This window comes from Halovivax ruber XH-70, from assembly GCF_000328525.1.
Taxonomy (GTDB): Archaea; Halobacteriota; Halobacteria; order Halobacteriales; family Natrialbaceae; genus Halovivax; species Halovivax ruber.
Window position 1 is genome coordinate 2,376,838 of sequence record NC_019964.1, and the last position, 54,868, is coordinate 2,431,705.

The 54,868-nt window shown below is 65.6% G+C and carries 62 protein-coding genes and 1 tRNA gene (1 of these 63 cut by a window edge); 36 read left to right on the forward strand and 27 right to left on the reverse strand.

The window, feature by feature from the left end; translation table 11 throughout:
* Nucleotides 1–162: the start of a glutamate dehydrogenase GdhB gene (gdhB, locus tag HALRU_RS11385; RefSeq protein ID WP_015301534.1), read on the reverse strand. It extends 1,134 nt beyond the left edge of the window; the window shows 162 of its 1,296 coding nt (coding positions 1–162); the start codon lies at nt 160–162; its stop codon lies beyond the left edge, outside the window.
* 145 nt (nt 163–307) lie between these two features.
* Here gdhB and HALRU_RS11390 point away from each other — a divergent pair, with 145 nt between their 5' ends.
* A complete protein-coding gene (locus HALRU_RS11390) occupies nt 308–691 on the forward strand; it encodes a DUF5789 family protein (RefSeq protein WP_015301535.1) in 384 nt (127 codons plus the stop codon).
* Between the two features lie 11 nt (nt 692–702).
* Here the strand turns inward: HALRU_RS11390 and HALRU_RS11395 are convergent, their stop codons facing one another.
* The 3 genes from HALRU_RS11395 to HALRU_RS11405 all read right to left on the reverse strand — a co-directional run bounded on the left by HALRU_RS11395 (nt 703) and on the right by HALRU_RS11405 (nt 4,536).
* Nucleotides 703–1,458, reverse strand: coding sequence for a hypothetical protein (locus HALRU_RS11395; RefSeq protein ID WP_015301536.1), 756 nt, complete (start codon nt 1,456–1,458; stop codon nt 703–705).
* A 70-nt stretch (nt 1,459–1,528) separates the two neighbouring features.
* A complete protein-coding gene (locus HALRU_RS11400; RefSeq protein ID WP_015301537.1) occupies nt 1,529–1,981 on the reverse strand; it encodes a hypothetical protein in 453 nt (150 codons plus the stop codon).
* Nucleotides 1,978–4,536 carry a penicillin acylase family protein gene (locus tag HALRU_RS11405; protein ID WP_015301538.1) on the reverse strand — a complete coding sequence of 853 codons (2,559 nt, stop codon included), beginning with the start codon at nt 4,534–4,536 and terminating at the stop codon, nt 1,978–1,980. The genes HALRU_RS11400 and HALRU_RS11405 overlap by 4 nt, the downstream gene beginning before the upstream one ends.
* Nucleotides 4,537–4,711: 175 nt before the next feature.
* On the opposite strand from HALRU_RS11405, the gene HALRU_RS11410 reads away from it, so the two are divergent.
* The 15 genes from HALRU_RS11410 to msrB all read left to right on the forward strand — a co-directional run bounded on the left by HALRU_RS11410 (nt 4,712) and on the right by msrB (nt 16,778).
* Nucleotides 4,712–5,323, forward strand: coding sequence for a translation initiation factor IF-2 subunit beta (locus tag HALRU_RS11410; RefSeq protein WP_015301539.1), 612 nt, complete (start codon nt 4,712–4,714; stop codon nt 5,321–5,323).
* Between the two features lie 118 nt (nt 5,324–5,441).
* The gene (locus HALRU_RS11415) at nt 5,442–6,614 is read left to right on the forward strand and encodes a citrate/2-methylcitrate synthase (protein ID WP_015301540.1); all 1,173 of its coding nucleotides are present in this window, start codon (nt 5,442–5,444) and stop codon (nt 6,612–6,614) included.
* Nucleotides 6,615–6,765: 151 nt separating this feature from the next.
* On the forward strand, nt 6,766–7,971 hold the full coding sequence (locus HALRU_RS11420; RefSeq protein ID WP_015301541.1) for a M24 family metallopeptidase: 1,206 nt from the start codon (nt 6,766–6,768) through the stop codon (nt 7,969–7,971).
* 171 nt (nt 7,972–8,142) lie between these two features.
* Nucleotides 8,143–8,769 carry an HAD family hydrolase gene (locus tag HALRU_RS11425; protein ID WP_015301542.1) on the forward strand — a complete coding sequence of 209 codons (627 nt, stop codon included), beginning with the start codon at nt 8,143–8,145 and terminating at the stop codon, nt 8,767–8,769.
* Between the two features lie 34 nt (nt 8,770–8,803).
* Complete coding sequence (gene cbiB / locus HALRU_RS11430; RefSeq protein WP_015301543.1) at nt 8,804–9,826, forward strand: adenosylcobinamide-phosphate synthase CbiB; 1,023 nt, start codon at nt 8,804–8,806, stop codon at nt 9,824–9,826.
* On the forward strand, nt 9,823–10,659 hold the full coding sequence (gene cobS / locus HALRU_RS11435; RefSeq protein ID WP_015301544.1) for an adenosylcobinamide-GDP ribazoletransferase: 837 nt from the start codon (nt 9,823–9,825) through the stop codon (nt 10,657–10,659). The genes cbiB and cobS overlap by 4 nt, the downstream gene beginning before the upstream one ends.
* The gene (locus HALRU_RS11440) at nt 10,644–11,315 is read left to right on the forward strand and encodes an NTP transferase domain-containing protein (protein ID WP_449271805.1); all 672 of its coding nucleotides are present in this window, start codon (nt 10,644–10,646) and stop codon (nt 11,313–11,315) included. The genes cobS and HALRU_RS11440 overlap by 16 nt, the downstream gene beginning before the upstream one ends.
* A gap of 109 nt (nt 11,316–11,424) precedes the next feature.
* Nucleotides 11,425–12,471 carry a nicotinate mononucleotide-dependent phosphoribosyltransferase CobT gene (gene cobT, locus HALRU_RS11445; RefSeq protein ID WP_015301546.1) on the forward strand — a complete coding sequence of 349 codons (1,047 nt, stop codon included), beginning with the start codon at nt 11,425–11,427 and terminating at the stop codon, nt 12,469–12,471.
* 2 nt (nt 12,472–12,473) lie between these two features.
* Nucleotides 12,474–13,493, forward strand: a complete 1,020-nt coding sequence (locus HALRU_RS11450) for a threonine-phosphate decarboxylase (protein WP_015301547.1) — start codon at nt 12,474–12,476, stop codon at nt 13,491–13,493.
* Nucleotides 13,486–14,268, forward strand: coding sequence for an adenosylcobinamide amidohydrolase (locus HALRU_RS11455; protein ID WP_015301548.1), 783 nt, complete (start codon nt 13,486–13,488; stop codon nt 14,266–14,268). Before HALRU_RS11450 ends, HALRU_RS11455 begins: the two co-directional genes overlap by 8 nt.
* Before the next feature lie 76 nt (nt 14,269–14,344).
* Nucleotides 14,345–14,575: a hypothetical protein gene (locus HALRU_RS11460; RefSeq protein ID WP_015301549.1), complete on the forward strand. Its 231-nt coding sequence runs from the start codon at nt 14,345–14,347 to the stop codon at nt 14,573–14,575.
* Nucleotides 14,576–14,664: 89 nt separating this feature from the next.
* Complete coding sequence (locus HALRU_RS11465) at nt 14,665–15,258, forward strand: GNAT family N-acetyltransferase (RefSeq protein ID WP_015301550.1); 594 nt, start codon at nt 14,665–14,667, stop codon at nt 15,256–15,258.
* A 162-nt stretch (nt 15,259–15,420) separates the two neighbouring features.
* A complete protein-coding gene (locus tag HALRU_RS11470) occupies nt 15,421–15,942 on the forward strand; it encodes a hypothetical protein (protein WP_148680683.1) in 522 nt (173 codons plus the stop codon).
* Between the two features lie 127 nt (nt 15,943–16,069).
* Complete coding sequence (locus HALRU_RS15745; RefSeq protein ID WP_007703156.1) at nt 16,070–16,240, forward strand: hypothetical protein; 171 nt, start codon at nt 16,070–16,072, stop codon at nt 16,238–16,240.
* 133 nt (nt 16,241–16,373) lie between these two features.
* On the forward strand, nt 16,374–16,778 hold the full coding sequence (gene msrB / locus HALRU_RS11475) for a peptide-methionine (R)-S-oxide reductase MsrB (RefSeq protein ID WP_015301552.1): 405 nt from the start codon (nt 16,374–16,376) through the stop codon (nt 16,776–16,778).
* 109 nt (nt 16,779–16,887) lie between these two features.
* On the opposite strand, the gene HALRU_RS11480 is transcribed toward msrB, so the two are convergent.
* From HALRU_RS11480 to HALRU_RS11495, 4 genes are read right to left on the reverse strand one after another with little or no spacing between them, the layout of a single operon-like run.
* Complete coding sequence (locus HALRU_RS11480; protein WP_015301553.1) at nt 16,888–17,943, reverse strand: hypothetical protein; 1,056 nt, start codon at nt 17,941–17,943, stop codon at nt 16,888–16,890.
* Between the two features lie 17 nt (nt 17,944–17,960).
* Complete coding sequence (locus HALRU_RS11485) at nt 17,961–18,665, reverse strand: hypothetical protein (RefSeq protein ID WP_015301554.1); 705 nt, start codon at nt 18,663–18,665, stop codon at nt 17,961–17,963.
* Between the two features lie 24 nt (nt 18,666–18,689).
* Nucleotides 18,690–19,169 (reverse strand): hypothetical protein, encoded by a 480-nt coding sequence (locus HALRU_RS11490; RefSeq protein ID WP_015301555.1) that lies wholly within the window; start codon nt 19,167–19,169, stop codon nt 18,690–18,692.
* Nucleotides 19,166–20,494, reverse strand: coding sequence for a hypothetical protein (locus HALRU_RS11495; protein ID WP_015301556.1), 1,329 nt, complete (start codon nt 20,492–20,494; stop codon nt 19,166–19,168). The genes HALRU_RS11490 and HALRU_RS11495 overlap by 4 nt, the downstream gene beginning before the upstream one ends.
* Nucleotides 20,495–20,759: 265 nt before the next feature.
* Between HALRU_RS11495 and HALRU_RS11500 the strand changes: the two genes are divergently transcribed.
* Both HALRU_RS11500 and HALRU_RS11505 read left to right on the forward strand, forming a co-directional pair.
* Nucleotides 20,760–21,818, forward strand: coding sequence for a ComEC/Rec2 family competence protein (locus HALRU_RS11500; protein WP_015301557.1), 1,059 nt, complete (start codon nt 20,760–20,762; stop codon nt 21,816–21,818).
* Nucleotides 21,815–22,087: a DUF3006 domain-containing protein gene (locus HALRU_RS11505; RefSeq protein ID WP_015301558.1), complete on the forward strand. Its 273-nt coding sequence runs from the start codon at nt 21,815–21,817 to the stop codon at nt 22,085–22,087. The genes HALRU_RS11500 and HALRU_RS11505 overlap by 4 nt, the downstream gene beginning before the upstream one ends.
* 17 nt (nt 22,088–22,104) lie before the next feature.
* Here HALRU_RS11505 and HALRU_RS11510 read toward each other — a convergent pair whose 3' ends face one another.
* The 6 genes from HALRU_RS11510 to HALRU_RS11535 all read right to left on the reverse strand — a co-directional run bounded on the left by HALRU_RS11510 (nt 22,105) and on the right by HALRU_RS11535 (nt 26,787).
* Entirely contained in the window at nt 22,105–22,803 is a 699-nt protein-coding gene (locus HALRU_RS11510; protein WP_015301559.1) for a DUF2270 domain-containing protein, read from the reverse strand.
* A gap of 254 nt (nt 22,804–23,057) precedes the next feature.
* Nucleotides 23,058–23,393: a DUF7344 domain-containing protein gene (locus HALRU_RS11515; RefSeq protein ID WP_015301560.1), complete on the reverse strand. Its 336-nt coding sequence runs from the start codon at nt 23,391–23,393 to the stop codon at nt 23,058–23,060.
* A 57-nt stretch (nt 23,394–23,450) separates the two neighbouring features.
* A complete protein-coding gene (locus HALRU_RS11520) occupies nt 23,451–24,140 on the reverse strand; it encodes a helix-turn-helix domain-containing protein (protein WP_015301561.1) in 690 nt (229 codons plus the stop codon).
* 116 nt (nt 24,141–24,256) lie between these two features.
* Entirely contained in the window at nt 24,257–24,832 is a 576-nt protein-coding gene (locus HALRU_RS11525) for a 50S ribosomal protein L15e (RefSeq protein ID WP_015301562.1), read from the reverse strand.
* A 216-nt stretch (nt 24,833–25,048) separates the two neighbouring features.
* The gene (locus tag HALRU_RS11530) at nt 25,049–25,582 is read right to left on the reverse strand and encodes a hypothetical protein (RefSeq protein WP_015301563.1); all 534 of its coding nucleotides are present in this window, start codon (nt 25,580–25,582) and stop codon (nt 25,049–25,051) included.
* 299 nt (nt 25,583–25,881) lie between these two features.
* On the reverse strand, nt 25,882–26,787 hold the full coding sequence (locus HALRU_RS11535) for a serine/threonine-protein kinase RIO2 (protein ID WP_015301564.1): 906 nt from the start codon (nt 26,785–26,787) through the stop codon (nt 25,882–25,884).
* Nucleotides 26,788–27,423: 636 nt separating this feature from the next.
* On the opposite strand from HALRU_RS11535, the gene HALRU_RS11540 reads away from it, so the two are divergent.
* The 4 genes from HALRU_RS11540 (at nt 27,424) to HALRU_RS11555 (ending at nt 31,276) form a co-directional block, all read left to right on the forward strand.
* On the forward strand, nt 27,424–28,266 hold the full coding sequence (locus HALRU_RS11540; protein WP_015301565.1) for a lipoate--protein ligase family protein: 843 nt from the start codon (nt 27,424–27,426) through the stop codon (nt 28,264–28,266).
* Nucleotides 28,267–28,365: 99 nt separating this feature from the next.
* Nucleotides 28,366–29,235: a deoxyribonuclease IV gene (locus tag HALRU_RS11545; RefSeq protein WP_015301566.1), complete on the forward strand. Its 870-nt coding sequence runs from the start codon at nt 28,366–28,368 to the stop codon at nt 29,233–29,235.
* 44 nt (nt 29,236–29,279) lie between these two features.
* Nucleotides 29,280–30,086: a class I SAM-dependent methyltransferase gene (locus HALRU_RS11550; RefSeq protein WP_015301567.1), complete on the forward strand. Its 807-nt coding sequence runs from the start codon at nt 29,280–29,282 to the stop codon at nt 30,084–30,086.
* Nucleotides 30,087–30,193: 107 nt separating this feature from the next.
* Nucleotides 30,194–31,276, forward strand: a complete 1,083-nt coding sequence (locus HALRU_RS11555; protein WP_015301568.1) for an aminopeptidase — start codon at nt 30,194–30,196, stop codon at nt 31,274–31,276.
* 36 nt (nt 31,277–31,312) lie between these two features.
* Here HALRU_RS11555 and HALRU_RS11560 read toward each other — a convergent pair whose 3' ends face one another.
* Complete coding sequence (locus HALRU_RS11560; protein ID WP_015301569.1) at nt 31,313–31,963, reverse strand: DUF7095 family protein; 651 nt, start codon at nt 31,961–31,963, stop codon at nt 31,313–31,315.
* A 118-nt stretch (nt 31,964–32,081) separates the two neighbouring features.
* Between HALRU_RS11560 and HALRU_RS11565 the strand changes: the two genes are divergently transcribed.
* Complete coding sequence (locus HALRU_RS11565) at nt 32,082–32,807, forward strand: alpha/beta fold hydrolase (RefSeq protein ID WP_015301570.1); 726 nt, start codon at nt 32,082–32,084, stop codon at nt 32,805–32,807.
* Nucleotides 32,808–32,895: 88 nt separating this feature from the next.
* Nucleotides 32,896–33,861 (forward strand): tRNA 2-thiolation protein NcsA, encoded by a 966-nt coding sequence (gene ncsA, locus HALRU_RS11570; RefSeq protein WP_015301571.1) that lies wholly within the window; start codon nt 32,896–32,898, stop codon nt 33,859–33,861.
* Nucleotides 33,862–33,957: 96 nt separating this feature from the next.
* Here the strand turns inward: ncsA and HALRU_RS11575 are convergent, their stop codons facing one another.
* The 4 genes from HALRU_RS11575 to HALRU_RS11590 form a co-directional block, all read right to left on the reverse strand.
* Nucleotides 33,958–34,491, reverse strand: a complete 534-nt coding sequence (locus tag HALRU_RS11575) for a DedA family protein (RefSeq protein ID WP_015301572.1) — start codon at nt 34,489–34,491, stop codon at nt 33,958–33,960.
* Nucleotides 34,492–34,630: 139 nt separating this feature from the next.
* Entirely contained in the window at nt 34,631–35,821 is a 1,191-nt protein-coding gene (ftsZ, locus tag HALRU_RS11580) for a cell division protein FtsZ (RefSeq protein WP_015301573.1), read from the reverse strand.
* Between the two features lie 2 nt (nt 35,822–35,823).
* Entirely contained in the window at nt 35,824–36,003 is a 180-nt protein-coding gene (locus tag HALRU_RS11585) for a ribbon-helix-helix domain-containing protein (protein WP_015301574.1), read from the reverse strand.
* A 336-nt stretch (nt 36,004–36,339) separates the two neighbouring features.
* Nucleotides 36,340–36,924: a double zinc ribbon domain-containing protein gene (locus HALRU_RS11590; RefSeq protein ID WP_015301575.1), complete on the reverse strand. Its 585-nt coding sequence runs from the start codon at nt 36,922–36,924 to the stop codon at nt 36,340–36,342.
* Between the two features lie 106 nt (nt 36,925–37,030).
* On the opposite strand from HALRU_RS11590, the gene HALRU_RS11595 reads away from it, so the two are divergent.
* Nucleotides 37,031–37,104: transfer RNA gene (locus tag HALRU_RS11595), tRNA-Tyr, on the forward strand.
* 408 nt (nt 37,105–37,512) lie between these two features.
* Entirely contained in the window at nt 37,513–38,001 is a 489-nt protein-coding gene (locus HALRU_RS11600) for a hypothetical protein (protein WP_015301576.1), read from the forward strand.
* 275 nt (nt 38,002–38,276) lie between these two features.
* Here the strand turns inward: HALRU_RS11600 and HALRU_RS11610 are convergent, their stop codons facing one another.
* The 3 genes from HALRU_RS11610 to HALRU_RS11620 form a co-directional block, all read right to left on the reverse strand.
* Nucleotides 38,277–38,522 carry a type II toxin-antitoxin system HicA family toxin gene (locus HALRU_RS11610; RefSeq protein WP_015301577.1) on the reverse strand — a complete coding sequence of 82 codons (246 nt, stop codon included), beginning with the start codon at nt 38,520–38,522 and terminating at the stop codon, nt 38,277–38,279.
* A 3-nt stretch (nt 38,523–38,525) separates the two neighbouring features.
* The gene (locus HALRU_RS11615; protein ID WP_015301578.1) at nt 38,526–38,801 is read right to left on the reverse strand and encodes a type II toxin-antitoxin system HicB family antitoxin; all 276 of its coding nucleotides are present in this window, start codon (nt 38,799–38,801) and stop codon (nt 38,526–38,528) included.
* Between the two features lie 140 nt (nt 38,802–38,941).
* On the reverse strand, nt 38,942–39,184 hold the full coding sequence (locus HALRU_RS11620; RefSeq protein WP_015301579.1) for a hypothetical protein: 243 nt from the start codon (nt 39,182–39,184) through the stop codon (nt 38,942–38,944).
* 481 nt (nt 39,185–39,665) lie between these two features.
* Here HALRU_RS11620 and HALRU_RS11625 point away from each other — a divergent pair, with 481 nt between their 5' ends.
* From HALRU_RS11625 to HALRU_RS11655, 7 genes are all read left to right on the forward strand, one after another.
* Entirely contained in the window at nt 39,666–41,258 is a 1,593-nt protein-coding gene (locus HALRU_RS11625; protein WP_015301580.1) for an HTTM domain-containing protein, read from the forward strand.
* 199 nt (nt 41,259–41,457) lie between these two features.
* A complete protein-coding gene (locus HALRU_RS11630; RefSeq protein ID WP_015301581.1) occupies nt 41,458–42,150 on the forward strand; it encodes a helix-turn-helix domain-containing protein in 693 nt (230 codons plus the stop codon).
* Nucleotides 42,151–42,328: 178 nt separating this feature from the next.
* The gene (locus HALRU_RS11635) at nt 42,329–42,703 is read left to right on the forward strand and encodes a HalOD1 output domain-containing protein (RefSeq protein WP_245547743.1); all 375 of its coding nucleotides are present in this window, start codon (nt 42,329–42,331) and stop codon (nt 42,701–42,703) included.
* Nucleotides 42,704–43,152: 449 nt separating this feature from the next.
* Entirely contained in the window at nt 43,153–43,959 is an 807-nt protein-coding gene (locus tag HALRU_RS11640; protein ID WP_245547809.1) for an ABC transporter ATP-binding protein, read from the forward strand.
* On the forward strand, nt 43,956–45,305 hold the full coding sequence (locus HALRU_RS11645; RefSeq protein ID WP_015301584.1) for an ABC transporter permease: 1,350 nt from the start codon (nt 43,956–43,958) through the stop codon (nt 45,303–45,305). Before HALRU_RS11640 ends, HALRU_RS11645 begins: the two co-directional genes overlap by 4 nt.
* Nucleotides 45,302–46,519 (forward strand): ABC transporter permease, encoded by a 1,218-nt coding sequence (locus HALRU_RS11650; RefSeq protein WP_015301585.1) that lies wholly within the window; start codon nt 45,302–45,304, stop codon nt 46,517–46,519. Before HALRU_RS11645 ends, HALRU_RS11650 begins: the two co-directional genes overlap by 4 nt.
* Nucleotides 46,520–46,597: 78 nt before the next feature.
* Entirely contained in the window at nt 46,598–47,323 is a 726-nt protein-coding gene (locus tag HALRU_RS11655; protein WP_015301586.1) for an alanyl-tRNA editing protein, read from the forward strand.
* Between the two features lie 136 nt (nt 47,324–47,459).
* Here HALRU_RS11655 and HALRU_RS11660 read toward each other — a convergent pair whose 3' ends face one another.
* The 3 genes from HALRU_RS11660 to HALRU_RS11670 form a co-directional block, all read right to left on the reverse strand.
* Nucleotides 47,460–47,714, reverse strand: a complete 255-nt coding sequence (locus HALRU_RS11660; protein ID WP_015301587.1) for a HalOD1 output domain-containing protein — start codon at nt 47,712–47,714, stop codon at nt 47,460–47,462.
* A 294-nt stretch (nt 47,715–48,008) separates the two neighbouring features.
* Nucleotides 48,009–49,493, reverse strand: a complete 1,485-nt coding sequence (proS, locus tag HALRU_RS11665) for a proline--tRNA ligase (protein ID WP_015301588.1) — start codon at nt 49,491–49,493, stop codon at nt 48,009–48,011.
* 295 nt (nt 49,494–49,788) lie between these two features.
* Nucleotides 49,789–50,211, reverse strand: coding sequence for an HIT family protein (locus HALRU_RS11670; RefSeq protein WP_015301589.1), 423 nt, complete (start codon nt 50,209–50,211; stop codon nt 49,789–49,791).
* A 209-nt stretch (nt 50,212–50,420) separates the two neighbouring features.
* On the opposite strand from HALRU_RS11670, the gene HALRU_RS11675 reads away from it, so the two are divergent.
* Nucleotides 50,421–51,443 (forward strand): quinone oxidoreductase family protein, encoded by a 1,023-nt coding sequence (locus HALRU_RS11675; RefSeq protein WP_015301590.1) that lies wholly within the window; start codon nt 50,421–50,423, stop codon nt 51,441–51,443.
* Between the two features lie 33 nt (nt 51,444–51,476).
* On the opposite strand, the gene HALRU_RS11680 is transcribed toward HALRU_RS11675, so the two are convergent.
* The gene (locus HALRU_RS11680; RefSeq protein WP_148680684.1) at nt 51,477–51,959 is read right to left on the reverse strand and encodes an 8-oxo-dGTP diphosphatase; all 483 of its coding nucleotides are present in this window, start codon (nt 51,957–51,959) and stop codon (nt 51,477–51,479) included.
* Between the two features lie 169 nt (nt 51,960–52,128).
* On the opposite strand from HALRU_RS11680, the gene HALRU_RS11685 reads away from it, so the two are divergent.
* Nucleotides 52,129–52,551, forward strand: a complete 423-nt coding sequence (locus HALRU_RS11685; RefSeq protein ID WP_015301592.1) for a CBS domain-containing protein — start codon at nt 52,129–52,131, stop codon at nt 52,549–52,551.
* 74 nt (nt 52,552–52,625) lie between these two features.
* On the opposite strand, the gene HALRU_RS11690 is transcribed toward HALRU_RS11685, so the two are convergent.
* Entirely contained in the window at nt 52,626–53,087 is a 462-nt protein-coding gene (locus HALRU_RS11690) for a hypothetical protein (protein ID WP_015301593.1), read from the reverse strand.
* Nucleotides 53,088–53,772: 685 nt separating this feature from the next.
* Between HALRU_RS11690 and HALRU_RS11695 the strand changes: the two genes are divergently transcribed.
* Entirely contained in the window at nt 53,773–54,804 is a 1,032-nt protein-coding gene (locus tag HALRU_RS11695; protein WP_015301594.1) for an NAD(P)/FAD-dependent oxidoreductase, read from the forward strand.
* The last annotated feature ends 64 nt before the right edge of the window (nt 54,805–54,868 follow it).

The window sequence follows — 54,868 nt, forward strand, 5'->3', positions numbered from 1 at the left end:
CTCGTGGATCTTGCGCGGCCGCTTGAGGCGCTCGACGACGTTCGGGTCGATGTCGACGTGTTCCGTCGCGCGAGCGAGCTGGTGTTTCGCGTTCTCGAGAGCCGATTCCGGCTCGTCTGCGTCGGAAGCGTCGCCCGCTTCCTCGGCAACATTTGCGGACATTGCATTGCCGTTTCGTCTCCGAGGGTTTCGTAGTTCCGATCCGATCGTCAGCGAGCGTCGTGGTACCACGACCCACTCGACGGGCAGCGGCGACCCCGGCCGATGCAAGCCCACGCCCTTCCCGTCGGACCGGCGGAGTCGGGCCATGGCACACGAAGAGCCCGACGTCGACCGTGCACAGGACCGGATCAGCGAACGGAAAGCGGAGCGGGCCGAAGCGACGGAGTCGATCCTCGCGGACGTCGAACGACGGCTGGGTGAACTCGAGTACCCGGTCACGGGTGAAGAACTCTCACAGGAGTACGCGCTAGGCGAGATGGATCTGCCGAACGAGACCGAATCGCTCGGGAGCGCGCTCGACAGGCTGGTGAACGAGGAGTTCTCGTCCGCCGACGAAGCCCGCGAAGCGATCTACGGGGAGATAACGGGCGAGGCGGGAAATCGCGACGAGGCGAACGCCGGACGTGATCTCGAGCGACTCGACGAACAGGCAGACAGGTCGATCACCGAGGGGACCGATCAGCGCTGAGTCGCGGCCGGTCAGAGACTTACGAGGATAGCGCCGTATATCCCGGCGCCGACGGCGAACGCCCAGAACCGGCTGTCTCGCGTCCGCGGCAGTTCGTTCTTGATCGCGTTGAAGACGATTCCGCCCGTCAGCAGCGAGAGCGCGACCGTATAGACGCCGGGATCGAAGACGACCACGGCCCCGATCAGCGCGCCCAGCGCGACGGCGGCCGCCAGCACGAATCGGCCGTAACGAGCGTACAGGTGCGGGTGATGTTCGTGCATGGCCTGGTCGTTGCCGAAGAGGTGCAACGCCATCGCGATCGTAAAGAGGAACACACTCTCCGCACCGGTTTCCCCGCGGACGATGGCGTAGCCGATGACCGCGTTGTAGATCGAGAAGCCGCCGACGTGAGCGGCGAAGACGGTCGCCCCTGGCGGTGAATCGCCACGGTCACGCGAGGTGGTTCCGGCCGTCGACGCGAGTCGTTCCAGCCCGTAGAACAGCGAGAGGCCGACGAAGGCGACCAGATAGATGTGCTCCGAGACGAGCGTGACCCCCAGCAGATCCAGGCCCTCGATCGTCTCCCGTCGGTGATCGATCTCGGGAAAGAGGTGAACGAACGCGTAGACGATCGAGACGCCGCCAGCCAGCGAGAGGAGGCCGTGTCGCCGTCGCTCGATCGCCTCGGGGAACTGATGGGGAAGCAGATGTGCTAGCGCGACGGTCAGCACGAACAGTCCGGCGAGGACTGACCCGGGGTCGGCCGAGGGGACGACCACGACCATACACGGAGTACGACTGCCTCCCTGTTGTCACTTCGCCCGGTGCCTGCGCTCTCCGTCGGAGGCCAGTTCGTCAGACCACGCCCCTGACGAGTGCGCCGAACGTGGGCAGACCGAGCGCCGCACCGATCGTAAGGAAGATCGGCGGCGTCATCGCGAGTGTCTGGCCGAGCGACCCGGCGACCGTCACGGCGAAGACGGCGAGGACGACGACACCGAAACCGAGGCCCGCGAGGAGGGCCCGACGGAACGTTCGAGCGACGAATCCGACCAGCATTCCGCCGAAAAGCAAGCCGAGCCAGTGGAACCAGGCCAGGCCGAGACCGACGACGACCGCGACGACGATCGCGACGCGATGTGGGCCGGGCTGGGTCCGGACGCGAAAGACGGCGCCACGGACCCGGTCGACAGCGCCACGCTGGTCATCGGACGGTTCGCCACCCGCTCGAGACTCGACGTCGTCGCCCGGGCGTCGATCACCGTCGTCTCCCGACGAACTGGTGGCATCGAGTTCCTCGCTCGTCATCGGGAATCACCCTCGAAGGTCACCTTCGTCTCACCCACGGGTTCGAGCGTGAGCGGCCGGTACTCGCCGGCGATCCACTCCTCGAACTGGTCGTCGTAGTGGTCGGAGGAGTAATCGCCCGAATTGCCGCCAGGCAAGATCGTCCGGGCCTCGCCGCCGGGGTGTGCCAGGAGACGCGTACTCGATCCGACGGCAGAGTCCACTCGATAGTTGTTGATCGTCGCGCGCGAGCCGCCGATCGGGTGCTCGTCGTAGTTCAGGAACGCCGCCTGGCCGCCGAACGGGTGTTCGATCGCGGCCGTGGTGTTGTAGTCGCCGTAGGTCTCCCACTCGGCCCCGTCGAGTTCCGAGAGCGTCGCCTCCAGCGCCCCGATCAGTGTGGCCGTCCGCGACATCGACTCGAACAGTGGGCTGTCGGCCGGGAGCGTGGCGACGGCCCAGTCCGACGGGTAGTCGGAGTCGTCGAGTCCGGCGTCTTCGAAGCGCGGTTCGCAGACGGTCTCGACGAGGTTGTCCATCCACCGGGCGAAGACGAGCGCCGCCTCCGAGTCCGGGACCATCTCGTGGTCCCAGTCGGCAAGCAGGTCACTCGCCTCGACGATACGTCGATCGCCCTCCTGCGCGACCCGGTCGACGGCGGCGACGAGTTCTGGAACCAGCTGGGCGGCCCGGGGATCGACACGATCGGTCTGGACGGCCGCGTGATCGTCGAGCGTCGTCGTGCCGTCCGCCGTTAGCTCGTCGAGTCGGTCGTAGATACGACCGCCGCGGTAGGGTGCGGCGTAGGCCGTGCCGACGTAGTGGGTCGGATCGTCGGCGACGCGCTGATTCGCCGTGGCGAGGCGGTCAGGGTCGATCGCGTGTGGCTTCTCGTCGAACGGGACGAACCCTTCCCAGGTGGCCTCGCCGTACGGTTCGTAGCCCGCCCACTCCGCCTCGCCCGCCGAGCCGTCGAAGACCCGGTCGCCGCGGACGGGATCGCCATCGATCGTCCGTCGGGGAAGTTGCCCCGTCGTGTAGTAGCAGGTCCGCCCGTCGGCGTCCGCGTAGACGAAGTTCTGCGTCGGCTCGTCGAACTTCTCGAGGGAGTCGAGGACGTCGTCGAAACCCTCGCTCCGGCCGATCTCGTAGATCGACTGGGAGGTGCGGGTGGCGGTGAGGCCGGTCCAGGCGACGCCGACGTGTTCGCCCTCGCGTTCGAGGAAGGGGCCGTGGACGGTCTTGCGAACGGTGACGGTGCGGTCCTCGCCGTCCGCGACGGCGATCTCGTGTTCTTCGGTATCGAACTCGCGCCACTCGCCCTGATAGCGGTAGCGACTGCCGTCCTCGTCGAGTTCGTACCGGTAACAGTCGAGGACGTCCGCACCGACGTTGGTGAAGCCCCAGGCACCGTCCTCGTTCGCGCCGATGATCACGAACGGGACGCCCGGGAACGTCACGCCGCGGACGTTCGTCTCCGACGTGACGACGTGCTGTTCGTACCAGATCGGCGGCGTCATCAGCGAGAGGTGCGGGTCGTTGGCGACGATGGGTGTTCCGGAGTCGGTGTACTCGCCGGAGACGACCCAACTGTTCGATCCCACGCCCGGCGGGGATTCGAACTGTGCGAGCCAGTCGACGAGTTCGTCCGACCCGCTCGCCGGTTCGTCGCTGGTTGAAAAGTTCGTCTCGCTCGTCGAACCGGTACCATCAGACTGGCCCGGCTCGCTCGTCGAACTGTCGCCACCCGACGGGCCCGTTCCGCTCGTCTGATCGGCGTTCGGCTGGGCCGCAGACCCCGTCCGGAGCCGACGCGAAGCCGGTTCGGACGGTCTCGCAGTGTTGCCATCAACCCCGCCGACGTCACCGAGGGCGTCGTCTCCGGGACGGAGCACGGGGACGTCGTGGTCGTACGTGGTCGGGTAGAGGTCGGTCACGATCTCCGCACCGAGGGCGTCGGTGAGGCGCTCGCGTCGGAGCGCGTCGAAGTTCCCCGTCAGGGTCCAGGCGATCTGCTTCTCCAGGAGAATCGTGTCCACCGGCGTCCAGGGGGCCGGCTCGTGGCCGAGTATCTGAAACTCGATCGGGAGTTCCTCGTTCTCGATTGCGGCGTTCACCCCGTCGGCGAACGCCCGGACGAGTGGCGCGTGGCTCGTCTCCGCCAGGCTATCCCAGGTCGCCTCCGCCGCACCGACGAAGTCCATCTTGACATGGAACTCGTCGCTCTCGACGGTCGCCTCGCCGGCGATTTCGGAGAGCTGGCCGCGCATCTGGCGGCGCTGGATGTCGAGCTGAAAGAGTCGGTCGAACCCCTGGACGTAGCCGACCGCGAAGTAGGCCGCCCGTTCGTCTTCGGCCTCGACGTGTGGGATCCCCACGTCGTCCCGTTTGATCGTCGCCGATCCGTACGGGTTCGTGGCCTCGCCCGAGACGTCGCGATCGACGCCGTCCCAGGTGTCGCCCGACAGTGGGGCAAACTTCTCGAGTAGTGACCCCACGTCCGAGGCTGCCAGTCCCACCGTGCCAGCACCGAGCACGGTCGCGAGCAGCGCCCGTCGTGTGGTGTTTTCGCTCACACCTCACACTCGAACGGAGTCCCCTTAAGTGTCAGCGTCGGAGGCGACCACGGCCGGTGCCGTCGAAGAGGTCTGTTCGATCGACGATGGGGCTATCGGCGCGGACGGCCGAGACTCCGGAACCGGCAGGAGTGATAGCAGAACGGCTTTACGTCGCGGTCTACTCGTTTCGCCCATGGATTACGAATCGAGTCTCGACCGCGCGATGGAGAACGTTCCCGACATCGGCGGCGACGACGAACGTCTCGACATTCCGGACGCCGAGCCCCAGAAGGACGGTGCCTTCACGCGGTTTACGAACATGAGCGAGATCGCCGACGTGCTCGGCCGAGAGCCGGAACATCTCCACCGGTTCATCCAGCGCGAACTCGGGACCAGCGGCAAGTTCGAAGACGGCCGCGGCCGATACAACGGCAACTTCTCCCAGACGGATCTGGACGCGGTCGTCGACGCCTACGTCGACGAGTACGTCCTCTGTTCGGAGTGTGGCCTGCCCGACACCCGCCTGGTTCGCGAGGATCGCACACCCATGCTTCGCTGTGACGCCTGCGGAGCCTTCCGACCGGTCACCAAGCGCTCGCAGAGCCAGTCCCAGCAGCAAGACCGAGACGAGGTCGAGGAGGGCCAGACCTACACCGTCGAGATCACCGGCACCGGCCGCAAGGGCGACGGTGTGGCCGAGAAGGGCAACTACACGATCTTCGTCCCCGGCGCCGACGAGGGCGACGTCGTCGAGATCTACATCGAGAACATCTCCGGCAACCTCGCCTTCTCCCGGAAAGCCTGAACGCGCGTCCAGCTTCGCGGATAGCGGATGTACATTTTTCGACGGACGGTATCCAGTTCCGACCGTCCGGGTTTCCTGAATCAGCACTATCAAGGGCACCTCCCGCGTTGGATAGCTCATGGACGAGACAGTGCACAAGGGCCTCGACGGCGTGGTCGCAGACGAGACGCGACTGAGCGCGATCGACGGCGACGCTGGCGTGTTGACGATCGGCGGCTTCGCTCTCGACGAACTCGCAGGCAACGCCACGTTCGAGGAGACCCTCTTTGTGCTGTACGAGGATCGACTCCCGACGACGGACGAACTCGCAGATTTCAGGGCCGAACTCGCCGAGTATCGGGCGCTCGCCCCGGCGACGAGATCGGTCGTCGAGGCGGCTGCCGAGCGCGGCCAGTCAGCCATGGACGCCGCCCGGATGGGCCTCGCGAGCGCGTCGCTCGCCCGGCCAGCGTCAGAGGCAGGCGACGTGAACGGCGAAACAGCGGCGGAAGACCCGGAGCGAGACGCGCTGATCGCCGTCGCCCAGCTGCCGACGATCGTCGCTACCTACTGGCGCGCACGCGAGGGCGAGGAACTCGTCGAGCCCAGAACCGACCTCTCGCACGCGGGTAACTACCTCTACATGCTCACGGGCGAGGAGCCGACCGACAGCGAGGTCCGGGGACTGGAAACCTACCTCAACGCGGTCGTCGACCACGGGTTCAACGCCTCGACGTTCACGGGCCGGGTCATCGCCTCGACGGAATCGGACGTGCTCTCGGCGGTCACCGGTGCCGTCGGCGCGCTGAAGGGGCCGCTCCACGGCGGCGCGCCCGGCCCAGTCCTCGACATGCTGGAGGAGACCCACGCCGCGGACGACGTCCGCTCGGTGCTGGCAGCCAAACTCGACGCCGGCGAACGGCTGATGGGCTTCGGTCACCGGGTGTACAACGTCCGCGATCCGCGGGCGGCGGTCCTCTCGGAGGGCGCCGAAGCGTTCTACCGGGCCGAGGACGGGGGTGACGAGGCGTTCTACGAGTCGGCCGTCGAGACCGAAACCGTCGCGCGGGACCTGCTCTCCGACCGGCGGCCCGACCTCGATCTGGAGACCAACGTCGAGTTCTACACCGCGATCATCCTGCGTGGCGTCGGCATCCCGCAACCGCTCTTTAGCGCGACGTTCGCCGTCGCCCGCGTCGGCGGCTGGACCGCCCACGCGCTCGAACAGCTGGCCGACAACCGTATCGTCCGCCCCCGCTCGGCCTACGTCGGCGAATACGACCGAACGTGGACGCCGATCGACGAGCGCTGAACGGGTCGACCGAATGCGAGTGCGGTGCCACGTCGTCACGTTCGGAGCCCGGTGCCGGTGTTGCCACGTACACGGGCCGAAGCCGCTGTTGCCAGGCTCGCAGGTCGCCGCCTCCTGAACCCTTTTGCCCGTCTACGCTATCTGGTCACACATGGCAACACGTCTCCCGGACGGCGAGTACGACGATCGGCTCGCACAGGTTCGCGATCGGATTAGGGCGTCCGACGCCGACGCTGGCGTCTGGTTCGGCGCGACGAGCATCGAGTACCTGACCGGCTTCGATCACATCCAGACGGAGCGCCCCGTCTGTCTCGTCGTCACGCCCGAGACCGCGGAGATCACCGTCCCGCGCCTGGAGGTCGAACGCGTCGAACCCAACCCCCGGATCGACGCCGTCCACCACTACCACGACTACCCGGGTGGGCGCCCGATCGCCGTCGCGGCGGAGATGCTCGCCGGACTCGGGGTCGAGACCGTCGTGGCCGACACCGACGGCGCACCCGGGACGATGGGCTACGAGGGGCCCGCCCTCTCAGAGTTCGTCGCGGTCGACGACCAGGCGTGGGTGTCCCGCATGCGCTGGGAGAAGTCCGACGCCGAACTCGATCTGATTCGCGAGTCGGCCCGCTGGGGGAACCTGGCCCACCGCTACCTCGCCGACTACACGGCGGTCGGCGCCCACCCGATCACTGTGAGCCAGCGCGCCTCGATGGAGGCCTCGCGAGCGATGCTCGACACTCTCGGCGAGGAGTACGTCGCCCGGACGCGCGGCTCCGGCCCGGCCTTCGCGGGCTACATCACCGGCCCGCAGACCCGATTGCCCCACGGCCACACCGCCAACCGTCGACTGCAGGCGGGCGACGTGCTCGTCACCGGCGCGGCGGCGAACGTCGACGGCTATCACTCCGAACTCGAGCGGACGATGTTCCTCGGTGAACCCACCGACGAGCAGCGCCACTACTTCGAACTCATGGTCGAGATGCAAGACGTCGCGATCGACGCGCTCGGTCCGGGCGTCCCCATCGCCGACGTTGACGAGGCGGTCCGCGACTACGTCGACGAACAGGGTGTCACCGACCTGTACCAGCACCACGTCGGTCACAACATCGGCATGGGCGGACACGAACCGCCGTACGTCGATCAGGGATGGGGTGATCACTGCGAGGACGACGCCACGAGTTACGACGACGAAGACGCCATCATGCAGCCCGGCCACGTCTGGACGATCGAACCCGGCCTCTACACCGACGAGTACGGCTACCGCCACTCCGACACCATCGCCATCACCGAAGACGGCGTCGAGTGGCTCACCTACTTCCCCCGCGACCTCGAGGGGAACGTCGTTCCGATCTCGTGAGGCCGACTTCTCGTCACCGACCGACAACTCGCTGACGGTGAACACCGGACGTCGCCGACGACGAAGTGCGCCGACCGGCAACGCTCCGACGGCTACCACCGGGCATTCCCGACGGCGGTTCCCGGCAGCCGGACCGATCGATTCAAGTGAACTTGGATTACCCACACTGACATGGCAGTCTCTTTCGACTGCTTCGGCACACTCGTGACCGCCGACCGGCCGACCGACCCGGCCGCAGCCGTCGCGACCGAACTCGCGGCGAGAGGGGTGGCCGTTCCGACCGACTGGGCGGAGGCCTACCGCGAGCGCCACGTTCCAGCACCCGAACACGCAGAAGTCCCCCTCCCGGCCCACGTCGGGGCCGCACTGGCGAGTCGCGACGTCGAGTGGGACGGAAACGCCGTCAGGCGAGCCGTCGTCGCGGCGTTCGACCCCGTTGTCGAGACGCGACGCGGCGCGGTCGAAGCGGTCGACGCTGCCGGCGAGCGCGGCCCGGTCGCGATCTGTTCGAACTGCGCCGTCCCGGAACTCGTCTCGAAGACGCTGCTGCGCTCCGAGATCGATCGATCGGCCTTCGACGCGATCGTGACCAGCACCGGCTGTGGCTTTCGCAAGCCGGCGCCGCAGATATTCACGGCGACGGCCGACGCGCTGGCCGTCGACGCGGCCACGCTGGTCCACGTGGGCGACGACCCGACGACCGACGGTGGCGTCACCGACGTCGGTGGCACGGCAATCCTGCTGGCGGAGACGCCGCTCCCGGCCGTTCCGGATCGACTCGACGAGGTGGACGCGTGAGTACTCGTCTGCAGCCGCTGCACCGGTGGTGTCCGTGACCACGACTCCCATCGCCCTCGTCGCCTTCGCCGTCAGCCTCGATCTGCTCGTCGGCGAGCCACGCACGCGCTGGCATCCCGTCGCCTGGTTCGGGACGGTCGTCGGCTTCGTCGATCGGGACTGGGAGCTCGACACGAGCGACGAGCGCTGGCTCGGAGTGGGGGTCGCCCTCGTGTTCCCGGCGGCCGTTGCGGGGCTCGTCGGTGGACTGGTCGTCCTCGCCGGCTTCGTTCACCCCACCGTCGGGGCGCTGCTCGCCGGCGTCGTCCTCTACCTGACGACGAGTCTTCGGTCCCTGCTGGAACTGACCGAAGTCGTCGTCGAGGAGAGCGAGTCGGACCCGGAAACGGCTCGGCGGACCGTCCGCGGGCTCGCCGGCCGCGACGCGAGTACGCTCTCGCCGGCACAGCTTCGCAGCGCCGCGATCGAGAGCGCCGCCGAGAACCTGGCTGACGGGTTCGTCGCGACGCTCGCCCCGTTCGTCCTCCTGGCCCCGGTCTCGCTCCCGGCCGCGGCCGCCGCCGCGACCTGGGTCAAGGCCGTGAACACGCTCGACTCGATGCTCGGCTATCCCGACAAGCCCATCGGCACCGCGAGCGCCAGACTCGACGACGTCGTCATGTGGCTCCCGGCACGCCTGACAGCCGGCTCCCTCGCACTCGCCGCCGGACGACCGCGAGCGCTCGCCACTGCCCGTCAGTGGGTTCGAACGCCGCCGTCGCCGAACTCGGGCTGGCCGATGGCCGTGGCGGCCGTCGTCCTGTCCGTTCGCCTCGAAAAGCCGGACGTGTACGCGCTGAACCCGGACGGACGGGAACCGACAGGCGCCGACGGCGACCGAGCTGTTAGGCTGGTCGGCGTCGGAGCAGTCGTCGCGCTCTTGGTGCTCGTCGTCGCGACGATCGCGCTCGACGCGGGCGTCGTCGGTGCCACGGGCGTCTCGAGCGTCCCGGGTGTCGCAGACGTCGCGGCGATCACGGACCAGCATCATTCGCCCGCCGCGGAGGGATCACCGTGAGCTGGACGTGGGTTCGTGCGCTGCGGGCCGGGGTCGCCTTCCTGACGCGGATTCCGACCGGCGGAAGCACGGCTTCGGACTGGGATGCGTTCGCGCGAACGCCCGCCGCGTTTCCGGTCGTCGGCGTCTGCATCGGCGTGCTCGCCGCGCTCCCCCTGCTCGCCATCGACCGCGCCCCGGCGCCGACCGTCGCCCTGGGCTACCTCCTCGTGATCTACCTGGTGACGGGGATCAACCATCTCGACGGCGTCGCCGACCTCGGTGACGCCGCGGTCGTCCACGGCGATCGAGGGCACCGCCGCGAGGTCCTGAAAGATACGACGACGGGTGTCGGAGCCATCCTCGCCGTCTGTCTCGTCGTCGCCGGACTCGCCCTCGGCGGACTCGCACTGACGACACTCCCGATCGGGCTCGCCGTCACAGTCGCGATCACGGCCGAACTCGGCGCCAAACTCGGCATGGCCACCGTCGCCGGCCTCGGGACGGCGAGCCACGACGGGTTCGGATCCAAGTTCACGCGGAACGCCACGCCCCGCTCGCTCGGTGGCCCGTTTGTTCTCGCGGTTCTGGCCGTGGGTGCCATCACGGTCGCCGTCGACGCGGCACTACCGGCCATCGACGAGCCACTCGCGATCGGGACCATTCAGTTCGTCGGCGCCCCCCTGCTCGTCGGCACCGGCACCATCTGTGGCGCGCTCGCGGGGACGGCGATCCCCTGGCTGTGGGCACGGCGAAACCTGGGCGGTGTGAGTGGCGACGTCTTCGGGGCGGCGAACGAGGTCGGCCGCGTCGTCGGGGTTCACGCGGGGGTGATCGCGTGGACGCTCTGGTGATGTGCGGCGGGGAGGGGAGTCGCCTCGATACCGACGCGGAAAAACCGCTGTCCCCGATCGCCGGTGAGTCGATGGTCGATCGCGTCCGTCAGGCGCTCGCCGCCAGCCGGATCGAGACGACCTACGCCGTCGTCTCGCCGAACGCCCCGGAGACGCGCTCGCACCTCGCCGAAGCCGGAACGGCACTGATCGAGACGCCCGGAGCGGGCTACGTCCCGGACCTCGCCACCGCACTCGACGACTCGCGGGTCGAGCCGCCGATCCTGACGGTGACTGCAGATCTGGCGCTGCTAACCGCCGAGCTCGTCGACGACGTGTGTCGAGCCTACCGCGCCCGTGTTCGAACACGAGCGGGCGATGCAGCCGACTCGTCGCCGGACGACGCATCCTGCTACCCCTCGATGACGGTCTGTGTCCCCCGAGCGCTGAAACGGCACCTCGGCGTGTCCGCAGAGGAGGCCGCCGTCGTCGACGGCTTCGTCCCGACCGGCCTCAACGTCGTTGGCGCCGAATCTGCAACCGACGACGGTCGAACAGGGACTACCGGGCCACCGAGACCGCTCGTCCACGTCCTCCGGAGCGCCGGGGCGGCGATCAACGTGAACCGGCTCGACGACGTCCGAATCGCACACCGACACCGAGGAGACCACCGATGACAGGACCAATCTGGCGAATCCACACGATCGACGAAGCGAACGGGCAAACAGTGCAGGAAGCACGGGTGAACGAAGATGCGAGGCGCCGGACCGACTCCGAGGTGGGTCGATGCGACTGATTCTCGCGGCTGGAACGACCGAGACGGCGCTCGTCGATGGCATCAGCGCAGCCGGAGCGACGCCGGAACTCATGGCACACACGCCGCCTGGAGACGCCGAGCTCCTCGTCTACGGCGAACCGGTTCGCTCGCCGGTCACGCCGATCTCGCCGACCGGCTGTGTGACCCCGGCGGCCGTCACCCGCGCCGTCCGCGAAGTCAGGGCGTTTCCCGTGACCACCATCGACGCCGGATTGGCGGCCCCGACGGCCGCCCCGACGGTCACGCTCGACGCGAAACCGGGAGCGGACATCAGGGCCGAACGGGCCGTCCCGGACGCCGACGGGCTCTTCGAACGCGCCCGCTCGTTCGGTGCGTCGCTCCCGGACGACGCGATCACGATCGGCGAGACGATCCCCGGCGGCACCACGACCGCACTCGGGGTGCTGACCGCCCTCGGCGAGCGAGTTGGGGTCTCGTCCTCGCTGCCGGCGAACCCGATGGAGCGAAAACGATCGATCGTCCGCGACGGCCTCCAAGCCAGCGGGATCGAGGCCGGCGAGTGCGAGAACGCGCCGCTCGCGGCGATCGAGGCCGTCGGCGACCCGGTACAGGCGACGGTTGCTGGCGTCGCCGCCGGCGCACTCGAGACGGGGATCGACGTCACACTGGCCGGCGGCACGCAACAGCTCGCGATCGCGGCCGTCCTCCGCCACGCCGGTGTGACTGACCCGCTCACGGTGGCCACGACGTCCTTCATCGCCGCCGATCGCGGCGAGGATATAGAACGCGCGGCCGATCGATTCGACTGCGAACTCACCGTCACCGATCCCGGGTTCGACGAACGCGACCACGTGACGATGAACCGCTACTGCGCCGGTGAAGTGAAGGAAGGCGTCGCGATGGGTGGGGCACTCTCACTCGTTCCGGCCGGCGAACTGGCCGCCGTTCGCGACCGATTCGCCACCATCTGTGACAGACTCGGCGTCGACGAGTTTCTGGACGAGGCAGGACCGGAATCGCCACCGGATCCAGGCGTCTCGTCGGAGGGGCGATAACGGTGGACGCAGAAGCCGTCCGCGACACCGATCGCGTCCCCCACGGCGGCGAATCGGATTCGTCCGTGCTCGACTGTAGCGCGAACGTCGTTCCCGAGCCGCCCGAGGGCGTCGAGGCCGTCTATCGGGACGCGCTGGCGGCGGCCGGCCGGTATCCAGACGACGCGTATCCGACCTTCCGCGAAGCTGCCGGCGCGTCCGTCGGCTGCGATCCAGCGCACGTCGTCCCGACGGCCGGCGGGCTGGCCGCGATTCGACTCGCAATCGGGCTCACCGTCGATCCCGGTGACGAGGTACTGGTTCCGTTCCCGAGCTTCGGCGAGTACGCCCGCGAGGTACGCCTGCAGGGAGGGGACCCGCGATTCGTGCCACACGACGAATTGCTGGCAGTCGACCCCAGCGGCTGTGCGCTCGCGATCGTCTGTACTCCCAACAATCCGACCGGAGAGCTCACGGATCCAGACGCATTGGCCGCGTTCGCCGATCGCTGCGAGGCAACCGGAACGACGCTGCTCGTCGACGAGGCGTTTCTCGGGTTCACGGAAGCCACATCGATGGCGGTCCGGGAACGCGAGAACGTGATCGTCGCCCGTTCGTTGACCAAGCTGTTCGGGCTCCCGGGTCTGCGCGCCGGCTTCGCCGTCGCTTCCGGCCCACTCGGCGAGGCGCTCGAACGGGCACGACCGGCCTGGAGCCTCGGGACGCCGGCCGCGCGAGTCGGCGCCCACTGCCTGCGAGACGAGGAATTCGTCCGAGAGACGCGGTCGCGCGTCCGGCGGGAACGAATGCGCCTCCGGGACGGCCTCGCTGCCGCCGGCTTCGCGGTGGCGCCCTCGGACGCACCATTCGTCCTCGTCGACTGCGCAGGTCGCGACGTCGACGCCGTCCTCGAACGCGCTCGCGACGCGGGGATCGCCCTCCGCGACGCGCGGACGTTCCGGGGACTCGACTCGCACGTCCGCATCGCCGTCCGCGATCGAGGGACGACCGACCGGGTGCTCGAGGTGCTCGGCGATGGATGAGTCGGTCGCCGCGGACGACGCACCGTCCGGGAAGCGATCCATCGCGGCTGCGACTCGTGCGGACGGCGTCCTCCAGGTTCGTCGACCCGGAACCGAGTGGCTCCACACCGGCTGGCACGGCGGCCTGACGGTCGCCGACGCGGCCTACAACGTCACCGTTCCCGAGGGCTGGGCTCCGTCCGACATCGGGACGGACGTCGACGAGCGACTCGCCACGGCGTCGTTCACCGACGAGGGGCCCGTCCTGCTGACCGGCGTCGAGATGAGTCACGTGCGCGGAGCGAACTGTGGGCCGGTCACCGCCTACGCCACAGTCGGCATCTCGAATCCGGCCGTCCTGCCAGCCGACCCGGCGGGCGGATCGCTCCCATCAGCCTCGGTCGGTGATGACGAGGAATCGACGACGACCGGGACGGCCAACCTCGTCGTTGTGACCGACCGATCGCTCGCGGCCGGCGCACTCGCGAACCTCGTCGCCGTCGCCGCAGAGGCCAAAACTGCCACGTTGCTCGCCGAAACCGGCTTCCCCGGCACGACGAGCGACGCGATCACCGTCGGTCACGATCCGACCGGGGAGACCGCCAGATACTCCGGCAGTGCGACCCGCGTCGGGGCAGCGACTCGCGCGTGTGTCCGCGAGGCCGTGACGGCGTCGCTGCACAGCCGGTACGAGGACGGGGACGCCGACCGTCCCCAGTGCCTCGCCGACGCGGCGTACGGCGTCTCGACCGACGTTCGGGCCGACGTCTTCGCCGTTCCGTCCGATCGGCGGTAACCCGCCCGCAGGCAGGTACTTTCACTTTCACTCCGCTCGGGTCGCTTTGACGTACTGTCCGCACATCCTACAGAATATGAGCACGAACGCAGTCCTGATCGACGAGGAATCGACCGGCCACCCGGCGCCCCAGCACGACCCCACCGTCGACGCGCTCGAAGAGCGGATCGCCCGGACCGAGCGCAGACGAGTCGACGTTACCGAGCTCGACGTCACGAGCCTCGAGACGTTCGTCGAGGAGAACGTCGGCACCCACCTCGTCTCGCTCGAACACCGCGGGGGCCGCACCTACCTCGTTCTCGAGTAACGTCACAGGGTCCGAGTCGGTCGTTATCCCGTCGATGCACCGTAACGTCGGGGCCAACAGCTTTGACGGTCGACCCGAAATCGGGCCACATGCCGGGACCACCGTTCTGCTCGGGTGAGCAGGTGACACTGCACCCGATCCAGCGAGAAGACAGTCGGTTCTGCCAGGAGTTGTTGAACGAGCCGCGGGTTCGCCGACGAATCGCGAGTACTGACCCGATCACGGCGGCGGCCGAACGCGACTGGATCGAGAGCCAGGACGAGCAGGACGGATTCAATTTTCTGATCTGTCGTGACGACGCGCCGACCGACGGCGACGATCCGCTCGGGCTGGACAGTGTCGACGAACCCGAACCCGTCGGGACGATCGGGCTGACCCCGGCCCACGAAGTCTGGGGAACGGCGGAGATCGGCTACGCGATCGCGCCCGAATACTGGGGAAACGGCTACGCCACCGAAGCCCTCTCACTCGTCTGCCAGTACGCGTTCGACGAGCGCCGCATCGCCAAGCTCCACGCCGAGACGTTCGCGACGAACCCGGCCTCGGCGCGCGTCCTGACGAAGGTGGGGTTCGAGAAGGAGGGGTCGTTCAGAAACGAGGCGTTCGTCGACGGCGCGCGCGTGAACGTGATCCGATACGGCCTCCTGGCCGAGGAGTGGGACGAAAACGGGGCCACTCGGTAGCCCCGGAAGCCGTGATCAGGGCAGTCTTCGTGACCGACGCGTACCGACTCGGACCGATACCCGGTAGAAAGACACTTCTCCGTCGGTCCGCTTCGTCGGATCGTGACCGAACAGGGCGAAGCGCCGCCTGCAGGCCAGGGGTCGCCCCCCGGCGAGAACGACGTGGCGACCGGTGACGAGAGCCCGCGGATCGAGGTGTACCCCGGCAAGGAGGTCGTGGTCGACTTCGATCCGGGGCTCACGTTCGAGTGCGTTTCCGAGTGCACCTGGTGCTGTCAGCACGGCGTCTTGCTCTACGGGAAAGACCTGATCGAACTGGCCAGTCGAGCGAACCTCTCCGAGACGACGACGGACTTCCGCGGCGAGAAGTTCGTCACCCGCGAGCCCAAAGACCGCGAGGAGCACGTCGCCGACGACGGCCAGGCATGTGCCTTCCTCGGGGACGATGGGCTCTGTCAGCTCCACCTGGAAGACGAACACGACTGGAAACCGACGCGGTGTTCGGTCTTCCCGCTCGCAGTCAGTCGGGAGGCAGACGGCCTCCACGTCGGGATTCGCGAGTCGGCCCACGACCACTGCGAGGGGCTCGGCGTCTCCGACCGCCGCGTGATCGACGAACTCCAGGCCTTCCTCCCCGAGTTGCTCTGGGAGCTGGAGAACCCCGACTCCGAGCGCGTCCTGTAGGCGGTGACGATCGGACGAGCGGGCGGTTCTCGCGTGGCGACTACCACGACGGATCGTGTGTTTCGCCGATGAACAGTCGCTGCAACCGTGGATAACACCTTAGACCGCCCGTGGTATACCGGCTCACATGGGCCAGACACAGGCACCACCGAAGCGGTCGCGCTGTCTGAACTGTGGGTTCAGCGCCCCGGATGGAGACGACGCGTGGGAGCGAGTCGACGTCCCCGGTCTCGGACGGATGAGTCAGTGTCCGGAGTGTACGAGTACGAACCTCATCACCGGCATCTCGATCAACTAGGCGCCTCTCCGAGACGAGAGATTGACTCCCGACGAGTGAGGGAAAATCGGCTCCCGGCGAGTGAAGTCAGAAAGGGGCTCCCAGGGAGTGACTCGGGAGACAGACTCTTTGGCGTCCCGGCCCAAGCCACGGTATGAGCCAGGACGTAACGGACCTCCCCGAAACTGACGAGGAGTGGCGCGAACAGCTCTCCGACGAGGAGTACGAGATCCTCCGCGAGGCCGGAACCGAGGCGCCGTTCAGCGGCGAGTACGTCGACCACGACGGTGACGGCACGTTCGCCTGCGCCGGCTGCGGCGAGACGCTCTTCGACGCGACGACGAAGTTCGATCACGGCTGTGGCTGGCCGAGTTTCTACGACGCACCCGAGGACAAGATCGAGACGCGCCTCGACACCAGCCACGGCATGCGCCGCACGGAGGTGCTGTGTGCGAACTGCGGCGGCCACCTCGGACACGTGTTCGAAGACGGCCCGGAGCCGACGGGACAGCGCTTCTGTATCAACTCGGTCGCGCTGGACTACGAAGACGAAGACTGACCGATCGACAGGAGTTTTCGCGTCACCGCCGGCATTCGACAGCGCCAGCAGTCGGTTTGAACCGGGCTGCGAGTCGCCGTCGTCACCACGGCAGCCAATCGCCGACCATTTATCGATCGGCCAGGGTCCGGTAGCGCGGGACGCCCGACATGTCGGGACGATCCTGCGCCGGCATCGTCGAGTACGTCGCGCGACCGAGCCCGCTCACCGACTGGCGGGTCCGGCCCGACGCTCCGCCACCGATCGACCGATCGCCGAGCGAACGTCCGTCGTCACCCATCCCGAGGAGACCCTCGTCTTCGTCGGTGTCGTCCGCAGTGGTACCGCCTTCGTCGCCCTCGCCATCGTGGTCCGCACCGTTCTCGTCACCGGCGCCCATCGACACGTCGCTCAGGCGGGACCCAGCTTCGTCGACGAGACTCGCCGCCGTGTCCGCGAGTCCGCCGTCACCGCCCGACTCATCCACGTCACTCGCCTCGTCGCCTGACTCGCCGGCGTCACCCGTCTCGTCGTCGCTCTCCTCGGTATCGCTCCCCTCGCCGCTTGGCTCTCCGCCACCACCGATGCCGAGCACGTCGTCGAGATCGGTTCGCACGTCGTCGAGCGCCTCCCTGAGGACGGCGGAAATCTCGTCGCCGTCAGCATCGTCCCCGGCGTCCGGCGTGGTCGGCGATTCCGTCGGATCCGATGGGGTTTCTGCGTCGGTGCGGTCTTCGTCTGTCGCCGTTTCGTCGGTCGTCGTTTCGCTGGCCGATTCGTCCAGCAGAAGGGGTGCCAGTGTCGTCATCGCGTCTCGTTCCCCCTCGTCGAACGAGGGCTCGGCGTCTTCGTCGCCGGCCAGTCGTGAAAGCGTCAGTATCGCCCGGAGCGATGCCACGTCGTCCGGATCGCCGGCGAGGATCGCCGCCGGGATCGAGTCGGCGCCGTCCGGGCGATCGATATCGAGCGCCGCCAGGAGCACCGCCGGCTCGGTGTCTTCGAGCAGGGCGACCGCGTCCGATCCGAGCGCTCGAAGCGTGGTCCGCCCGGAGGCGGACATGACATCGGCCGGGTCGGGCTCGTCGCTTTCCCTGACCTCGTCCGGAAGCGCGGCCCTCGCCTCGTCGAGGAGCTTTCGTACCCGTTCGGCGACGTCGTCGATCGTGGACTGTGATGCGGTCGACATTGTCGCGTTCTGGTTCGTCACTCCGATTCGTCGCCGTCGGTGACGGCGTCGACGATTCGACCGACCATCTCCTCGTGCGTGATGTTCGCGGTCACGCCGACGTCCTTCGCGATCGACTGGAGATCGCGGTAGGAGATAGACTGGAGGTAGGCTTCGAGGGTCTCTGTCTTGAGCGAGTCGAGGTCGTCGGCGTCGATCGACTCGGCGTCGGGTACCGACACCTCGGACGCGTCGGCATCCTCCCCCGGCGCCGATTCGGATTCCGCGTCGTCCCCTGACGCCGGTTCGTCGTCCACGTCCTCGGGTTCGTCGCCGTCGGCCACATCGGCGTCCCCGCTCTCGCCACCGATGGCGTCGGTGATGGTCGAGCCGAGCCCGGCATCCCGCGCGGCGTCGACGACCGTGGCGAGTGCCGACCCGCGGTCTCGCGACTCGGAGAGGGCGTCCGACAGGCCGTCGCGGACCGCCGTCGCGAGATCGGCGAGAATGTCCCGCGGATCGGCCGACTCGTCGATGGTGTCGAGCGCCTCCTGGACGCGCCGGCCGATGGCCGCGCCGACCCGTCTACCGGCCGCCTCGCCGAGCCGGGCGCCGACCGCTCGCCCCACCTCCGCGGAGTCGACCTGCTCGCCCAGCGACTCGCCGCCGACGAGTCCGTCGATGTCGAGCTGGTTCGTCGCCTCCTCGACCACGACCTCCGTCATGGAATCGGTGTCACTCATTGGAACCAGCGCTCGTTGCGACCGTCACGATTCGGCACTCGCGGCCTCCTCGGTCGATTCGTCGGAATCGGCTGCGGACTCCGACGCGGCGTCGTCGGTACTGTCCGAGTCGTCGGCAGCGTCCGCCGGTTCGTCGTCCGCCGAGTCGGTATCGCTCTCGTCCGCCGATTCGGAGTCGGCCTCGTCCGAGTCAGCTTCGCCGTCGCTTGCCTCCTCGGTGCTGTCCTCATCTCCGGCCGAGTCGGTGTCGTCCTCACCCTCGGCTTCCGTCCCGTCGCCGCCTGTGAGGAGGTCGTCGACGACGAACGAGCCGATCGTCTGGCCAAGTATCGCCCCGATCCTGCGACCGGCCATCGCCCCGATCGCTCCGCCGAGGGCCTGTCCAAGAGGTTCGTCTCCGTCCAGCGAATCCTCCCACTGCGTGCCCTCGAGTAACTCCTCGATGTCGATGCTCCCCGTGATCTCGCCGTAATCGACCCGGTCGGTCAGGCTTCCGTCGCTCATTGGGTTCCTCCGAAGTCGTCCGTTTCGTCGTCTTGTTGTCGTGCAGGCGATTGCAGCGTGGTCGGTCGTCCGTGGGCGGTCGTCTCAGCCTCATCGATCGTCGCATCGCCGTCAGTCGTCCCACCACCGTCGGTCGGTGCATCACCCTCTGCCGTCCCGTTCGCCTCGGGAACCCAGCCGCCGTCGGCGGCCGCGGGTTCCGCTTCCTCGCCCTCGCTACCAGAGTCGCCGCCCCCGTCGCCCGTTCGCTGATCGACAGCTGCGACGAGGCGCTTCAGTCCGGTCTTGAGTGCCCACGAGAGTGCCTTCTCGACAGGGATCGAGGGCAGCAGACTCCCCACGGCAGACCGCAGTCGCGAGCCGATCGACCGAAGGAATCCGCCCTCGGACTCGTTTCCGTCCCCCTCGGCTTCCCCGGACTCCTCCCCGTCTCCCTCGGATTCGTCACCCGCATCTTCGGATTCTTGCTCGTCAGACGATTGCTCCGCGGAATCGTCTTCCGAGTCCGAGTCGGGTGCCGATTCACTCTCCTCGGACTCGTCGCCCTCGTCGTCTCCGGACCCGTCCTGACCGCCGACGAACGGAATCAGACCGACGAGGCGTTTCTTCAGGCCGCCCAGTATCGAACTCGGCCTCAGTTTCCCCAGGGCGCTGCGAATCCCGGACAGCAGTCCGCCACCACCGCCGACCCCGTCCAGGAGACCGGCGACCTGCGAGAGGAGGTTGCCGAGCAGTCGCTGTTCACCTGGAACGGCGGAGATGTCGAGGTCGAGCTCGGGCAGGTGAATCTCGAGTCCGAGCAGGTTGACGTGGAGTCCTTCGAGCAGGACGTGGAGAACCGTCGCCGACCCCTCGGGTTCGTCACCCGCTTCCCTGATCGTGACCTCCTCGGCCGATTCGATCTCGACCGCCTCCATCTCGCCCGACTCGTCGCCCGCCCCAGACGACTCGGATTCCTCGTCCGTCGTCGACGACTCGGCGTTCTCACCGGTTGCTTCGGACTCGCTGTCCGCCGATGACTCGTCCGATCCCGCTTCGTCGGTCTCGGACTCCTGTTCACCCTCGCTCGATTCCTGCTCGCCGCTCCCTTCCTGCTCCTCGGCACTCCCCTCCGGTCCCTCGCCGCGCTCTTCTTGCTCCGCGCCGCCCGCCTGCTCGTCGTTCGCTTCCTCCTCGCTGGTGCTGTCTCCCTGCTCGCGTGCTGCGCTCGACGCGACGGCAAGCGCCGAGCGTTTCTCGCCGGACTCCGCCGCTCCGGCTTCGGCGGATTCCGTGTCCTGTGTTGCACCGGTCGACTCCTGTTTCGCGTCAGATGACGGGGGCATGCTCGAACCAGTAACAGTAAGACCAGCAGGTGGCCAGGTTCTTGGCCTTGCACGTGCTACTTTCGGGGTCCTGCCCGATTGCGAGACCGGCGATCGTGGCGACATCGATCGTTGGGGAAGTCGGGACCCTGTGGCGTTGACAGCCACCTGGGTTGGGAATAGAAAAACGGAACACGGCATCCGATCATAGATTCGAGTATATTTCCCACCAATAGTTTTAGAAATCCTCGATAAGGTATGTTCGTCCCCGGGACCGAGCGATCACATGAGCCGTCGCGCACTGTTGATCCTCGTCGTCACGTCGGTCGTCCTCCTCGGCGGCTGCCTCGAAGCACTCCCCAGCGAATATTCCGCCGACGGCTCAGCCGAACCGTCCGTCGTCGACGAACTCGAGGGTGACGACGTCCTCGAAATCCACCACCTCGATGTCGGGCAGGGCGACGCGACGGTCGTCCTCGCGCCGAACGGCGAGACGATGGTGATCGACTCCGGCGACTGGCACGACGATGGCGAGCAGGTGCTCTCGTTCCTCGAGGATCGCGGAATCGACCGAGTCGACCACCTGGTCTCGACGCACGGCCACTCGGATCACATCGGCGGCCACGCCACCATCATCGAGCACGTCGAGACCAAGGGCGACGGCGTCGGCGCCGTCTACGACTCGGGCGTCGCCCACACGTCGGAAACCTACGACGGCTACCTCGACGCGATCGAAACACACGACGTGTCGCTCAAACAGGTACAATCGGGCGATACGTTCGACCTCGGTGCCGTCGAGGCTCGCATCCTGAATCCGCCCGCGGACTCGACGTCCGACGACATCGACGCGAACGGCGTCGTCCTGCGACTCGACCACGGCGACGTCTCCTACCTGACGACCGGCGACGCCGGCGCCGACGCCGAATCGCGACTCGCCGAAACCCAGGGGAACGCACTCGACGTGGACATCTACCAGGCGGGCCACCACGGCTCGTCGACGAGTTCGACCCCGGCCTTCCTCGACGCCGTCGATCCGTCGATGACGGTGATCTCGAGCGCACAGGACAGTCAGTACGGGCACCCACACGACGAGGTGCTTCAGTCGTTCGCGGATCGTGACGTCGAGACCTACTGGACGGGCGTCCACGATGACGTCCTCGTTGCGACCGACGGCGAGTCGATCGCCGTCGACACGGCGAGCGATGGACCGACGGAGGCCACAGCGCTCCGCGACGAGAAGCCAGCCGACAGCGAGTCGCGCCTCCCACCGCCTGCGACCGTTTCGCCGGGCGCGCTCGTGGTGGGGATTCTTCCCCTCACAGCACGGACAGTGAGGTACCCATGAGCGGCGACGAAACCGCCGTCCTCGATCGCATCGTCGACGACGAGACGGCCGTCCTCCTGCTCGAAGACGACGGCGAGGTCGTCGACCAGGTGACGCTCCCGGTCGATCGACTTCCGGCGGACGGTCGGACTGACGGGGCCGTGTACGACCTCGAAATGGACGACGGCGACGTCGTCAGCCTCTCGTATCGGGCCGACGAAACTGCATCGCGACGGGAATCCGCCCAGAATCGGTTCGATCGCCTCGCGGAACGCCTCGACGACAAGTGAGGGGTCCGGCGGATGGCTCACTCCGAGTCCTTCCACTCGCCGTGCTCACCCTCACGAAACTCCTCTTTGGCCTCGCGTTCTAGCGGCCAGACCGTCAACGCCACCACCACGAGGACGTAGGCGGCCACGATCACGACGACGACGGAACCGGGGACGGTGCCGATCTCGGCGTCGTCGATACTCGCCCGCGTCGGCGCGAATGCCGTCACGCGGAACACCCAGGCGAAGAGCAACACCCCGAGGAGCGCAGCGTAGATTCGTTTGAGTCTGTTCGCGATCGCCTCTCGCAGCGAAATCTTGACCGTCGGACGGCGGTAATCCTCGCTGAGTTCGGCGCGCCAGTCCTGGTGCTCGAGCCCGCGGTCAGGATCGAGCGCAGGGGCGAACAGATTCTGCTGGAACAGTCGAATTCGCGAGCGATAGACGTCGTAATCGCGATATCTTCGGGCCTCGATGAGGAGGAAGACCGTCGCGACGGTGACGCCGACAAGGACGATGTAGTGTGGGTTGTCCGGGCTCGAGAACGCCCACGTGAGGATCGCGGCCATGACCGTCACCGTCCACGTCGTCGTCTGATCCAGACGTGATCGCCAGGTCGTCTCCCGGTCGAGTTCGCCCCGGTAGGCGTGTCCCAGAATCGCAGACAGGTACGAGGGATCGTCGTCGATGGCTTTGCCGACGTGGGCCTCGTCCGGATCGTTTTGGTCGCCACTCACGGGACGTCACCCGCGTTCGATCGTCGCGGCGGGACACGGGGACCTGGCTCGCCCGGGAGATCGATACGACACTGGATTCGTGTACGTGATTGTTGCCGCATAGATCGCTCTCGCGTACTACGCGACCGAAACCGAAGAACATCAGCCCAGCGTCTTCCACTCACCCGTCACCGATCGAGTCGGCGGAAAGTCGCGTGAGCGACCCGGAACCAACGGCGTTCGGTCAGTTCACTTCGTTCCACTCCCAGCCTCGATCACGCCCCGGCGACGTGAGAACCGTAGACCACGGTGACGAGATCGGCATCGTCAGCTTCAAACGTGACCTGATCCGTGATCGAGACGAACTCATCGCCTGGCTCGTAGTCGACGATACCGCGATCGCGAAGCCGCGGAAGGTGATTGTGACGGAGCGCGATGCGCGCCGACGTCGGATCGTCGAACGTGCTACCGCCGGCCCGATCGACCAGTCTTTCAGCCAACACCGATATCGGCAGCGGCCCGCTCGCAGCCAGAATCGAACAGAGCTGACGGCGATCGCCGTGGGTGAGCAGTTCCGAACTGTCGACGGCCGGCCAGCGAGGTGAACTCATTGTAGTGCCTCTACTTCACCAACGGGACCGACGCCCCTGTGCAACCGGACTGTACTATCAGTGTTTCAAGTCGGGGTCGGGAGCATCGGGCGCCGCGTACTCCGCGGAGACGACCAGCGTATTTCCGATCAACGCCTGGTTCGCCCGCTGAAGGCGCTTCGAGAGCGACTGTTGCGTAATTCCGAGTTCGTCCGCGACGTCCGTGAGCGCCGCTTCCTTTGGTGTCTCGAAGTAGCCGGCCTCCCATGCTGCGACCAGCGCCTCCTGCTGTTTCGGTGTCAACCCATACTGACCACCGGTTTTCGGCTGCGATAGCTGGGTGAGTTGCTGCAGACTGAACGCGATCCGGTGTCTCTCACAGTAGTCCTGAAAGGCACCGAGCTGGTCGCGGTCGTCGAAGCGAATGCGAAGCTCCCACCGCTGGTCGGTCCCCGTTGCCTCCAGGATCACGGCCTCGATTTCGGTGTACGCGTACAGGACCGACTGGACCTGCGCCGTCCACTCCGCACGGTAGAGTGCCGAGTCGGCGAACTCGTCCAACTTCTTGATTTGCTGGATCGTTTGATCGTCACGCGCTGCCGTCTCGAACGCACTGGGTGAGACGCCCGAAATCCAAAAGTACGGCGTCAGCACCTCGTCCGTGACCACGACGCGTTCGATCTCGATCGCCATTTCCGGCACCGCCGTGAGCGTTTCGTGGAGGGCGAACGCCGATGACGGAACGTGGAATTTGCCGAAGATACTCACAACACACGTAGGTAACCAACCGATAAAAATGGTGAGATCGGACAGAAATCGGGATGTTCCAGGAGAGATCGAGTATACGCCGGCCGACCATTCGTCGGTCGGTTACTCGCTGGCGATTACTCGCCGTTGTTCGACGGGCGAACCTTCTCGGTGCCCTTGCCGCGGTTCTGGAGACCACGGTTCGACTTGCCGGCGTTGGTCAGGCCACGGAACGCACGGTTCGTGTGCTCGTCCGCGCAGATCCAGTTCAGGTCGTCGTCGTTCTCGATCGCCGGGTGCTCCGGATCCACGAGGATCACTTCGAACCACTTCTGGGAGCCGTCCTCACCGACCCAGTAACTGGCCAGCACCCGCAGGTTGGGGTACTTGCGGGAGACGCGCTCCTCGCCGATGCGCTGGATGTTCTTGCGCCGGCCGATGCGGTTGACGCCCTGGCGCTTGGACCGCCGACCGGCGGTGAAGCGCTCCTTCCGGGCGGTCCCCTTGCGGACGGAGACACGCGTGAGGACGATGCCCTGTTTGGCCTTGTAGCCGAGTTCACGGGCCTTGTCGAGTCGCGTCGGTCGCTCGATGCGCTCGATGGCGCCCTGTTTGCGCCACTCCTGTTTGCGTTGCCACTGCAGTTCCCCGAGTTTACCGTCGCCGGGGTTCTTCCATGCCTCCTTGATGTGGGAGTAGAAGCTTCGTGCCATGTGTATCACCGCGGGCGTTCCTGGTTCAGACCGGTCAGCCGGCCCACATTCCAACCCGTGGGTAACCCGTACGGGTGCCCGCTGGTGCCCGCCGCCCAGCGTAGCTACCCATACTACCGAACGTCGTTTCATAAGGGCTTCGAAGCGCTGTCGTCCGCAGTGTGGCGGTTCCAGACGGTATCGAGACGAAAGCTCACCACCACAGTTCGTTCCTGCTTAGTCGAGCACGGCGAACCGCTCGAAACGACCGGCAGGGGTGAGCCCGTTGATCGTCGCGAACGTCACCCCGAGAACGAGCCCGTACACCAGATGCCCGATGGCGAAGATAACCGCGGCGACGAGTTCGCCCGCAGCGCCCGGTAGCGGCAGGAATGGCAGGGGCAACGTCGCCACGTCCGCACGCGTCATGGCAACCGGGAACACGACACCGCCGGCCACTACACCGATAAACGCTCCGTACGCGACCCCGGCGAGGGCCAGGTCGGTAAAGTCACGAACCTGCTGGCAGATCGGCGCTCGCGAGACACAGACGGCGAAAGCGAGCCCGAACGCGACGCTGATGAGCAGATGAATCGTCCACCCCCAGACGACCGATTCCCCCGGGACGGGCGCCAGCCCACCGAGTAGTTCGATCAGGCCGGCCCCGAAGTGCATCACGAGCCCCATCGCGAGCCCGGCGACGATCGCCGCAACGGCGCCGCCTCCCCAGATGCCACCGCGCGTGTACTGTGGAACGGTATCAGTCGACATAGTGAACGGACGGGAGGCGGTGGCAAAAAGTCGACACCCATCGCACGCCACGTTCCCACTATCGACAGGGTGGATGAGCGAACACCGGAGCACCACACCCACCGAGACGACACGAATCACCCCCACGAAACGCCCCTACCCCGCTATACAGCCGTTATACTGTCAAAATCTACGAGTTGAGCGACGACACCGCGACCGAGATTCTGTATAGCGCTATAGAGTGTATTCGCCAAATATAGGCCACCCTATTTAAAGAGTGGCACGAATCGAGGCGGGCGTCAGAAAACGTCGCGAGCGGGCTACTGACTGGTCTGCACGGAGTCGAACGTCCCAGATCGGACGGCGGCCGCGATGGACGGCACGTCCCACTCCGGAAGCTGGTTCGGATACTTTCGATCGAAGTATCCAACGAGGTTGGTCACGTCGCGTTCTAAAAACTCGTCGGCGTTCGGATGATCCGTCGGAACAGCCTGAGGCCAGTCGAAGATCGTCACACCGCCCTCGTCGACGAAGATGTTGTATTCGCTCATGTCCGCGTGGATGTACCCCAGTTCGTACCCGCGCGTGAGTTCGACCAGTAGCATGTCGAGAACGCCGACGACCTGGTCGTCGTCGAGTTTCGCCCGCGAGAGCTCCACACCATCCATCTTTTCCATCACGATCGCGTGGCGATTCTGTTCGATCGGACGCGGCACCGAGACGTCGGGGTAGAGCGCCTCCAGAATCTCGAACTCTCGCTCGGCCGCCTTGCGCGCAGTGTACAGCCAGGAGACGTGCTCGCGATCGGACGTGTAATCGCGCTCTTTGGCCACCTTCCGGAAGTTCGTGTACCCCTCACGGTGGTACTTGAGCGCGAGCGGTTTGTACGAGCGGACCTCGTAGACGTCGCTCTCTTTCCCGACACCGAGAGGTGAGCCGAACTCACCGATGACGTCTCGCTCGACGAGTGCTCGTAACGCGAGCGTGTCGTAGCCCTCGAACTGCAGGGTGTAGCCCTCGTACTGGATCGTCTTCTTCTCGACGAGGCCGCGTTTGAGACACCGTTCGAGTCGGTACTCGACCTCCTCGGGAGTGAGACTGCTGAACTCGGGGAGCTTCTCCCGTTTGACCCACTCCGAAAACCGCATCCCCTGTTCGACGCCGGAGAGGAGATAGAAGTCCTCGGCGTCGAGATCGGGAAGTTCCGGAGCGACGTTTCGAACCATGCCCCCGCCTAGACGGTGCGGCGGTAAAAAGCGCGCGACAGTCGAATCGACCTGCTCACCACGGCCCGCCAGCGGCTGTGGGCCAACCTGTACCGTGATCGAACGAAGTGCCGGCCGAACGGCGCGATCGCATCGGATCGTCCATCCGATGTCCCGGCAGTCATGTTCGCTATCGAACGGTCGGTTCGATCAACCGGGTGCCCGATGCGGTCCACAGCTCGAAGCAGTGGCAACCGCCCGGTTGCGAACCCAAAATACGCAGGCATCAGTTGGTTACCGGCCCACCGGAGTTCGATCGAGTTCCAGAACACGGCCCGAGAGATCCGATATCGGACCGGTGGTTCTCCCAGGAGAGCGATGACCGCGCCAATCAACTCGGAAACGTAGCCCGTTCCGCGATCGCGACAGCAATCCCACAAACAGATACCCGCTATTTCACGCAGTACAGCCACCCTGAACCCACATTTGTCGATTTATAAACTATATAACGCAATATAAAATGGCCCTCGGCCAGTTCAGCTCTCCGAGCGGGGTTCTTCTGCAAAACCGTCGCCAGCAGTCGCGAACGGCTCGTTTCGACGTGAGGTGGATCGCACGAATCGGAAGCGGTTTGCCGATCCCGGTCGATGGGCCCGTATGAGCGAACTCGCCGACCGGGAGTGGCGGCTGATCCGTGACGAGCCCCGGGACGGGGCGACCCAGATGGCGCTCGAAGAAGTCGCCGTCAAGACGGCCCACGAGGACGGCGTTCGGACCGTCAGAACGTACGCGTGGGAGCCGAGCACGCTCTCGCTTGGCTACCGACAGAAGGCAGAAAGCGTCGACTGGGACTACTGCGAGCGCGAGGGGATCGACGTCACCCGTCGCCAGACCGGCGGTGGCGGGATCTACCACGACCGATACGGGGACATCTCCTACACCATCGTCGCGCCTGCCGAGGAGGTTCCAGGGGACCTGATGGAGTGTTACGCGTTGTTCTGCGAGCCGATCCTCGACGCGCTCGATCGGATGGGCATCGACGCCGACTTCGCCGAACGACCGAAGGCGTCGATCCACCAGCCCTCCTGTTACCTCCGAGACGTCAACCCGGCGCACGATATCGTCGTCCACACCGACGACGGCGCCTCGCTGAAGGTCAGCGGCAACGCCCAGTACCGCCGGCGTGACGCCGTCATCCAGCACGGCTCGATCAGCTACGATCGGACGCCGACACACCACCTCGGCGTCTTCGCCGACCACGAGGTGACGGCGGACCGATTCACCGATCGTGTCGGGAGTATCGCGGCCGAGACCGACCTCGACCGCGAGGCGTGTGTCGATCACCTCGCGAGCGCCCTCGGAGCGTGGTGCGATGCCGACGATGGCGAGTGGTCGAGCGACGAACTGTGGGCGGCGCGCGATCTGGCCGACCGGAAGTACGACGCCGACGAGTGGGTCCGAAACCGGGAGACGAAAGCGGTCACCGACGGCGGCGAGTGACCATCGACTGGCCAACCCGCTATCGGCACATCGAACGACTCACCCGATCACGTTTCTGGCTTCGATACCCCTATCAGGGTCCCGTACCGACACGAATCCATGAAGGTAGGCGCACACGTCTCCATCTCCGGATCGCGCGTCTCCTCCGACGAGGAGACCCCACCGTACGACGACATCCGCAACGCCGTCCCGCGCCAGCTGGCGTTCGGCGGCAACTGCGGCCAGATCTTCACCACGTCGCCACAGGTCTGGGCCGAACCCGAGATCGACGACGAGGCAGCCGAGGGCTTTCGGGCGAAATCCGACGCTGAACTCGACGGACCGTGGGTGATTCACTCGGCGTACCTCGTCAACCTCTGTACGCCCAAAGACGACCTTCGCGAGAAGTCACTCTCGTCGCTGCAAGCCGAACTCGACGCGGCCGAAAAACTCGGCGTTCCGTACGTAAACACGCATCTCGGCGCCCACACGGGCGCTGGTGTCGAGGGTGGGCTGGACAACGCCGCGAGTGCGATCGACGAACTCGACGTGCCCGACGGCGTCACGCTCCTCGTCGAATCCGACGCCGGCAGCGGCACCAAGCTCGGCGGCGAGTTCTCCCACCTCGCGGGGATCATCGACCGGACCGACACCGACATCGGCATCTGCATCGACACGGCCCACACGCTCGTCGCCGGCAACGACCTCACGACGCCCGAAGCCGTCGACGAGACGGTCGAGCGCTTCGACGACGAAGTCGGCCTCGAGTACCTGGAGTACATCCACCTGAACGACTCGAAACACGACGTCGGCACGCACAAGGACGAACACGCCCTCATCGGCGAGGGCTACATCGGCGAGGACGGGATCAGCGCCATCGTCAACCACCCCGAACTACGCGATCTACCGTTCGCCCTCGAGACGCCGACCGAAGACGGCCGCGGCTTCTCGTGGAACATCGCGAAGACGAAAGAACTGCGCGAGAACTGATCTGAGACCAGCCCACTTTTGCTCGACCCGTTCGAAACCCACCCGTGCGCGAGTTCTCCGCCGAGTACCTTCGCCGGACGCGCGAAGGGATGTGGGACGATTCGCGGGAGGCACTGCGGGGCCTCTCGCTCGACGACCGCGAACGCGTGCTGGACGTGGGGTGCGGGACGGGTGAACTGAGCCGCGTCCTCGACTCCGAGAGTCCGGACGACTGTGAGGTGATCGGCTGCGACGTCGACGTCGGACTCCTCTCCAGAGCGAGTGGCCACGTCCCCGTCGTCGCTGGCGACGCCACGCGACTCCCGTTTGCGGACGATTCGTTCGATCTCGTGGTCTGTCAGGCGCTGCTGATCAACCTTCCCGATCCGGCCGCCGCCGTCTCCGAGTTCGCCCGCGTCTCGTCGGACCTCGTCGCGGCGATCGAACCCGACAACGGCGCCGTCACGATCGAGTCGAGCGTCGACGACGAATCGGGGCTCGCAACCCGCGCTCGGGAAGCCTATCTCGACGGCGTGCCGACCGACGTCACCCTCGGTGCGGAAGCCAGCGACGCGTTCGCTACCGCGGACCTCGACGTCGTGCGGACGGCCCGATACGACCACGATCGTTCGATCGAACCGCCGTACGACGAGTCCGCGGTGCGATCGGCGAAGCGAAAGGCCTCCGGCGAGGGACTGGCCGACGACCGAGAGACCCTGCTCGCCGGCGCGTTGACACCGGACGAGTACGACGACCTCCGGGCGGCGTGGCGCGAGATGGGGCGAACCGTCGTCCACCAGATGGTCGATCGATCCTATCGGCGGACCGAGACGGTCCCGTTTCACGTGACGGTTGGACGCGTTCGAGCGTGACGGCGTCGCGCCGCCACCTGACGAGTGACCTGTGTCGGTAGTCCGACCGGACCCAGTCTGGATCCGCTTTGGGAACGTTTACAGCGAGGCCGTCAGACGAACTGTGTATGGATTCCAGAGTCGAGGATCACGCACGCATCATCGCTGACCACTCCGTGGATATCCAACCCGGGGACGAAGTACTCATCCAGGCACCGGCCGCCGCCGACGAGCTGGTCGTCGCGCTCCACGAGGAAATCGGGGCACGTGGAGCCTTTCCTCTCGTGATGGGAACCAACAGCAGCGCAACTCGCGCCTTTATGCGAGCGATGGACCCGGACGCGTACGACGACCCACCGCAGGCCATGCTCGCGATGTGGGACGAACTCGACGCGATCATCAACATCGGGGGACACGAGAACACCTACGAGCGTAGCGACATCGATCCGGAGACGAACACCGCGTTTGCGACGCTCATGCAGCCGCTGTCCGAGAAGATGACCGAAAAGCGGTGGGTGACCACCCAGTACCCCGCTCCGGCTGACGCACAGGCCGCCGAAATGAGCACTGAAGCCTACGAAGACTTCGTCTGGGACGCCGTCAACAAGGACTGGGAGGCCGTTCGCGAGTACCAAGCACAGCTCGTCGACATTCTCGAGTCGGGAAGCGAGGTGCGCATCGTCAGCGGGGACAGTACCGACGTGACGATGCGCATCGACGACATGATCGTCCAGAACGACTACGCCGAGAAGAACCTGCCTGGCGGCGAGGTGTACACGGCGCCCATCCCCGACAGCGTCGAAGGCGAGGTCCTGTTCGACAAGCCGCTCATGGCCCAGGGCCGAGAGGTTAGTGACGTCCGACTCCGATTCGAAGGGGGCGAGATCGTCGATCACGACGCTGGCAAGAACGAAGACGCGTTAGCAGCGATCCTCGACACCGACCCCGGCGCGCGGCGGCTGGGCGAACTCGGCATCGGGATGAATCGCGACATCGACCGGTTCACCACGAACATGCTGTTCGACGAGAAGATGGGCGACACCGTCCACATGGCCATCGGGCGCGCCTACGAGGAGACGGTTCCCGACGATCACGAGCGCAACGACTCCGCGATCCACCTCGACATGATCGTCGACATGAGCGAGGACTCACACATCGAGGTCGACGGAGAGCGCATCCAGGAGAACGGAACCTTCGAATTCGAGGAGTGACGACCAGGGCCGCCGGTACCGGCCACGTCTCCCGGCCTAAACCACGTCGCCGCGAACCGTCACGCCGTCCTGATCCTCACGCCAGGCGTGGACCGCCGCCGCGGCCTCGTTCGCTGCCGACTCGTCCATGCCGAGCATCTCGAGTGACGCCGACAGCGTCGGCATCGCGAACGCGCTCTCTCTGAGCTTCTCGAACGCCTCCGACGACCACGTCCCGTCGACCCAGAGGCAGACCCCGCGGGGGTCGAGTAACTGCGTGTAGTCCTCGCGAAGTCGAGCACCGCGCAGGCGCTGGGTGACGTTGTCCTCGAAGGAGGTATTACAGACCTCCAGGTGGATCGGCTCGTCGTCGTCCAGCAAGTGTGCCGCCAGACACCGTTCCGGCGCGACGTGGCCGTGGTCGTTCGCCCGGACGGCGTCTGGGAACTCGTCGGCCCAGTCGGCGTCCACGGCGGTTCCGACGCCACGAACGCCGTGTTTGTCGTAATACGCCTGGTCGCGCGCTTCGTCGTTCTCGAGGAGGATGTCCTTCGTGAGGTAGACGTCGAGTCGATCGATCGGGTCCATCCCGAGCGCGAGGTCGCCGTAGACCCACACCTCGCGGACTGGCACCGGCATCGGCCCACTGTCGACCGTCTCGATCAGCGTCTCGAGGCGATCGACCGCCGCCTCACGTTCGAGACTCATCGGCGGGAGTAGACGACGGAGGCGCAAAACGGTTTCCGGTCGAGGCCGTCCATGCCAGGGAGCGGAATCGGCCCACCCGAGTGTACGCTTTTAGAGGCGGCGCGGTGAAGACGCCCGTATGCGTCACCGAATCTTCAACGAGGACGGGGAGACGGACCTCGTCTTCTGCATGGGGTGGGGAAACCGATTCACGCACGAGAACGTCAGCTGGCTGGTCGGGACGCTCGGCAACGCGGGCTACCGGGTCCACGCGTTCGAGCTCCCGACGGACATCACGGACGTCATGGCAGACTGGGTCGAGCCGGTCGCCGAGTACGTCCGCGACATGGACGGCTACCAGCTCCTCGCACACAGCGCCGGTGGGCTGGTCGGCCAGGCCATCGACGGGGCCGACAACCACGTCTATCTGGCCCCGTTCTGGGGATACGGCTCGCTGTGGCCCGACCGACTCCTCGATACGGTCGCGGCGGTGCCGATCGAAACGCCCGTCCTTCCCGTCACCCGCTTCGATCGCGAGCTCCTCGGACCGAGAGCGACCGACCATCAGCTCGCGACGCAACCGCGGTGGATCTCGCCGGCGTTCGTCGACACGACGTTGCACGCCCAGCGCGAGCTGCTCGAGATCGATCACGACGCCGTCGTCTTCTGCTCGCTTCGAGACCGCATCGTCGACCTCGCGGCGATCGGCGAGCGAGTGCCACCCGAACGCGTCGTGCTCTACGACGGTGGCCACGAACTGTTCTCGTCGGACGCACGCGACCAGTACGTCGATCCACTCCTCTCGGCGCTCGACGGTGGGGCCGACGCCGTCAAATCGAGTTCGATCGTGGAGCAGTCAGCGTAAGTCCTGAGCCGTGACGGGTACCCGCCCCACCAGCTCGCCAATCGGGACAGCGAAACGGACTTCCCCGCCCGCAGTCAACGCGTCGGTAATGGATTGCGATCGATGTGGCGCGGACGCGGTCATGCACGCCGCGTACTCGGGGGCACACCTCTGTGGCGATCACCTCAGCGCGTCGATCGAGAAACGCGTCAGACGACGCGTGCGCCGGGACGAACTGATTCCACGCGAAGCCAGCCCTGAAAACCCGCAAACGTGGGTCATCGGCCTCTCCGGCGGGAAGGACAGCGTCGTCCTCACACAAATCCTCCACGACACGTTCGCCGACGACCCGCGGATCGAGCTGGTCGGTCTGACGATTCACGAAGGGATCGAAGGCTACCGCGACAAGAGCGTCGACGCCTGTGTCGAACTGACAGCCGACCTCGACATCCGACACGAGCTGGTGAGCTACGAGGACGAGTTCGGCGTCCGGATGGACGACGTCGTCGAGGACGATCCCGAAAACATGGCCGCCTGCGCCTACTGCGGTGTCTTCCGGCGTGACCTCCTCTCGCGGTACGCCGAGGAACTCGGCGCCGACCTCCTGTTTACGGGACACAACCTGGACGACGAGGCCCAGACCGCCCTCATGAACTTCCTCGAGGGCGACGTCGGCCAGATCGCGAAGCACTTCGACGCGAGTCTCGGGCCACTTCCAGATCGCGAAGACCAGGACGACTTCGTCGCCCGGGCGAAACCCCTGCGCGACGTCCCCGAGAAGGAAGTCGCCCTCTACGCCCACCTGAACGATCTGCCCGCCCACATCACGGAGTGTCCCCACGCGAGCGAAGCCTACCGCGGCGAGATCCAGGGACTCCTGTACGATCTGGAAGAACGCCATCCCGGGACCCGCCACTCGATCATGGCCGGGTACGAGGAACTGGCCGACGTGGCCGCGACGGAGTACGGCGAAGACGGCGATGTCGAACTCACCGACTGTCCGCAGTGTGGCTCGACGACCTCCGTCACCGGCGACCGCTGTCGCAAGTGTACGCTGCTGGACGCGCTCGCGTAATCACTGTCCGACGGTGTCAGACATCGTCGAGAGGCGAGGACGACTGACGGCCCAATAACGGCGTGGCTGACCGACGGCGTCTCGGCGAGTTTCGGCTCAGAGCCCGATGAAGAGCCGACTGATTCCGAGTACCCCGTAGGCTGCCCCTAGCAGCAGTAGCATGTACACCAGATTCCCCGCGCCGTCGGCGATCACGTAGCCGCGTTCGGGCTGCGCACCGACACCCGCGATGATCGGCACGACCGTTCGCACGCCAGGGATCGCGGTGCAGACGGCGATCCCGTACGCACCGAATCGGTCGATCTGGCGCTCGACGAGGGACACCCATCGTTTGCCAGCCCATCTACGGAGGACGCCCGGAAGCCGTTCGAGTCGTTCCGGTGACCAGTACCTGGCCCCAGGCGGCGGTCTCGTCGGCGTAAACGTCCGGTAGAGTAACCATTGCCCGATCGTTGCCCCCAGTGCAGCTGCACACGTCACGACCGCCAGGGCGACGGTCGAGGGATCCACAAACGTTACGTAGGCCACGTAGAACACAGCAGGCTGGAGCAACTTGCCTAGCACGAGCCCCTCGATCACGAAGAACAGACAGAAACCGAACGCGATCAGCACGGAGAGCAACGGATCCATTGTGTGTCGACGGGCGTCTGGCAAACGATGGTGAAGCCAGGTACTAAAAGGACTGGTTCGACAACACCGTCGCCGCTATGTTCTTTCGCAAGTGAGAAAATCCGTCGTCAAACTGATCGTCGAATTCGATCCGGAGACGTTACCGGATGACGTCGACGCCGTTGTTCCGTTCGACCTGTTCGCGGCCACCGTCGCTGTGGGCGCCGTAGTTGGCCTCGCTTTTGGCTTCGACGTTGTTGCTCGCGTCGAAGTCTGCGTCGTTGACGCCTTCGATGCTCCGACGGGACTTGTCGGCCTGCTTCTGGGTCGTCGGACCGAGGACCTGTGCGGACTGGACGCCGGTCATGATCGCCATGACGCGGACCTTGCCCTTGTAGTTCTCCTGAATCCGGGCACCCCAGATGACGTTTGCGCTGGCCTCGAGGCGCTCGGTGATGTTGTCCGCGATGCCCTCGGCCTCTTTCAGCGTGAGGTCGGGACCGCCGGTGATGTGGACGAGTCCACCGGAGGCGCCGCGGTAGTCGACGTCTAACAGCGGGTGGTTCATCGCGTCCTTGACCACCTCTTCGGTCTTGTTCTTGTCCTGTGTCTCGCCGACGAGCATCACCGCGACGCCACCCTGATTCATGATCGTGGACATGTCCGCGTAGTCCAGGTTGATCAGGCTCGGCTGGGTGATCGTCTCGGAGATCCCCTTGACCGTCTCGGCGATGATCTGGTCCATCACCGAGAACGCCTTGCCGATCGGCAGGTTCGGGACGTAGTCGAGCAGTCGGTTGTTGTCGAGGACGATGATCGAGTCGGCCTGTTCGCGCAGCTTCTCCAGGCCCTCCTCGGCCTTGACCGTGCGGGCACGTTCGACGTTGAACGGCGTCGAGACCATCCCGACGACGATTGCGCCCTGCTCTTTGGCGATCTTCGCGGCGACGGGCGCCGCACCGGTGCCCGTCCCACCGCCCATCCCGGCGGTGACGAAGACGAGGTCGGCGTCACCGAGGACGTCCTTGATGGTACTCTGGGCCATCTCGGTCGCTCGTTCACCCATCGAGGGGTCGCCACCGGCACCGAGGCCGTTCGTCAGCGACTTGCCGACGAGGATCTTCGTGTCGGCCTCGATCATCTTCAGGTGCTGTTTGTCCGTGTTGATCGCGATCGTGTCGGCCCCTTCGACGCCGATGTTGTACAGCCGGTTGATGGTGTTGTTACCGGCACCGCCGGCCCCGATGATGACGATCCGCGGGTCACCGAACTCGTCGTCGTCCATCGAGACGTCCATGTCCCGGGCTTCCGCTTCGGCGTTTTCGAGGGCGTCCTGAACGATGTCCTGCATCGTTACACCTTCGCCCAGGTTCGTTTTCCGGCGCGCTCGGGGCGGCCGTCGTTCTGTTCGTTGATCATTTCGCGGACGGCCGACCGGATCGCCTCGCTCCGGTTCGGAAACTCGCCCGTTTCGACCAGCTGTTCGACCTCGTCGATTTGCTGCTTCGGAATTCGCAGTGTCACACGCTCCATTGTTGTATTCCCCGTTTGGTTTCGAGTAAGACGTGGTGCGCCCCTGTCAGACGCGCTTCGTCTTACACCGCGCGTGGGTTCAGTCGGGCGGTTTCGCCCGTCCCAGCGCTGTGTAAGACGACCGTCTTACGTAGCTGCTACAAACAGTCCCCCAGTATATAAATGTAATGGCGCCGTGTATTTCGTCGTCTTACGACAGTCATTCGAGTGTGACAATCGGCGATCGAGGCGCGCTATGCTGGCAGGCGAGGGACACCCACGATCGGCTGATCGAGCACTATCGAGTTCGACAAGCAGTCCCGATACGATCGACAATGCGGAAGGAGAGACGGCAGGTCAGACCGAGTCGAGAACGTCCGCAGCCGGCGTTCGACGACCGCACGAGGGACAGAACGCCCAGTCGGATCGAACCTCCGAGCCACACTCACAGAACACCCGGCCAGTCAGTTGCTCGCCACAGTTGGGACAGTACACGTGCGCTGCTTCGACTGCCATTCCACACTGCGAACAGTCTCGTTCCTGGTGCGTCCCGGCGTCGTCGGGATCGTCGAAGCTCCCGATGGTGTCCGACGACGTCTCCGACTCGGTGTACAGCCGCTCGGTCGACGCAGCCGTCGATTCCACCTCGCGCTCGGAATCGACCAGAATCCGAAGTGTGACGTCGGTCGAATCGGATCGCCCGAGGCGGTCGGCGACGGCGTCGTCGATACGCGATTCCAGCATCGCATCCAGAGACGACGGGTCGTTGCCACCGGTCTCGGCGACATCCGCGTTCGGGGACGACCCCGACCGCGGCCCCGGTGGCGGTGACCGGCCCAGGTAGGATCGCAACGCCTCGCGCATGACCTCGCTCTTCGAGGTGTCGAACGACTCGAGCTCGTCGACGAGGTCGTCGTCCGCGCGAAACGTTATTTTCCCCATCGCTATGACAGCCATCCACATTCTCGTATATATAACATTCCCCACCTCCGACGCACGCAGACGAATAATAACCCTTATTTGGGGCTCGTCTGCTATCTTCACCTGCCCGCCCTTAGCTCAGACTGGTAGAGCAGTCGACTGTAGATCGACTTGTCCCCCGTTCAAATCGGGGAGGGCGGATGCAGTTTCTCGCCGAAGTGTAGCAGACACCAATTCTCCAGTATACGCCACCCTCATAACCTATACTTCCATCCCCGCGTTCGAGAAATCGGGCCAAAATCCGGATTGGAACGGGGGACCAATTGGGGGTCGCCACCGTCCGGCGAATCGCGTAGTCGAAACGTGAGGTGGTCGGCGTGAGCACGGACTTTTCCGATATCGACCTCAGTGATTTCCGAAAACTGGTCTTCACTGCGCCCACGCCCACGACCGACCGGGAGTTTCGCTGTCCGGTGTGTGGCGCCCGATGTACACGGCTTCTCGACGGGAAATCAGAGGCGGGCCATCGGCGCAGCTGCTCGCGACGGCTGCGACGGACGGGTTCGTATCGCACAAACACCCGGTCGTGACTGACGGGAGTGAGCGACGGTGACCGACGCGTTCGTTCCCGCGTCAGCGCTGTACGATGTCGAGACGCGCTCGACGTTCGTCCACCCGGCGAAACAGGCGAGCGAGATCGAGAGTCCAAAAACAAGCGGTGATGCGATCGAGGCCGACGTGATCCAGGCGGTCGACGCGTTGGGCTACGTGGGCGACGCGACGGTCACCTGGCACGACGCGGAGACGACCGGCCTCCTCAAACCGTCGACGGCGCTGCCGTTCTACGGGATCGTGGTCGTCATGCCGGAGACGCCGATCGAGATCGAGGCCTGCCAGGTCCGGACGAGCAACGGATCGCGATCGACGCGCGGCCGGTTCTACGTCAAGCGTCGCACACGAGTAGCTGCTCAGCGCAGCCGGGATCAAATACGAGGTCGTCGACAATCGCGACGGACGGGCCGACAAAGCGCGACCCACCGAGTACGGAACGATTCTGGGCCGCGTACTCGCCTGCATGGGAACGCCCGTCGGTCGTAAGGGAGAACAGCGGTTAGCACTCCCGGTGTATCTCGACGACACACCGGGGAGCGTACGGGAGACGCTCGTCGCGTGCTATCTGGAGTATCGGGCGAGTGAGCACAACGACCTGCTGAAATTCCGCGAGGAACACGGTGATGCATATCTTCGCGAGCTGGCCGCGCTGATAGAGTCGGTGACCGGCGCTTCCGTTACGGTTTCCGAAAAGAACGTACAAGAACGTGATTCTCTCGCGCGACGCGACAGATGCGATCGGGCACTGACCTTCTATCGCGTCACCGATGTTCGTCGATCCACCGGCACCACTCGTAAAAGTCGTCGGCACCGCATTGCTCGGCGATCGATCGGAGCGTTCCGATTGCGATCTCGTCGTGCTGGGGCACGTCGACGAGGCGTACTTCGTCCGTTTCAGGATGTTCGTACCGGAGACGGACGTGACTCCCGCGGCGTGAGACGGGCTGATATTCGAACGATCGCAGGACTGTAACGACCTCTCGACCGGAAAACGTTGTTCTGACCATCCCTCACTGCATGAACGCGGGGTAGTCTTCGCGACTGACCTCCTCGAGGTCGTCGGGATCGATATTGAGTTCGTCGCGGAGGAACTCGTCGGGGTCGTCGATTGGCTCACCCTCTCCCTCGTGAAGTTTGATCACTTCGGCGAGCTGCGCGAGTGCGTCGGCGCGTGTGTCACCACCGCGGGCCAGGCCGGTTTCGAGATCCTTGGCGGTGACCGTGCCGTCGGACTCGTAGTAGAATTCGACGCCTTCGGCGCCGTTCGGCCGGGTTGTGCTCGACATGGTCGGTGATACGGGCAGGTGGCGGTTAAGCGTTCTTGTCACCCGTCGCCAGTTTCGCGATCGTCGGCAACGTCGTTCGTCCACGGCGACCAGAGGCGCATACAACCGGATTCGAAAGACGCCGACCTAAGCAAGCAGCCTTACTCGCCACCCCGCTCTGCACGCGCTTTCAACCGTTCCGAAAACTCGGACAGATTCATCGCGGCGGCACAATCCGGACAGCAGTACCGGACGGAGTGTCTGTACTCCGCCGCAAGCGGCTCTGGTGGTTCGATGTCCACCCGAAAGAGCCGCGACGGTGCCACGCCCCGATCACATCGGTAGCACCCCCGGGAGCGAGGCGCATCGCCGGTCCCGTCGCGCTCTCGCTCGACGGATTTCATCCGAGCACCTCGCGATTCGAGCGTTCGAACCGACTGAAGGTACTCGGCCCCCCATCCCCGAAAACGAAGACTTGCGACGGGTAGCGATACGACTCTCTAGGCAACGAGCGTGCGAGACCTTTTTGTCTCGATGGTGTCTTTCGGAACATGGCGACTGAAAACCCTCCAGAGGGTTTCGGAAGCCACGTCTCGGGTGTTGGCGCACCCGGGGCATTTCTGCCCCCAGCGGAGCGCGTCGCTTCCGTCTGGATGATTGACGTAATGGATAATATAGTTACTGGTCAGGCCGTGGAATCAACAGTTCGTCGCGGCAGAAGGCGGCGTGCCGACCGGTCATCGGCCGATGCCGCCAATCCGACCGACGGCGCGAACGTATCCAGAGGTGTGACCACAATCCCCAAGGTAAAATGCAGACTTTAGCGTACAGAAAGCTTTTGATAGTCTGGTAGGAAGGCAGACAGAACGACGTGTCTCCGAACCAATGAATCGAGCGAACACCTCCAGACCGTTTCGTCGCCGGCTTTCCGGCGCCCTCGACGCCTTTGGTGGGGCGGTCGCGACCCGATTCGCGATCGATCTCCGGGGGCTCGCCGCCTTTCGGATGGCCCTCGGCGCACTGCTCCTCCTCGATCTGGCACTGCGATCACGACACCTCCGCGCGTTCTACACCGACGACGGCGTGCTTCCACGCCGGGCGCTCTTTTCGGACTACACGGACGTGTACTCCGTACACGCCCTCTCGGGCGAGCCGTGGGCGATCACGCTCCTGTTCCTGGTCGCCGGCGCGTTCGCCCTCGCGCTGCTCGTCGGCTACCGGACGCGACTGGCGACGGTCGCGTCGTGGCTCCTGTTGCTCTCGCTGCACAACCGTAACCCGATGGTCCTGAACGGCGGGGACAGCCTCTTCGCGCTGTTGCTCTTCTGGTCGATCTTCCTGCCGCTGGGTGCCCGGTGGTCGGTCGACGCGATCAGGAAGGGATCGGCGAGGGCCGACGACGACACGTCGATTTCGTCGATCGCGACGATGGCGCTGCTGTTGCAGGTCGTGTTGATGTACGTGACGAACGCGATCCACAAGACGCGAAGTGAACTGTGGATGGACGGCGAGGCGGTTGCGTACATCATGCAGGCCGACCAGTTCAGTGCGTTTTTGGGGAACCACCTCGCCGACTTCACGGGACTCCTGCAGGCGATGACCGTCGTCTGGGTGGGGCTCCTGCTCGCGGCACCACTGCTGCTCGTACTCACCGGATGGCCGAGGGCACTGCTCGCGACGCTGTTCGTCGGGATGCACCTCGGAATGGCCGCGTCCATGCAACTGGGCATCTTCCCCGTCGTGGTGGTCACGGCGTTGCTCCCGTTCTACCAGTCGGTCGTCTGGGACCGGGTGAGCACCGTCGCCACATGGACGGGCGTGGCTCCAACCCTCGAACGCTGGGGTGACCGCTTCCACCGGGCGACGCCGACACTGCCCTCCCTCCCCGGCGACGCTCACCTCAACGCTTCGTCGATCGACACCCACCTCCCAGACAGAGCCGACCTGCAGGCGGGGCTCACCCACGGACGGACACTGTTTTCGACGATCCTGCCGTGGTTCTTCCTCGTCCTCGTCGTCCTCTCGAACGCCCAGGCTGTCGACTACACGGAGGTTCCCGATCCGGCCGAAGAGATTCTCGACACGGCGGAGCTCGACCAATCCTGGCAGATGTTCGCCCCGGACCCGCTGTACACGACCAGCTGGTACGCGGTCCCGGGCGAACTCGAAGACGGGACGGCCGTCGACGTGATGTACGACAGGGCAGTCTCGCTCGACCGGCCGCCGAACGTCGACGAGACGTATCCGAGCGCACGCTGGCGAAAGTACCTCGGGAACGTCTACGGAGCCACCAACGAGAACCACCGGTCGTACCTCGCGAATCACCTGTGCGAGTCGTGGAACCGTTCACACGAGACGGACGTCGAGACCATCACGATCGAGCGGTTATACGAACGGACGAACCCGTTTACCGGCCCGGAGGCGTCCGGTGACATCACGCTCATCGAGTACGACTGCGGTGGCGAGTTTATCCAGTGAGCCGGCGACCCGGCCAGGGTCCGAACCGACAGCTTCGGACCAGACCCTCGAAGACACTCTGCAAAACCTCCGGTAGGCCGGAAGAGTGAGCTGTGGCCAACGCGTTTGTATCGGAGACGACGAGCGAGCGGGGTACCGAGGGCCCAACCGGCACTCTCGCAGTCGATACTTACAGTGGGTGAGCACGACGACCGAAGGGATGAGTGTCCTCGCCGAGTTTACGGTGCCAGCGGACGACTTCGTGCTGGCGGAGACGCTGGCGGCGGCGCCGGAGATGACCATCGAGATCAAGCGAGTCGCAGCCGGAAAGACGCACGTAACGCCGTACTTCTGGGCCTCTGGCGGCAACTTTCGCGTGTTCGACGACGCGCTTCGCGACGACGAGATGGTGCTCGAAGTGTTGACGCTCGAAGAACACGACGACACGGACCAGCTGGCTCAGGACGTCGAAGAGCGCTTCTACCGCGTCGTCTGGGAGGCCGACGTGCCGAACCTCATTCAGGGTGTCGCAGCCGTCAAAGCGACGGTGCTAGACGCCGTGACGAGCGAAACCGGTCGCGAGTGGGAGGTGAAGGTGCTGTTTCCCGACGAGTCGGCGCTCTCGACGTTCAACGAGTACAGTCTCGAACACGATCTCACGTACGAGGCGCGGCGGCTCTACCGACCGGAGAAGCCGGCCGATACGGCCGAGTTCGACGTGACCGATGCACAGCAGGAAGCGCTGGAGGCTGCCTATCACGGCGGGTACTTCGCTATTCCGCGCGATCAGACGCTGACGGAGCTGGCGGACTCGCTCAATATCTCCCGGAACGCACTCTCGGCGCGGCTCCGTCGGGGCCACCGGAACCTCCTCGAACAAACGATCATCCACGACGGATCGGGGGACACATAAAGCGTGTTCGTACGACCACACCACGTTTGTCCGGACAGGGCGATAACCGGAAGGCAGCGACTCGGTGGTACGATGGCAAACGAAACATGGCCCACAGCTATTCGCGAGCGACTGCACAGAGTCGGCGTACAACGATCGAGCACAATAACCGCCCCAGACCGACACCGGAGTGGTCTCCGTGAGTGGTGAGCGGTCCGATACGCCGCCTGCAGATCGGAGTGTGACGACCGGCACGACGACAGCGACAGTGGCGAGTGCAAGCCGACCGACGAGCCTGCGTGTCGTCGACGCAGTCGCCGACGAGCGAGGGGTCGAACCGATGGGTCTCGATCCGCTCTACGAGGCGATCGATCCGGACAGCCTCGATTCCCTGTTCCCGCCAGCGCCCGAGCGACCGGAAGCGACCAGCCGCTCCATCGCGTTCACCTTCGCCGGCTATCAGGTTACCATCGACGGAGCCGGCGCGATCGACGTGACGGAACTCGACGACCGAGAGCGAGTTGCTGACCCGGACATCGACAGCGTCGACGAGACGACCCATTCGACCGACTGACCGCAGTCGAGCGGAGCGCCTGGAAGCCGGATGGATGGGCAGTGAAACGGTCGACAGAATTGTGCACGTGCGGGATTCCGTGATCGTGTTACGCCCTCGATACAGGTCGTACGACGTCGTTTCTCGCAAAGGGGGTCGATCCCGGCGACCGGAATACAGCACTGTCCGGGCGACGTGGGAGGGGACGATGCACTGGCCGTACGAGAACACGATGGCACCCGCATCGCGTGTGATCGAGCGATTACGGGCGACGTACTGGCACTGGCCGCTGACGCTCGACGGACGCGATCGCCACATTCGGCAGTCTGTCATCCAGAAGGGACGTATTCGGCAGAGAGACGTACCGTGGAGGGAGATTGGGAGCTGTGTCGCCAGCGAGAGCAAGGTAGGTGTGGGGAAACAATGGGCCGGTCCGTGCTCGGTCGAAGCTAGCTTCGGAGGTGAGTTCGATCAACCGTACACCTACACAGTCGACGACGGCGGGGCCACACGAGCCGGGCGATCCACCGGCCGTACAGCTGGACGGGGTGACACACGAGTACACGGCTGGCAGCCGGTTGCGATCGACCGGGCGCGAGCCGGTTCGTGCGCTCGCCGACGTCTCGCTGTCGATCGCGTCCGGGGAAGTCGTCGGTATTCGGGGACCGAGCGGGAGCGGGAAGTCGACCGTCCTCCACGCGATCGCGGGGCTGCTCGTCCCGACGGACGGGTCCGTTGCGCTCTTCGGGACCGACCTCACCGACTGTTCCGGTCGAAAGCGACTGCGACTCCGCCGACAACACGTCGGAATCGTCTTCCAGCACTTCCACCTCCTGCCGTCGCTCAGTGCTCGCGCGAACGTCGCCTTGCCGCTCGTGCAACTCGGCCAGTCGAAGGCGACGCGTCGGAGACGGGCGACTGCGTTGCTAGAGCGCGTCGGCCTGGGAGATCGGCTCACGCACCGGCCGGGGGAGTTGAGCGGCGGCGAACGCCAGCGTGTCGCGATCGCCAGATCGCTCTCGACCGATCCCGACGTGATCGTCGCCGACGAACCGACGGGTGAACTCGACACGGCGACCAGCGAATCCGTTCTCGACGTCCTGACGAGCGTCGCCGACGATCGCGCCGTCGTGATGGCGTCGCACGACCCGACGACGCTCGCGTGGACGGATCGGACGATCACCCTCTGTGATGGGTCGATCGTCGACGAGACGGACCAGGACGAGCCACGTCGGGCGCGACCGGCGATCGGCGCAAGCGGTGGAGACGATCCGTGACGGACGACGAGCCCGGACCCAACGACAGAACGCGACCGCGAACCCACGGCGACCCAGACGGGCGCCGACGGAGTCGAACGAGCGGGCTCATCCGAATCGCACTCGCTCGCTTTCGCGGACAACTCACCGGTGTCCAGTCCGGAAAGTCGACAGCGATCGTCGTCGCCGTCGCACTCACGCTCGCGCTGCTGGTCGTCGTCACCGGACTGGCCCTGGCGCTCGTCGACGGCGGCGGCACGTCACAGACCGACGCCGACGTCAGTATCGAACCGGCGGACGGCGGATCGCTCTCGTCCGTAAACGGCATCGAATCACCACGGCTCGCGAACGCGACTGCACATACGGCGGAACTCCGGGCCGCAGACGGCGTTGATCGAGCGACACCGGTCCTCGTCGAACCGGTGGCCGTTCGGTCGGAGACGGCGTCGACAGCCGATCCATCCGCGTACACACGGCTTCTGGCCATCGGCGTCGATCCGGCGGTCGACGCTGGAAGCGTGGCTGGACTCCCACTCGACGCGCTCGGCGACGGCGACGACGGAGCGGATGATGCAGACGGTCGGAGAAGCGAATCCGGGGCGGAGAACGAATCGGCGGCTGGGACCCTCGGCGCGCGGTCGGCCGGGCTCGTCCTCTCCGAGACGGCCGCTAATCGGCTCGACGTGACCGTCGGAGAGGCGGTGGTCGTCACCAGTGGAACCGAAACGTACCAGCTCCCGGTGACTGCAGTCGAGCCGACGACTGGCGACGACGAAGCGCCCGTCGCGCTGGTCGATCGGGACGCCCTCATGACCTTCGCTGGCAGCGCCGACGCCTCGTTAGCCGACCGGATCCTCCTCTGGGGCGACGAGGGCGCCGCCGAACGCGCAGCGGCTGACGCGTACCCGGCAGCCGCCGTGGAGCCGACCGACTCGATCCATCCCGCCGCGCTGTTCGAGAACGACCTCGCGCTCGCGACGAGCCTCGTCGCGACGATCGTCGCCCTGGTCGTCTGTGCGCTGTTTATCGCGACGACCGCCGGGATGGCCGTCGCCGAAGACCGCCCGCAACTCGCGATCCTCTCGGCGATCGGTTTCTCGGGAGCGAGCCGGCTCGCCATCGTGACGACGGCGATTCTCACCACGGTCATCGGCGGCTCGGTGCTCGGAGTGGTCCTCGGGATCGGTGTCGGATACGGCGTGAACGCCCTGGCTGGCGTGCTGTTCGCCACTGGATCGGTGGTGGTCTTTCACCCGCTGGTCGTTCCCTACACCGTGGTCGTCGCGGTCGTCGCCGGCCTGCTCGCACTGCCGTACCCGCTCAGTATCGCGGCCAGAACCGACGTGCTCGCGGCGGTGGACGGATGATCGGGTGGCTCGTCCGGGCGAGTGCGACCGTGGGACTGGCGAAGGCACAGCTGCAGCGTTCACCGGGGCGAACCGCGCTCGCGGTCGGCGCCGTCACGCTGGCCGTGCTCTCGGTGACCCTGTTCGCGAGTCTCGGTGTCGGCGTCGTCTCCGTCGGCCAGGATCGCGTCGAGGACGCCCAGCGCGACGTCTGGATCACGAGCGACGGGGCGGAGGCAGGCGTCGAAAACGGTATCGTCGGCGCTCACGCCATCAGTGCGGAGCTGAACCAGCGCGAGGACGTCACGAGGGCGGCGCCCATCGGGTTGCACACGACGTACGTCGGGACCGAGCGAGACGCCCTCGAGCCGATCACGGCCGTCGGCGTCTACGAAACGCACGGCGGCTTCGACTTCGAGTCGGGCTCCGGCTTCGAGGGCGGCGACGAAATCGCCTCCCCGTCCGCCGACCCGGGAGCGACCGACATCGTCCTCGACCCGACTGTCGCGGACGACATCGGCGTCTCGGTTGGCGACACGGTCTACGTGAGCGTCGACGCGAACGGAGACTCGGCGAGAGCGTTCACCGTCGTCGGCACCGCCGACCTGTACTCGCAGTATCTGGGTTCACCGACCGTCACGATGCGCCTGGCAGAGTTGCAGGCACTCGCAGGAAGCCGAGGTTCCGACCGGGCGACGTTCGTGACCGTCGACGTCACGGACGGAACGGACCGGGCGGCACTCAGGGACGAACTCGCCGCGACGTACCCCCAGTACGACGTGCGAACGAGTGACGACCAGTTCGTGGCGATGGTCAGGGATCGCGCGCTCGTCGTCACGAGCGGCGTCGCCCTGGTCGGCCTGGCCGTCGTCGGCGGGATCGTCCTCACGGCGAACCTCTTCGTCCTCGTCGCCTACCAGCAGCGCCGGGAACTCGCCGCGCTCCGAGCGATCGGGCTGTCACGAACGGTGCTGTCCGGCCTCGTCGGCATGCAGGGGCTCGTCATCGGCGCCGCAGGGGGCGGGCTCGCACTGGTCCTCACCGGGCCGATCGCCGGCCGGTTGAACGAGCTGGTTGCACAGGTCGTCGGATTCGAGTCGCTCTTGCAGACCACGCCTGCCGTCTACGGCCTCGGCGCAGTCGTCGCCGTGACGATCGGCGCCGTCGCGGCCTTCGTCGGCGGCTGGTCGGCCAGTCGCTACGCGACCGTCGAACAGCTAGACGGCTACGCGTAGCGAGGGCGACTCGGTCAGTCCGTGACTCGATCACCCCGACCGTCCGGTATTTACTCCTGGCGCGGCTACCGGGCCAGTATGACCGACCTCCAATATCTGCCGGCGGCGGACGACGTCACCGAGTTCACCGCGACCGTCACCGACGCGACCGACGACTACCTCGTCCTCGACGGCACCTACTTCTATCCCGAGGGCGGCGGTCAGCCGGCCGATCACGGCCGCCTCGAGTGGGATGGAGGTGCAGCGACCGTGACGAACGTCCGGAAGGACCACGGCGACGTCAGACACGAAGTCGAGACGATCGAGGGCGCCGTCCCCGAACCGGGAACCGACGTCACCGGTGAGATCGACGCAGAACGCCGGGACCGATTACGTCGGATGCACACCGCCCAACACGTCGTCTCTCGCGTCGTCCTCGACGAATACGGTGCATCGACGGCCGGCAACCAGATTCACCCCGATCGCTCCCGCATCGACTTCGAACCGGCCGACTTCGACGAGGACGACGTGGAAATGATTCAGGAACGCTCGAACGCGGCGATCGAACGAGACCTCTCGGTCACCAAGGAAAACCGAGCGCGAGCGGACGTCGAGCGCGAGGTCGACGAGGGCCGGTCGCTGCTGGAGTTGATCCCCGATCACGTCGATCCGCTCCGCGTCGTCGCCATCGAGGACTGGGACATGTGTCCCTGCGGCGGCACCCACGTCGACCGACTCGGGGAGATCGGGCGGATCGAACTCACGGATCGTACCCCGAAGGGGGCCGACGTCGAACGGATCGAATTCGAACTCCACGAACCGTAGACTGCACGCGGAGGTAACCGACAGGCGGAATCGATCGACGAACGGAGCTTGTCAGCAGAGCGGCTGCACTGGCGGACCAGAACTGGCGTCCGGAGCCACGGTCCAGCGAGGACAACGCTCGGAGAAGCTCCGTGCGTTACTCCTCGACGGTGATGGTCCCGTCGACGTCGACGTCGATCCGGTAGCCGAGGTAGCGAAACGAGAGCGAGAGCGACGAGTCGTGATCGGACTCCCAGAGGCGATCGAGCGCCTCCGGATCGAGTGCCGAGTATAGTGGCGGGTCGAGCGCTTCGGGTTCGACGTCCTCACGCTCGGCGACGGCGTACACGACGCGATGGCTGAGCCCATCGTCCATCGACGGAGTGGCGTCAGCCTGGTGGGAACTGTCCATATCCCGTGGAAGCTACTATAGCGTAAAAAGAATACCGGGGAAATACGACCATTATTCGACGCGAACACGCCGCCAGCGGTTTCAAGTGCGGACAGAAAATTCACCGAACGTCGCCAAAAGAGGGGTTTTGGTTCGAAATAGCGGAGTTCGGCAGATATGTCACGTATTCGTCTCGTCTGCGGCGTTTCAAAGACACCATCGAGAGAGAGAGAGAGAGAGAGAGAGAGAGAGAGAGAGAGAGAGAGAGACGCGATAGAATCGACAGAAATCCTCACCGGAGAACAACGTCGTCCGTCAGTACGACTTCGCGAAGTACGCGATCTCGTCGGCGGGTTCGTCACAGACGCCGCACGTCGCATCCGCGTCGGGGCGGACGGGTTCGCCCGCGGAGTCGCCGCCCTGCTCGTCGACGGGTTGCATGACGATCTCCGCGGCGATTTCGTCTTTGATAACCGTCTCGCAGGCCTCGTCGCCGCACCACGGCGTCTTCACGTAGCCACCATGTCGGCCGATCGTGCCGAGGATCTCCTCGGGGGAGTGGGCTTCCCGGACGTTCTCGTCGAGATTCGTCGCAGCCGCGTCGTAGAGCTTCTCGAAGATCTCGTCGAGGTGGGCGTCGACCGCGTCGACGATACCGTCGCGATCGGCGACGGTCTGTTCACTGTCGGGACGGTGGACGAGCGTAACCTCCTCGTCGTCGACCTCGTTCGGCCCGATCTCGAGGCGGAGCGGGACGCCGTTGAGTTCGTGTTCGTTGAACTTGAAGCCGGGATTTCGCTCGTCGCGGTCGTCGAGTTCGACGCTGAAGCCGGCGGCCTCCAGGTCTGCGGCGATGCCCTCGGAGTAGTCGAGGACGGCGTCCTTCGTGTCGGCCTGCCAGATGGGGACGATGACGACCTGCGTAGGGGCGATCGTGGGCGGGAGAACCAGCCCCTGATCGTCGGAGTGGGTCATGATCATCGCGCCCAGTGCGCGCCAGGACAGTCCCCACGAGGTGGTGAACGCGGTCTGTTCGTCCTCGTCTTCGTCGGCGAAGGTGATGTCGAACGCCTCGGCGAAACTCTGGCCGAGGTGGTGACTGGTCGCGCTCTGGACGGACTTGCCGTCGGGCATCAGCGCCTCGACGCAGGTTGTCGTCTCCGCACCGGGGAACTTGTCGTGGTCCGGCTTCTTCCCCCTGAGAACGGGGACCGCGAGGACCTCCTCTAGCACGCGCGCGTACTGGTCGAGTCGGGTCCAGACTTCCTCCCAAGCCTCGCCGTCGGTCGCGTGGGCGGTGTGGCCCTCCTGCCAGAGGAACTCCTTGGTGCGGAAGAAGGGCTTGGTCTCCGTGGCCTCCCAGCGGACGACCGAGCACCACTGATTGAGTCGCATCGGCAGGTCTCGGTGGCTGCGAATCCAGTCGGCCATGAACGGTGCGATGATCGACTCGCTGGTCGGGCGCACCGCGAGGCGTTCTTCGAGTTCGTCGTGACCGCCCTGCGTGACCCAGGCGACCTCGGGGTCGAACCCTTCGACGATGTCCTTCTCGCGTTCGAGGAAACTCTCCGGGATGAACATCGGGAAGTAGGCGTTGTCGACGCCGGTCTCCTTGAACCAGCCGTCGAGTGCGTCCTGAATCCCCTCCCAGAGGGCGTACCCCCGGGGCTTGGTGACGATAAAGCCGCCCATCGGCGCGTAGTCGGCCAGATCCGCCTTCTGGACGACTTCCGCGTACCACTCGCCGGGCTTGTGTGACTTGGACTCGGTGATCCCGAGATCCTGCGCGTCCTCGCTCATACACGCAACGTCAGGTAGCGCGGTCTTAAACGATGCGAAGGCCGGTCGGGTGGGAGAAGTGCGCTTCCATTGCGGCGGCAACTACAAGTATCATCTTCGGGGAATAGTAGCGTATGAAGGGATTCGGCGCGTGGGACGGGTCCGATCTCCGAGAAACGGTTGCGACACATCGTGAAGAATTCGACGCCGACTTAAAGAGACGTTTTGGTGAACGGGCTTGACACGACCGTGCTGATCGGCCGTCTTGACGTCGCGATGAGTGAACCAACGTCAGACACCCAGGCGACGAGAGGCTTCATCGACCGTCACCCGGTTCTTCTAGTGCCCTCCGTACGTGTTCGTACGTGAGAGACGCATTGGTTTCCTCGTGGCCAGATTCCGGCCACAGGTCCAGACAGTCGTCCGCTCGTCGCGGTGCGACGTGAAGGTGAAAGTGCGAGACAGACTGCTGGGCTGCCTCACCGCTGGCGTGAAGCAGGTTCACCCCATCGAACTCCGCTGCCCGCAGTCGGCAGGCGATCGTCTTCGTATGAGCCACGACTGCGTCGAGTGCCGGCCTCGGGATGTCGAAAAGACTCTCGTAGTGTGCTTTCGGTACAACGAGCAGGTGTCCCTCAGAAACGGGATCGAGTGGAGCGAACGCCAGGGTTTCCTCCGTCTCGTCGACGATCGTGGCCGGTTCGTCACCCGCGACAATCGCACAGAACGGACAGGACATGCCCGAACGTGTGGATGGGACGGACATAATAACGTTGTCCGCCAAGAGGGGCAGGCATCACGCCCCTGGAATCGCTTCGAGTACACCGATTCGGCGGACGAACCGGCGCCGCGCAGGCGCGAGATCCTGCATACGGTTGAAGCCTGAACGCGACGACCGTTTTCGTCGGTTGTCAGTCGTTTATGAGTCCGGCCCTCGAACGTCCGGACATGCAGGCAATCGAGGTCACGGAGTACGGCGACAGTGACGCACTCGAAGTCACAGAGCGCGAGAAACCTGAACCCGGCCCGGGCGAGGTCCGCATCGCCGTCGAAGCGGCGGGGATCAACTTCGCCGACGTGATGCAACGACGCGGCGTCTATCCAGGTGGACCAGACGCGCCGTACGTCCCGGGGATGGAGGCAGCGGGTACCGTCGACGCCGCTGGTGAGGGCGTCGGACTGGACGAAGGCGACCGCGTCGTCGCGATGCTCGGCGGTGGCGGCTACGCCGAGTACGTCACGGCAAACGCCCAGATGCTGTTCCCGATTCCGGAGGGGATGAGCTTCGAGGAGGCCGCAGGGTTTCCCGTCCAGTTCCTCACCGCACACTGCTGTCTCTTCGGCTGGGGCGGACTCGAAGAAGGTGATGGGGCGGCTACCGCCGCCAATCCGGAGCGCGCCAGCGGGCGCGCGGAACGCGTCCTCATCCAGGCCGCTGCGGGCGGCGTCGGCACTGCCGCCGTCCAGCTCGCCTCGAACGCCGGGGCGGAGGTCTTCGGCACGGCGAGCACCCAGGAAAAACTCGACCTCGCCGCCGACCTGGGCTGTGACCACCCCATCCAGTACACCGACGTCGACTTCCGCGACGTGGTCGACGAGGAGACCGACGGCGAGGGCGTGGACCTCGTCCTAGAAAGCGTCGGCGACGATGTCTTCGACCGGAGCCTCGACGCGATGGCTCACTTCGGCCGGCTGGTCACCTACGGCGTCGCCAGCGGCGTTCCCGCCAGCGCCGAGAATCGCCGCCTCCTCTTCGAGAACAAGAGCGTCCACGGTTTCCACCTCGGCCAGGCGTCCAGTCACGACCCTAGCCGGGTCATGGCTGCCGTCCCCGATCTCACCAGTGGCTTCGAATCCGGCGACCTCGAGGTGATCGTCGGCGAGACGTTCCCGCTCGCCGACGCGGCCGAGGCGCACCAGTTCATCGAGGATCGCGAGAGTCAGGGAAAAGTCGTCCTCGTGCCCGAATAACGTCGGGACGTCGTTCGAGCTCGAACCCCAAACTCACTCGAACGCGATCTCCCACTCGAGGTCGTGGTCGACGAAGTCCGCATCGTCGAGCGGTTCGCCGCCCTCGAAGTCGAAGCGACCCTCGACCGTCCGCCCCTGGAGGACGCCCGGCAACCAGAGGTGGTCGTCGTCCCACATCTGGTCGTAGGGGACCTCGTCGAGGGGGAACCACTCGGGACGGGCTTCCTCGGAGGGTCGTGGCTCGCCGTCGAAGCGATCCGTCCGGAAGACGTGGCAGTGGATCTGCGGGTCGCCGTCGAGCCGAAAGGTGAGTTCGCCCGCCTTCGAGAGGGCCGGCGTGTCCACGTCGATACCGACTTCTTCGCGCACCTCTCGGATCGCACACTCGCGGATCGTCTCGCCGGCTTCGCGCTTGCCGCCCGGTCCATTGTACCACCCCTCGCCGAGCCCGCGACGTTTCTCGATGAGCAACACCTCGTCGTCGCTGACGACGAAACACAGCGTCCCCTCGTACATCATCGACGAAAGTTGGGACGGCCACCCCATAAGCCCTCGTGGAGTGACGTGGGTACGCGGCGTGGTCGGTGTGTGGGCGCCGCTCTCGGCCAGTTCACCAACCACCGGAGGGCGTCGCGAAACCCGCCGTCGAGTAAACGTTTTTACGGCAGGACTGCGACGTGCTGGCATGGAAGATATTTTCGTCGCGCGATTGATGTCGAGCGACGTGTACACGGTCGGACCGGACACGCTGGTCGAAGATGCGGCGACGGCGATGCTCGAACGCGACATCGGCTCCGTCGTCGTAGTGAACGAGTCGAACCGAATCTGCGGCATCCTCACCGGAACTGACTTCGTCAAGATCGTCTCCGAACGGAAACCCAAGGACCAGACGCCGGTCTCGCGGTACATGACCGAGGACGTCGTCACCGGCAGCGCTCAGGACACCATCCACGAGATGGCCGAACTGATGACCGACCACGGCTTCCAGCACGTTCCGATCGTCGACGAGACCGAGGGCGTCATCGGCATGCTCTCGACGACCGACCTGACCGCGTACCTCTCGCGACAGGACCGACCGACCGGGCTCGCCACTGGTGGCGAAGAGTAGAGAGAGAGAGAGAGAGAGAGAGAGAGAGAAACACTTGGCCCACCCCCGTTCGGCAGCGGACCCCGACCGACTCGTCACCGAGCGTCGGCCGCGGTAGCAGCGTGGGGTGGCGGGTCGATGGGAACCGAGTCGGCCGGAACGATCGAGTACGACCCACGACAGTGGCTCGCCGCCGAGTCGGCGTCGACGTACAGCGGGTAGCGGGTACCGTCGCGACCGGTGAGTACGCTCACGAACGGGTGGTCGACGGACGGTTCCGTCGGCCACAGGACGGCGATCGAGGCGGCAGGGTCGTGAATACGAATCGCGTCGCCGGGATCGACTGCTGGGAGTGTGGCCTCGACAGCGGCCTCGGACGCATCGTTGTCGTCTCGCGAGAGAGCGGCAGTGTGCCCGCCAATCGACCGATCGGCGTTCGTTCCGCCGGTCGGCTCGGCGCTGCCAGTTCGCCGGTTGGGCGAGTCCCCCACGGTTTGGTCGCCGAGCTCACCACCACTCGTCACTTCCACGCCCCCGTGTCGTCGTGTCCGGTCCATAGGAAGAGGTCGAACGCGGACACAATAGGCGTCGGGCTCCCGCTTCCGATTTTCCGATAACTGGAAACGGTCGTGAGCGACGGGGTATCGCCAGAAGTGCTGTCCCGGTTTCACCGGTAGTGAAACCCGTGAGAGACAGATCCCACGACCGAGAGATCGAACGACTACTCGGCCACACGATCGGAGGAGGATCTCGATCCGCTCTCCCAGTCGAATGCGTGATACAGCGACTCGAGTCAGAAGCGCCGATTCTACCAAGAGATAGCAGGACCATCGAAAACCGAGAGAACACCGGCGTGGACAGCCGGGGTTCCCCTACCCATGTCCGTCGTGGCGGGCACCAGTCGGCCTGTGACGTCGGAATTACACGGCTCGCATCCCGCCGGATTGGTGTCTTCGTGCACTGTACATAGACGTACTGGCCGAACGAGGACGAACGATCAAGAGTTCGTGGTGTCCGACCGAGGCGCCGTAATTTGCGTGGCGCCGGTGCTCATTCGATAGACGACTTCGAAAACAGGTATCATCACGACACGGACGGTCCGAATCCGCAGCCTGGTGGTCAGCATCGACGGCAGGCCCGTGTTAGGATCGGTAAACGCGTTCGATCCACCACCGTCCTCAGAAGGCTCTCGATCACTGCATCCGCGTAGCTATTTACCGTGCGACCCGTTCCCATACAGGTATGAGTGAATCGACAGATCGTCACGAGTACGACGTGGTCGTGGTCGGCGGCGGGCCGGCAGGGATGACCGCGGCGCTTTACACCACACGACTCGGCCATCGAACGGCGCTCGTCGATCGCGGTGGCGGCCGGGCAGCGATGATGCAGGACGTGCACAACGTGCTCGGCGTTCGCGAGGAGACCAGTGGCGGCGAATACCTCGATGTGGGTCGCGACCAGCTCGCGGACTACGGCTGCGAGATCCACCGCGATCTGATCACGTCGTGTACGCGCGATGACGCCGATGACAGATCGTTTCGGCTGTCCGGCGATGCAGCCGGCTACGTGGGCGAGGCTATCGTCCTCGCGACTGGATTCACCGATGTGCGGCCGGAACCCCCACTGCCGCGAACGGGGCGCGGACTCCACTACTGTCTGCACTGTGATGCGTACATGTTCGTCGACGAGTCGGTCTACGTGATGGGCCACGCCGAAAGCGCAGCTCACGTCGCCGGGATCATGCTGAACTTCACGGACGAGGTCGATCTACTGACCCGGGGCGCAGAACCCGAGTGGAGCGACGAGACGGCCGCGGTTCTCGAGGCCCACCCGATCGACGTGATCGAGTCGGATATCACCGGGGTACAAAACGGCGACGATGGCTGGCTGGAAGCCCTCGAGTTCGAGGATGGCGTCGTTCGAGAATACAGAGGTGGCTTCGCGATGTACGGCGCCGAGTACAACAACGGGCTGGCCCGAGAACTCGGCTGCGAGCTCGATGCGGATGGCACGATTACGGTCGACGACCACGGACGAACCTCGGTCGACGGCGTCTACGCCGTCGGCGACTGTACACCCGGGCACAATCAGGTCCCCGTCGCACTCGGACAGGGTGCGAAGGCCGGGATCGACGTCCACTTCCAGCTGCGAGACTTCCCGCGCGACCTCGAGACGATCGCCGAACTGGGACCGGTTCGATCGGCCGAAGTCCCGGGGATTCCCGACGAACTCCTCGAACAGGCCGTCGACTTTCACACGTACGGCCGGGAGTGAGCGACAGGGTACGGCCCGCTGTCGGCCCGTTCTGAAAACGCATCGTTCCGTCCAGCAGGTCGGC

Bases quoted from the DNA above. Each gene is read 5' to 3' on its own strand.
- HALRU_RS11485 (WP_015301554.1), bottom strand. From the start codon at position 18,665: ATGAGTGACACCGATTCCATGACGGAGGTCGTGGTCGAGGAGGCGACG.
- HALRU_RS11555 (WP_015301568.1), top strand. From the start codon at position 30,194: ATGGATTCCAGAGTCGAGGATCACGCACGCATCATCGCTGACCACTCC.
- HALRU_RS11545 (WP_015301566.1), top strand. From the start codon at position 28,366: ATGAAGGTAGGCGCACACGTCTCCATCTCCGGATCGCGCGTCTCCTCC.
- HALRU_RS11395 (WP_015301536.1), bottom strand. From the start codon at position 1,458: ATGGTCGTGGTCGTCCCCTCGGCCGACCCCGGGTCAGTCCTCGCCGGA.
- HALRU_RS11515 (WP_015301560.1), bottom strand. From the start codon at position 23,393: ATGAGTTCACCTCGCTGGCCGGCCGTCGACAGTTCGGAACTGCTCACC.
- HALRU_RS11495 (WP_015301556.1), bottom strand. From the start codon at position 20,494: ATGCCCCCGTCATCTGACGCGAAACAGGAGTCGACCGGTGCAACACAG.
- HALRU_RS11420 (WP_015301541.1), top strand. From the start codon at position 6,766: ATGGCAACACGTCTCCCGGACGGCGAGTACGACGATCGGCTCGCACAG.
- HALRU_RS11695 (WP_015301594.1), top strand. From the start codon at position 53,773: ATGAGTGAATCGACAGATCGTCACGAGTACGACGTGGTCGTGGTCGGC.
- ftsZ (WP_015301573.1), bottom strand. From the start codon at position 35,821: ATGCAGGACATCGTTCAGGACGCCCTCGAAAACGCCGAAGCGGAAGCC.
- HALRU_RS11460 (WP_015301549.1), top strand. From the start codon at position 14,345: ATGAGCACGAACGCAGTCCTGATCGACGAGGAATCGACCGGCCACCCG.
- ncsA (WP_015301571.1), top strand. From the start codon at position 32,896: ATGGATTGCGATCGATGTGGCGCGGACGCGGTCATGCACGCCGCGTAC.
- HALRU_RS11465 (WP_015301550.1), top strand. From the start codon at position 14,665: ATGCCGGGACCACCGTTCTGCTCGGGTGAGCAGGTGACACTGCACCCG.
- HALRU_RS11390 (WP_015301535.1), top strand. From the start codon at position 308: ATGGCACACGAAGAGCCCGACGTCGACCGTGCACAGGACCGGATCAGC.
- HALRU_RS11625 (WP_015301580.1), top strand. From the start codon at position 39,666: ATGAATCGAGCGAACACCTCCAGACCGTTTCGTCGCCGGCTTTCCGGC.
- HALRU_RS11680 (WP_148680684.1), bottom strand. From the start codon at position 51,959: ATGTACGAGGGGACGCTGTGTTTCGTCGTCAGCGACGACGAGGTGTTG.
- HALRU_RS11425 (WP_015301542.1), top strand. From the start codon at position 8,143: ATGGCAGTCTCTTTCGACTGCTTCGGCACACTCGTGACCGCCGACCGG.
- HALRU_RS11590 (WP_015301575.1), bottom strand. From the start codon at position 36,924: ATGGGGAAAATAACGTTTCGCGCGGACGACGACCTCGTCGACGAGCTC.
- HALRU_RS11540 (WP_015301565.1), top strand. From the start codon at position 27,424: ATGAGCGAACTCGCCGACCGGGAGTGGCGGCTGATCCGTGACGAGCCC.
- HALRU_RS11650 (WP_015301585.1), top strand. From the start codon at position 45,302: ATGATCGGGTGGCTCGTCCGGGCGAGTGCGACCGTGGGACTGGCGAAG.
- HALRU_RS11670 (WP_015301589.1), bottom strand. From the start codon at position 50,211: ATGTCCTGTCCGTTCTGTGCGATTGTCGCGGGTGACGAACCGGCCACG.
- HALRU_RS11685 (WP_015301592.1), top strand. From the start codon at position 52,129: ATGGAAGATATTTTCGTCGCGCGATTGATGTCGAGCGACGTGTACACG.
- HALRU_RS11505 (WP_015301558.1), top strand. From the start codon at position 21,815: ATGAGCGGCGACGAAACCGCCGTCCTCGATCGCATCGTCGACGACGAG.
- HALRU_RS11480 (WP_015301553.1), bottom strand. From the start codon at position 17,943: ATGTCGACCGCATCACAGTCCACGATCGACGACGTCGCCGAACGGGTA.
- HALRU_RS11620 (WP_015301579.1), bottom strand. From the start codon at position 39,184: ATGAAATCCGTCGAGCGAGAGCGCGACGGGACCGGCGATGCGCCTCGC.
- HALRU_RS11400 (WP_015301537.1), bottom strand. From the start codon at position 1,981: ATGACGAGCGAGGAACTCGATGCCACCAGTTCGTCGGGAGACGACGGT.
- proS (WP_015301588.1), bottom strand. From the start codon at position 49,493: ATGAGCGAGGACGCGCAGGATCTCGGGATCACCGAGTCCAAGTCACAC.
- HALRU_RS11455 (WP_015301548.1), top strand. From the start codon at position 13,486: ATGGATGAGTCGGTCGCCGCGGACGACGCACCGTCCGGGAAGCGATCC.
- HALRU_RS11575 (WP_015301572.1), bottom strand. From the start codon at position 34,491: ATGGATCCGTTGCTCTCCGTGCTGATCGCGTTCGGTTTCTGTCTGTTC.
- HALRU_RS11660 (WP_015301587.1), bottom strand. From the start codon at position 47,714: ATGGACAGTTCCCACCAGGCTGACGCCACTCCGTCGATGGACGATGGG.
- HALRU_RS11530 (WP_015301563.1), bottom strand. From the start codon at position 25,582: ATGTCGACTGATACCGTTCCACAGTACACGCGCGGTGGCATCTGGGGA.
- HALRU_RS11500 (WP_015301557.1), top strand. From the start codon at position 20,760: ATGAGCCGTCGCGCACTGTTGATCCTCGTCGTCACGTCGGTCGTCCTC.
- HALRU_RS11560 (WP_015301569.1), bottom strand. From the start codon at position 31,963: ATGAGTCTCGAACGTGAGGCGGCGGTCGATCGCCTCGAGACGCTGATC.
- HALRU_RS11630 (WP_015301581.1), top strand. From the start codon at position 41,458: ATGAGTGTCCTCGCCGAGTTTACGGTGCCAGCGGACGACTTCGTGCTG.
- HALRU_RS11415 (WP_015301540.1), top strand. From the start codon at position 5,442: ATGGACGAGACAGTGCACAAGGGCCTCGACGGCGTGGTCGCAGACGAG.
- HALRU_RS11410 (WP_015301539.1), top strand. From the start codon at position 4,712: ATGGATTACGAATCGAGTCTCGACCGCGCGATGGAGAACGTTCCCGAC.
- HALRU_RS11610 (WP_015301577.1), bottom strand. From the start codon at position 38,522: ATGGTCAGAACAACGTTTTCCGGTCGAGAGGTCGTTACAGTCCTGCGA.
- HALRU_RS11490 (WP_015301555.1), bottom strand. From the start codon at position 19,169: ATGAGCGACGGAAGCCTGACCGACCGGGTCGATTACGGCGAGATCACG.
- HALRU_RS15745 (WP_007703156.1), top strand. From the start codon at position 16,070: ATGGGCCAGACACAGGCACCACCGAAGCGGTCGCGCTGTCTGAACTGT.
- HALRU_RS11655 (WP_015301586.1), top strand. From the start codon at position 46,598: ATGACCGACCTCCAATATCTGCCGGCGGCGGACGACGTCACCGAGTTC.
- HALRU_RS11535 (WP_015301564.1), bottom strand. From the start codon at position 26,787: ATGGTTCGAAACGTCGCTCCGGAACTTCCCGATCTCGACGCCGAGGAC.
- HALRU_RS11615 (WP_015301578.1), bottom strand. From the start codon at position 38,801: ATGTCGAGCACAACCCGGCCGAACGGCGCCGAAGGCGTCGAATTCTAC.
- HALRU_RS11675 (WP_015301590.1), top strand. From the start codon at position 50,421: ATGCAGGCAATCGAGGTCACGGAGTACGGCGACAGTGACGCACTCGAA.
- HALRU_RS11690 (WP_015301593.1), bottom strand. From the start codon at position 53,087: ATGGACCGGACACGACGACACGGGGGCGTGGAAGTGACGAGTGGTGGT.
- cobT (WP_015301546.1), top strand. From the start codon at position 11,425: ATGCGACTGATTCTCGCGGCTGGAACGACCGAGACGGCGCTCGTCGAT.
- msrB (WP_015301552.1), top strand. From the start codon at position 16,374: ATGAGCCAGGACGTAACGGACCTCCCCGAAACTGACGAGGAGTGGCGC.
- HALRU_RS11565 (WP_015301570.1), top strand. From the start codon at position 32,082: ATGCGTCACCGAATCTTCAACGAGGACGGGGAGACGGACCTCGTCTTC.
- HALRU_RS11525 (WP_015301562.1), bottom strand. From the start codon at position 24,832: ATGGCACGAAGCTTCTACTCCCACATCAAGGAGGCATGGAAGAACCCC.
- HALRU_RS11585 (WP_015301574.1), bottom strand. From the start codon at position 36,003: ATGGAGCGTGTGACACTGCGAATTCCGAAGCAGCAAATCGACGAGGTC.